The 55337-nt window shown below is 60.4% G+C and carries 60 protein-coding genes; 29 read left to right on the top strand and 31 right to left on the bottom strand.

The features are described 5' to 3' along the window. Positions 1-114: 114 nt before the first annotated feature. On the top strand, positions 115-783 hold the full coding sequence (locus GGD46_RS12985; protein WP_184704405.1) for an outer-membrane lipoprotein carrier protein LolA: 669 nt from the start codon (positions 115-117) through the stop codon (positions 781-783). A gap of 215 nt (positions 784-998) precedes the next feature. Beyond that, the gene (locus GGD46_RS12980; RefSeq protein ID WP_184704403.1) at positions 999-1802 is read left to right on the top strand and encodes an exodeoxyribonuclease III; all 804 of its coding nucleotides are present in this window, start codon (positions 999-1001) and stop codon (positions 1800-1802) included. Positions 1803-1836: 34 nt separating this feature from the next. On the opposite strand, the gene GGD46_RS12975 is transcribed toward GGD46_RS12980, so the two are convergent. Both GGD46_RS12975 and GGD46_RS12970 read right to left on the bottom strand, forming a co-directional pair. Next, positions 1837-2292, bottom strand: coding sequence for a cyclic nucleotide-binding domain-containing protein (locus tag GGD46_RS12975; RefSeq protein WP_184704401.1), 456 nt, complete (start codon positions 2290-2292; stop codon positions 1837-1839). 9 nt (positions 2293-2301) lie between these two features. Continuing rightward, positions 2302-2985 (bottom strand): response regulator transcription factor, encoded by a 684-nt coding sequence (locus tag GGD46_RS12970; RefSeq protein ID WP_184704399.1) that lies wholly within the window; start codon positions 2983-2985, stop codon positions 2302-2304. A 593-nt stretch (positions 2986-3578) separates the two neighbouring features. Between GGD46_RS12970 and GGD46_RS12965 the strand changes: the two genes are divergently transcribed. Next, entirely contained in the window at positions 3579-4409 is an 831-nt protein-coding gene (locus GGD46_RS12965) for an aldo/keto reductase (protein WP_184704397.1), read from the top strand. 71 nt (positions 4410-4480) lie between these two features. Here the strand turns inward: GGD46_RS12965 and GGD46_RS12960 are convergent, their stop codons facing one another. Beyond that, the gene (locus GGD46_RS12960) at positions 4481-5413 is read right to left on the bottom strand and encodes a LysR family transcriptional regulator (RefSeq protein ID WP_184704395.1); all 933 of its coding nucleotides are present in this window, start codon (positions 5411-5413) and stop codon (positions 4481-4483) included. Between the two features lie 116 nt (positions 5414-5529). Between GGD46_RS12960 and GGD46_RS12955 the strand changes: the two genes are divergently transcribed. Further along, positions 5530-6240 (top strand): glutathione S-transferase family protein, encoded by a 711-nt coding sequence (locus GGD46_RS12955; protein ID WP_184704393.1) that lies wholly within the window; start codon positions 5530-5532, stop codon positions 6238-6240. Between the two features lie 40 nt (positions 6241-6280). On the opposite strand, the gene GGD46_RS12950 is transcribed toward GGD46_RS12955, so the two are convergent. Further along, positions 6281-7741 (bottom strand): MFS transporter, encoded by a 1461-nt coding sequence (locus tag GGD46_RS12950; RefSeq protein ID WP_184704391.1) that lies wholly within the window; start codon positions 7739-7741, stop codon positions 6281-6283. Between the two features lie 134 nt (positions 7742-7875). Here GGD46_RS12950 and GGD46_RS12945 point away from each other — a divergent pair, with 134 nt between their 5' ends. Next, positions 7876-8802: a LysR family transcriptional regulator gene (locus GGD46_RS12945; protein ID WP_184704389.1), complete on the top strand. Its 927-nt coding sequence runs from the start codon at positions 7876-7878 to the stop codon at positions 8800-8802. On the opposite strand, the gene GGD46_RS12940 is transcribed toward GGD46_RS12945, so the two are convergent. Continuing rightward, the gene (locus tag GGD46_RS12940) at positions 8776-9267 is read right to left on the bottom strand and encodes a MarR family winged helix-turn-helix transcriptional regulator (protein ID WP_184704387.1); all 492 of its coding nucleotides are present in this window, start codon (positions 9265-9267) and stop codon (positions 8776-8778) included. The genes GGD46_RS12945 and GGD46_RS12940 overlap by 27 nt on opposite strands. Positions 9268-9349: 82 nt before the next feature. On the opposite strand from GGD46_RS12940, the gene GGD46_RS12935 reads away from it, so the two are divergent. After that, complete coding sequence (locus tag GGD46_RS12935; RefSeq protein WP_184704385.1) at positions 9350-10249, top strand: EamA family transporter; 900 nt, start codon at positions 9350-9352, stop codon at positions 10247-10249. 74 nt (positions 10250-10323) lie between these two features. Here the strand turns inward: GGD46_RS12935 and leuC are convergent, their stop codons facing one another. From leuC to ffh, 10 genes are all read right to left on the bottom strand, one after another. Beyond that, entirely contained in the window at positions 10324-11733 is a 1410-nt protein-coding gene (gene leuC, locus GGD46_RS12930; RefSeq protein ID WP_184704383.1) for a 3-isopropylmalate dehydratase large subunit, read from the bottom strand. Positions 11734-12089: 356 nt separating this feature from the next. Beyond that, the gene (locus tag GGD46_RS12925) at positions 12090-12968 is read right to left on the bottom strand and encodes an amino acid ABC transporter permease (RefSeq protein ID WP_184704381.1); all 879 of its coding nucleotides are present in this window, start codon (positions 12966-12968) and stop codon (positions 12090-12092) included. A gap of 34 nt (positions 12969-13002) precedes the next feature. After that, the gene (locus tag GGD46_RS12920) at positions 13003-13800 is read right to left on the bottom strand and encodes a basic amino acid ABC transporter substrate-binding protein (RefSeq protein ID WP_184704379.1); all 798 of its coding nucleotides are present in this window, start codon (positions 13798-13800) and stop codon (positions 13003-13005) included. Positions 13801-14139: 339 nt separating this feature from the next. Continuing rightward, positions 14140-14682 carry a 50S ribosomal protein L19 gene (rplS, locus tag GGD46_RS12915; protein ID WP_037154696.1) on the bottom strand — a complete coding sequence of 181 codons (543 nt, stop codon included), beginning with the start codon at positions 14680-14682 and terminating at the stop codon, positions 14140-14142. 274 nt (positions 14683-14956) lie between these two features. Beyond that, positions 14957-15376 carry a DUF1801 domain-containing protein gene (locus GGD46_RS12910; RefSeq protein WP_184704377.1) on the bottom strand — a complete coding sequence of 140 codons (420 nt, stop codon included), beginning with the start codon at positions 15374-15376 and terminating at the stop codon, positions 14957-14959. A gap of 49 nt (positions 15377-15425) precedes the next feature. Continuing rightward, on the bottom strand, positions 15426-16118 hold the full coding sequence (gene trmD / locus GGD46_RS12905) for a tRNA (guanosine(37)-N1)-methyltransferase TrmD (protein WP_184704375.1): 693 nt from the start codon (positions 16116-16118) through the stop codon (positions 15426-15428). A gap of 24 nt (positions 16119-16142) precedes the next feature. After that, positions 16143-16733 carry a ribosome maturation factor RimM gene (rimM, locus tag GGD46_RS12900; RefSeq protein WP_184704373.1) on the bottom strand — a complete coding sequence of 197 codons (591 nt, stop codon included), beginning with the start codon at positions 16731-16733 and terminating at the stop codon, positions 16143-16145. 183 nt (positions 16734-16916) lie between these two features. Then, positions 16917-17279 (bottom strand): 30S ribosomal protein S16, encoded by a 363-nt coding sequence (gene rpsP / locus GGD46_RS12895; RefSeq protein WP_092717295.1) that lies wholly within the window; start codon positions 17277-17279, stop codon positions 16917-16919. 108 nt (positions 17280-17387) lie between these two features. Beyond that, positions 17388-17690 (bottom strand): chorismate mutase, encoded by a 303-nt coding sequence (locus tag GGD46_RS12890; RefSeq protein ID WP_004107967.1) that lies wholly within the window; start codon positions 17688-17690, stop codon positions 17388-17390. A gap of 17 nt (positions 17691-17707) precedes the next feature. Next, a complete protein-coding gene (ffh, locus tag GGD46_RS12885; RefSeq protein ID WP_184704371.1) occupies positions 17708-19276 on the bottom strand; it encodes a signal recognition particle protein in 1569 nt (522 codons plus the stop codon). Positions 19277-19651: 375 nt separating this feature from the next. On the opposite strand from ffh, the gene GGD46_RS12880 reads away from it, so the two are divergent. Both GGD46_RS12880 and GGD46_RS12875 read left to right on the top strand, forming a co-directional pair. Beyond that, the gene (locus GGD46_RS12880; protein WP_184704369.1) at positions 19652-20629 is read left to right on the top strand and encodes a hypothetical protein; all 978 of its coding nucleotides are present in this window, start codon (positions 19652-19654) and stop codon (positions 20627-20629) included. Continuing rightward, positions 20626-21633 carry an MBL fold metallo-hydrolase gene (locus GGD46_RS12875; protein WP_184704367.1) on the top strand — a complete coding sequence of 336 codons (1008 nt, stop codon included), beginning with the start codon at positions 20626-20628 and terminating at the stop codon, positions 21631-21633. The genes GGD46_RS12880 and GGD46_RS12875 overlap by 4 nt, the downstream gene beginning before the upstream one ends. A gap of 78 nt (positions 21634-21711) precedes the next feature. Here GGD46_RS12875 and GGD46_RS12870 read toward each other — a convergent pair whose 3' ends face one another. Together GGD46_RS12870 and GGD46_RS12865 are read right to left on the bottom strand one after the other, a co-directional pair. Beyond that, a complete protein-coding gene (locus GGD46_RS12870) occupies positions 21712-22155 on the bottom strand; it encodes an SRPBCC family protein (RefSeq protein WP_184704365.1) in 444 nt (147 codons plus the stop codon). A 182-nt stretch (positions 22156-22337) separates the two neighbouring features. Continuing rightward, positions 22338-23267 (bottom strand): LysR family transcriptional regulator, encoded by a 930-nt coding sequence (locus tag GGD46_RS12865; RefSeq protein WP_184704363.1) that lies wholly within the window; start codon positions 23265-23267, stop codon positions 22338-22340. An 87-nt stretch (positions 23268-23354) separates the two neighbouring features. Between GGD46_RS12865 and GGD46_RS12860 the strand changes: the two genes are divergently transcribed. From GGD46_RS12860 to GGD46_RS12825, 8 genes are all read left to right on the top strand, one after another. Further along, entirely contained in the window at positions 23355-23807 is a 453-nt protein-coding gene (locus tag GGD46_RS12860) for a PACE efflux transporter (RefSeq protein ID WP_184704361.1), read from the top strand. Positions 23808-23893: 86 nt separating this feature from the next. Continuing rightward, complete coding sequence (locus GGD46_RS12855) at positions 23894-24475, top strand: hypothetical protein (protein WP_184704359.1); 582 nt, start codon at positions 23894-23896, stop codon at positions 24473-24475. Between the two features lie 105 nt (positions 24476-24580). After that, the gene (dapF, locus tag GGD46_RS12850) at positions 24581-25486 is read left to right on the top strand and encodes a diaminopimelate epimerase (protein WP_184704357.1); all 906 of its coding nucleotides are present in this window, start codon (positions 24581-24583) and stop codon (positions 25484-25486) included. Beyond that, complete coding sequence (mtaB, locus tag GGD46_RS12845) at positions 25483-26757, top strand: tRNA (N(6)-L-threonylcarbamoyladenosine(37)-C(2))-methylthiotransferase MtaB (protein WP_184704355.1); 1275 nt, start codon at positions 25483-25485, stop codon at positions 26755-26757. The genes dapF and mtaB overlap by 4 nt, the downstream gene beginning before the upstream one ends. A gap of 18 nt (positions 26758-26775) precedes the next feature. Continuing rightward, complete coding sequence (ftsY, locus tag GGD46_RS12840) at positions 26776-28287, top strand: signal recognition particle-docking protein FtsY (protein WP_184704353.1); 1512 nt, start codon at positions 26776-26778, stop codon at positions 28285-28287. After that, positions 28284-29003, top strand: a complete 720-nt coding sequence (locus GGD46_RS12835) for a septation protein A (protein WP_184704351.1) — start codon at positions 28284-28286, stop codon at positions 29001-29003. Before ftsY ends, GGD46_RS12835 begins: the two co-directional genes overlap by 4 nt. Continuing rightward, positions 29000-29587 (top strand): DUF2585 domain-containing protein, encoded by a 588-nt coding sequence (locus tag GGD46_RS12830; protein WP_184704349.1) that lies wholly within the window; start codon positions 29000-29002, stop codon positions 29585-29587. Before GGD46_RS12835 ends, GGD46_RS12830 begins: the two co-directional genes overlap by 4 nt. Positions 29588-29712: 125 nt before the next feature. After that, complete coding sequence (locus GGD46_RS12825; protein ID WP_184704346.1) at positions 29713-30108, top strand: hypothetical protein; 396 nt, start codon at positions 29713-29715, stop codon at positions 30106-30108. Between the two features lie 39 nt (positions 30109-30147). On the opposite strand, the gene GGD46_RS12820 is transcribed toward GGD46_RS12825, so the two are convergent. The 5 genes from GGD46_RS12820 to ccmA all read right to left on the bottom strand — a co-directional run bounded on the left by GGD46_RS12820 (position 30148) and on the right by ccmA (position 33519). After that, on the bottom strand, positions 30148-30759 hold the full coding sequence (locus GGD46_RS12820; RefSeq protein ID WP_184704344.1) for a DsbE family thiol:disulfide interchange protein: 612 nt from the start codon (positions 30757-30759) through the stop codon (positions 30148-30150). Further along, positions 30756-30929: a heme exporter protein CcmD gene (gene ccmD, locus GGD46_RS12815; RefSeq protein ID WP_184704342.1), complete on the bottom strand. Its 174-nt coding sequence runs from the start codon at positions 30927-30929 to the stop codon at positions 30756-30758. Before ccmD ends, GGD46_RS12820 begins: the two co-directional genes overlap by 4 nt. 1 nt (position 30930) lies before the next feature. Continuing rightward, entirely contained in the window at positions 30931-31692 is a 762-nt protein-coding gene (locus tag GGD46_RS12810; protein WP_184704340.1) for a heme ABC transporter permease, read from the bottom strand. Positions 31693-31871: 179 nt separating this feature from the next. Beyond that, entirely contained in the window at positions 31872-32531 is a 660-nt protein-coding gene (gene ccmB / locus GGD46_RS12805) for a heme exporter protein CcmB (RefSeq protein WP_184704338.1), read from the bottom strand. Positions 32532-32871: 340 nt separating this feature from the next. Then, the gene (ccmA, locus tag GGD46_RS12800; RefSeq protein WP_184704336.1) at positions 32872-33519 is read right to left on the bottom strand and encodes a heme ABC exporter ATP-binding protein CcmA; all 648 of its coding nucleotides are present in this window, start codon (positions 33517-33519) and stop codon (positions 32872-32874) included. A gap of 262 nt (positions 33520-33781) precedes the next feature. On the opposite strand from ccmA, the gene acnA reads away from it, so the two are divergent. From acnA to GGD46_RS12785, 3 genes are all read left to right on the top strand, one after another. Continuing rightward, on the top strand, positions 33782-36472 hold the full coding sequence (gene acnA, locus GGD46_RS12795) for an aconitate hydratase AcnA (RefSeq protein WP_184704333.1): 2691 nt from the start codon (positions 33782-33784) through the stop codon (positions 36470-36472). A gap of 252 nt (positions 36473-36724) precedes the next feature. Continuing rightward, the gene (locus tag GGD46_RS12790; protein WP_184704331.1) at positions 36725-37468 is read left to right on the top strand and encodes a DUF1223 domain-containing protein; all 744 of its coding nucleotides are present in this window, start codon (positions 36725-36727) and stop codon (positions 37466-37468) included. Positions 37469-37797: 329 nt separating this feature from the next. After that, positions 37798-38199 (top strand): DUF2794 domain-containing protein, encoded by a 402-nt coding sequence (locus GGD46_RS12785; protein WP_184704329.1) that lies wholly within the window; start codon positions 37798-37800, stop codon positions 38197-38199. 87 nt (positions 38200-38286) lie between these two features. Here the strand turns inward: GGD46_RS12785 and GGD46_RS12780 are convergent, their stop codons facing one another. From GGD46_RS12780 to GGD46_RS12765, 4 genes are all read right to left on the bottom strand, one after another. After that, a complete protein-coding gene (locus GGD46_RS12780; protein ID WP_184704327.1) occupies positions 38287-38844 on the bottom strand; it encodes a GNAT family N-acetyltransferase in 558 nt (185 codons plus the stop codon). A 119-nt stretch (positions 38845-38963) separates the two neighbouring features. Next, complete coding sequence (locus GGD46_RS12775) at positions 38964-39704, bottom strand: Bax inhibitor-1/YccA family protein (RefSeq protein WP_184704325.1); 741 nt, start codon at positions 39702-39704, stop codon at positions 38964-38966. A gap of 195 nt (positions 39705-39899) precedes the next feature. Continuing rightward, complete coding sequence (locus GGD46_RS12770; protein ID WP_184704323.1) at positions 39900-42449, bottom strand: ABC transporter permease; 2550 nt, start codon at positions 42447-42449, stop codon at positions 39900-39902. Beyond that, positions 42446-43156, bottom strand: coding sequence for an ABC transporter ATP-binding protein (locus tag GGD46_RS12765; RefSeq protein WP_184704321.1), 711 nt, complete (start codon positions 43154-43156; stop codon positions 42446-42448). The genes GGD46_RS12770 and GGD46_RS12765 overlap by 4 nt, the downstream gene beginning before the upstream one ends. Before the next feature lie 81 nt (positions 43157-43237). Here GGD46_RS12765 and GGD46_RS12760 point away from each other — a divergent pair, with 81 nt between their 5' ends. Then, on the top strand, positions 43238-43888 hold the full coding sequence (locus GGD46_RS12760; protein WP_184704318.1) for an arylesterase: 651 nt from the start codon (positions 43238-43240) through the stop codon (positions 43886-43888). Between the two features lie 68 nt (positions 43889-43956). After that, positions 43957-44553, top strand: a complete 597-nt coding sequence (gene thpR / locus GGD46_RS12755) for an RNA 2',3'-cyclic phosphodiesterase (protein ID WP_184704316.1) — start codon at positions 43957-43959, stop codon at positions 44551-44553. Here thpR and GGD46_RS12750 read toward each other — a convergent pair. Further along, positions 44484-44966, bottom strand: a complete 483-nt coding sequence (locus GGD46_RS12750) for a low molecular weight protein-tyrosine-phosphatase (RefSeq protein WP_184704314.1) — start codon at positions 44964-44966, stop codon at positions 44484-44486. The two genes, thpR and GGD46_RS12750, sit on opposite strands and share 70 nt — an antisense overlap. 138 nt (positions 44967-45104) lie before the next feature. Here GGD46_RS12750 and GGD46_RS12745 point away from each other — a divergent pair, with 138 nt between their 5' ends. The 3 genes from GGD46_RS12745 (at position 45105) to GGD46_RS12735 (ending at position 46763) form a co-directional block, all read left to right on the top strand. Further along, complete coding sequence (locus tag GGD46_RS12745) at positions 45105-45410, top strand: 4a-hydroxytetrahydrobiopterin dehydratase (RefSeq protein ID WP_184704312.1); 306 nt, start codon at positions 45105-45107, stop codon at positions 45408-45410. 66 nt (positions 45411-45476) lie between these two features. Next, on the top strand, positions 45477-45866 hold the full coding sequence (locus tag GGD46_RS12740) for a YkvA family protein (protein ID WP_184704310.1): 390 nt from the start codon (positions 45477-45479) through the stop codon (positions 45864-45866). A 333-nt stretch (positions 45867-46199) separates the two neighbouring features. Then, a complete protein-coding gene (locus GGD46_RS12735) occupies positions 46200-46763 on the top strand; it encodes an invasion associated locus B family protein (RefSeq protein WP_184704308.1) in 564 nt (187 codons plus the stop codon). 50 nt (positions 46764-46813) lie between these two features. Here GGD46_RS12735 and GGD46_RS12730 read toward each other — a convergent pair whose 3' ends face one another. Then, on the bottom strand, positions 46814-47080 hold the full coding sequence (locus GGD46_RS12730; RefSeq protein WP_184704306.1) for a hypothetical protein: 267 nt from the start codon (positions 47078-47080) through the stop codon (positions 46814-46816). Here GGD46_RS12730 and rlmN point away from each other — a divergent pair. Next, a complete protein-coding gene (gene rlmN / locus GGD46_RS12725) occupies positions 47061-48296 on the top strand; it encodes a 23S rRNA (adenine(2503)-C(2))-methyltransferase RlmN (RefSeq protein WP_184704304.1) in 1236 nt (411 codons plus the stop codon). The genes GGD46_RS12730 and rlmN overlap by 20 nt on opposite strands. A gap of 5 nt (positions 48297-48301) precedes the next feature. Next, positions 48302-48718 carry a hypothetical protein gene (locus GGD46_RS12720; RefSeq protein ID WP_184704302.1) on the top strand — a complete coding sequence of 139 codons (417 nt, stop codon included), beginning with the start codon at positions 48302-48304 and terminating at the stop codon, positions 48716-48718. Here the strand turns inward: GGD46_RS12720 and GGD46_RS12715 are convergent. Beyond that, positions 48702-49343: a LysE family translocator gene (locus GGD46_RS12715; protein WP_184704300.1), complete on the bottom strand. Its 642-nt coding sequence runs from the start codon at positions 49341-49343 to the stop codon at positions 48702-48704. The two genes, GGD46_RS12720 and GGD46_RS12715, sit on opposite strands and share 17 nt — an antisense overlap. A 62-nt stretch (positions 49344-49405) precedes the next feature. Beyond that, a complete protein-coding gene (locus GGD46_RS12710; RefSeq protein WP_184704298.1) occupies positions 49406-50260 on the bottom strand; it encodes an SDR family NAD(P)-dependent oxidoreductase in 855 nt (284 codons plus the stop codon). Between the two features lie 179 nt (positions 50261-50439). Here GGD46_RS12710 and GGD46_RS12705 point away from each other — a divergent pair, with 179 nt between their 5' ends. Continuing rightward, on the top strand, positions 50440-51663 hold the full coding sequence (locus GGD46_RS12705) for an argininosuccinate synthase (protein ID WP_184704296.1): 1224 nt from the start codon (positions 50440-50442) through the stop codon (positions 51661-51663). 79 nt (positions 51664-51742) lie between these two features. Here GGD46_RS12705 and GGD46_RS12700 read toward each other — a convergent pair whose 3' ends face one another. Continuing rightward, positions 51743-52225 (bottom strand): MarR family winged helix-turn-helix transcriptional regulator, encoded by a 483-nt coding sequence (locus tag GGD46_RS12700; RefSeq protein WP_184704293.1) that lies wholly within the window; start codon positions 52223-52225, stop codon positions 51743-51745. Positions 52226-52386: 161 nt separating this feature from the next. Here GGD46_RS12700 and GGD46_RS12695 point away from each other — a divergent pair, with 161 nt between their 5' ends. Next, a complete protein-coding gene (locus tag GGD46_RS12695) occupies positions 52387-53028 on the top strand; it encodes a LysE family translocator (protein WP_184704291.1) in 642 nt (213 codons plus the stop codon). Between the two features lie 97 nt (positions 53029-53125). Further along, a complete protein-coding gene (locus tag GGD46_RS12690) occupies positions 53126-55189 on the top strand; it encodes a M3 family metallopeptidase (RefSeq protein ID WP_184704289.1) in 2064 nt (687 codons plus the stop codon). Positions 55190-55337: the final 148 nt, after the last annotated feature.

Genomic DNA, 55337 nt, shown 5'->3' with positions numbered 1-55337 from the left:
GGCATCCCGCCTATGATCAGGCAAATTTGATCGCGACCCCCTACCGGCCTTGGGCCGCCGCGCCATGAAGACGCCGATTTTGCGCGCCATGGACGAAGCATGAAGGAGAATTCGATGACAAAGATTGATGCGCAGCCGTCCAACCGACTTTCCCTGAGCCGCCGGCATTTTCTCGGCGCCGTGGTCGCGGTTGGCATGGCGGGCGCTCTGCCGATTTCGGCCCTTGCCCAGGCCCCAGCGCCGACACAGGCAGCTGCAGCCGCCCTTAATCCCGGCATCGCCCAGGCCATCGCCGACCACTTCTCTTCGATCAAGACGATGAAGGGCGGCTTCCTGCAGATCGGGCCGCGCGGCGACCAGATGAGCGGTTCATTTTTCATCCAGCGGCCGGGCAAGATGCGCTTCAACTACGAGCCGCCGTCCCGCATGCGTGTCATCTGCGACGGCAATAACGTTCAGGTCCTCAACGACCAGACCCAGACGCGCAACATGTATCAGCTGTCGAAGACGCCGCTGAGCCTGCTGCTCGCCAACAAGATCGACCTCTCCGCCGACATGGTGCGCGATGTCGACTCCAAGCCGGATCTCACCAAGATCACGCTTGGCAATCGCACCGTCTTCGGCGATTCCACCATCACGATGATCTTCGATTCCAAAACCTACGACCTGCGCCAGTGGACCGTCATCGATCCGCAGGGCAAGACGACCGACGTCATCATCAACAACGTCAAGACCAACGTCGCCTTCGACGACAGCGTTTTCCGCATCGACTACACGCGCTGATAAAGGCGCCGACCGGCATCTCCGGCCTCAGAGCCTTTCCGCTTTTCCTCGAACCGCGGAAAGGCTCTCTCTTTTTGTTGTTATGCAATTCCGGACGGAAAGCCACCTGGCACTTTTCCGGGAGTTGCTCTGGGGCTGCAGAAGTGGCGGAATGACCTTTCCTTTCCGTTGCAGCCGGTCTAAAGCCTTACCCTCACGACGGGAAAGGCTTGGGCATGGGATTTTCGATTGCGACGTGGAACATCAACTCGGTGCGGCTGCGCATGCCCATCGTCGAACAGTTCGTGATGCAGGCCCGCCCCGACATTCTTTGCCTGCAGGAAACCAAGGTTCCGAACGAGCTTTTCCCCTATGCGCCGCTGAGGGCGCTCGGCTACGAGCACATCATCATCCATGGCCAGAAGGGCTATCATGGCGTGGCGATCGCTTCGCGTTTCCCTCTGACCGAAGATCACCGGCAGGATTACTGCAATGTCGGCGATTCCAGGCATATCTCGGCGATCTTCGAGCGCAGCGGGCGGCGCATCCGCCTGCACAATTTCTACGTTCCGGCGGGCGGCGACGAGCCGGATCGCAATATCAACCCGAAATTCGGCCATAAGCTCGACTTCATCGAGGAGATGAAGAAGTTGCATGCCGATGCCGAGCCGAATACATCGGCGATCCTTGTCGGCGATCTCAATATTGCGCCGCTTGAGCACGATGTGTGGTCGCACAAGCAGCTTTTGAAGATCGTCAGCCACACGCCAGTCGAGACCGACGGCCTGATCGACGTAATGAAGCGCGGCGCATGGCTCGACCTGATGCGCCAGCAGGTGCCTGCCAGCGAGAAGCTATATACGTGGTGGAGCTATCGCGCCAAGGATTGGGAAGCGGCCGATCGTGGCCGTCGTCTCGATCACATCTGGTCGTCATCCGACCTTGGGCCGCATCTGCAGCGGATCGAGATCCTGAAGGCGGCGCGCGGCTGGGATCGCCCGTCCGACCACGTGCCCGTCATGGCGCATTTCGATCTCTAGGACAATGTAGCCGAAGGCCTGTGATCTCAGGCTCTCACGAAAAACGGCCGAGAAGCGCGGCCGTTTGCCTGGCAAGGGCCGCGAAGTTTTCGCGGATGCGATTCTGGATCAGCAGACCGGCGTCGGGGTACTCTTCGATCAGCCGATGGAAGAGGGCGCGGGTGATGCGGATCACGTCGGACTCTTCGGCGGCGACAGCCGTGTATTTTCGCTCCACCAACGTCACCAGGGCAAGTTCGGAGAGCATCGTGCCGGCCTGCACCACGGCTTCCACCTGCTTTTGCCCGGCCGTATCGATGGTGCTGAGCTCGAAGCTGCCGCGCGTCACCACGTAGGCGCATTCGGCAGGGGACTTCTCCCGGAACAGGGTCTGGCCCTCTGACACGCGGCGGCGATCGGCGCCGAAGGCGATCAGCCGCAACGGCTCATCACCCATGCCGTGGAAGAGCGGCAGTTGCGACAGCAGGCGGATATCGTCGTTCAGCGCCATGTCTGCTGCCTACGGAATGATCTTGTAGCCGCCGTTTTCTGTCACCAGAATTTCGGCACTGGATGGGTCGCGCTCGATCTTCTGGCGAAGGCGATAGACATGGGTTTCAAGCGTGTGCGTGGTCACGCCGGAATTATAGCCCCAGACTTCTTCGAGCAGGATATCGCGGGTGACGACCTTCTGGTCGGCACGATAGAGATAACGGATGATCGCCGCTTCCTTTTCCGTAAGACGGATCTTCTGCCCGTCCTCGGTGGTCAAAAGCTTTTGGCTCGGCTTGAAGAGATAGCGTCCGACGGTGAAGGTCGCATCTTCGCTCTGCTCGTGCTGGCGCAACTGCGCACGGATACGAGCAAGCAGCACTGCGAAGCGGAAGGGTTTCGTCACATAGTCGTTCGCGCCGGCTTCCAGGCCGAGAATGGTGTCGGAATCCGTATCGTGACCCGTCAGCATGATGATCGGCGGCTTGAAGCCGTTTTTGCGCAGCAGCTTCACGGCTTCGCGGCCATCCATATCAGGCAACCCGACATCCATGATGAGGAGGTCGACTGGCACGGTGCGCGCCGTCTGCACGCCCTTTCCAGCCGTCACTTCCTGCAGGACGTTGAATTCCTCGTAGAGCGATAATTGCTCGACCAGCATCTCGCGCAGGTCGTTGTCATCGTCCACCAGGAGAATGGTGCGTGCGGTCATGCCGTTCGGATCCTCGTTTCAGAGCGTGCCCGCTTTTCTTCGAATCGCGCAAGCGCTCTAGCTTTGTTTCTATACGCATTCCGGACGGAAAACCGCTTCGCACTTTTCCTGGAAATGCTCCTAGTCCCTCCTAAGTCCTACGCCAAATTGCATTTTTAGCAAGTCGAGACGCAGCCTTGGGCTTGGTGGTTTGCTTGAAACTGCTATGATTTCAAACGAAATCACGCGCAAAGCAAAAACATGTGAGCGAAATTGAAAAGGCAAGCGCGCTGCCCGACGGATTGCCGGCATATTTGCCATGGGTGCTGCGCCGGGTAAAAATCACCGTCCTTAGCGCTTCGAGTACCTGATCTCCTGCCTTGATACGGCGGTGTCAAAAAGCAGCCCCCTCGCCACCGCGGCTGCCCCTTCCTCCGCTTGCGAAAAGCTTGACGGTTTGCGTTGTCTGAAACGCCGTGTGGGGTTAAAATCCCAATATTCTCTACTATATAGCTCTCCTACCGGCACGCCCGCGCGGGCTTGGCCCAAATCGTTTCTTTCAAAATTTAAATCACGCCTTCACTCCACCCCATCTCATCCTTTGGAGACTTATCGTGACCACGCAAACGAAGATCACTTTCAATGACGGCAATTCCATTCCGCAGGTCGGCCTCGGTGTCTGGCAGACGCCGGAAAACGTTGCGCCGATGGCCGTCAGCACCGCTTTGAAAGCCGGCTATCGCCATGTCGATACCGCGGCTATCTATGCCAACGAGGATGGTGTCGGCGAAGGCATGCGCCAGTCGGGCGTCGCCCGCAAGGATATCTTCCTGACGACCAAGCTCTGGAACGAGGCGCAGGGTTTCGATTCCACTCTCAAGGCGTTCGATGAGAGCCTGAAGCGGCTCGGTACCGAGTATGTCGACCTTTACCTCATTCACTGGCCGTCGCCGCATCGCGATCGCTACCTCGACACCTGGAAGGCCTTCGTGCGCCTGAAGGAAGAGGGCCGCGCCCATTCGATCGGCGTTTCCAACTTCGCCAAGGAGCATCTCGACCGCATCATCGGCGAAACCGGCGTGACGCCGGTGCTCAATCAGATCGAGCTGCATCCGACCTTCCAGCAGAAGGCGCTGCGCGAAGTTCACGACAAGCTCGGCATCAAGACGCAGTCTTGGAGCCCGCTCGGCCAGGGCAAGCTTCTGGAGAATGCCATGATCGGCAAGGTTGCCGCCAAGCACGGCCGCACGCCGGCGCAGGTCATCATCCGCTGGCACATCGACAATGGCCTGATCGTCATCCCGAAATCAGTAACGCCGAGCCGTATCGAAGAAAATCTCAAGGTTTTCGACTTCAAGCTCGACAGCGACGATCTGGCTGAGATCGCCAAGCTCGATTCGGCTAGCGGCCGCATCGGCCCGGATCCGATGACCGCGACGTTCTGATATCGGGCGCGCGCAAATAAACTGTAGTTTCAAGGGAAGGCCCGGTGCAATCGCATCGGGCCTTCTTCTTTTCAGCGCATCTCCTGGCGCGTTGGGTTGTCCGCATCGCCATGGCGAGCCGCTAAACGCCTGGCGAGAAACTCGACGACGGCGCGCACGCCCGGCAACTGGCCGCGGCGGTGGGTGGTCAGGATCGTGGTGGTGACGCTGCCGGCCGTCCAGTCGGGCAGAATTCGAACGAGCTGGCCGCTCTTGAGTGCCGCCTTGCATGCCGCTTCCGGCAGACAGGTGATACCGAGGCCCGAGATTGCCGCCCGCAGCAAGACAAGCGTCTCGTCGGCGACGAAGCGGCAGAGAGGGGAAACGGTGAGTGAACCGCCTTCGGCATTCTGAAGCTGCCATGTCTTTGCGGTCTGCGAAACGAGCAGGCCGTCATGATGCTGCAACGCCTGCGGATCGGCCGGTAAACCGTGCCTTTCGAGATAGTCGGGAGAGGCCACCAGCATCATGTCGTCAACCGAAACCTGCCTTTGAACCAGTTCGGAATCCGGCGGCGGCGAAAAGTGGCTGCGCACGGCGATATCGAAGCCTTCCTGTACCAGATCGACGAACCTATCGGTGGCATGGATCTGCAGCGTCAGCTTGGGATAGGCGACGGCGAGTGAGGGAAGGTGATCCGCGAGCACGAATTGGGCTGATGGCACGGAGGCGGTGATACGAACGATGCCGCTCGGCTCGACGTGACGCCGCCGCACGGCGTTTTCGGCTGCTTCCGCCTCGATCAGCGCGGCTGTCGCGTGCTCATAGAAGTCTCGTCCGGAATCGGTCAGCAGGAAGCTGCGCGAGGTGCGGTGAAGCAACCGTGTGTCGAGATCCGCTTCCAGAGCGGCAATGCGTTTGCTGATCGTCGATTTCGGCATGCCCAGCCTGCGCGCGGTGGCGGCAAAGCCACCGTTGTCGACCGCCTGGACGAAGATCTGCAGATCATTGAGATTCAATGCCATCGCGCAATGTCCATATAAAGAGACTTTTGGTTCGAATTTACCGGTCTACCGGATCAAGGTCCACAAATCCATATTGCTGGCATCGAGGTTTCACCTCGTTACATCAGGAGAACAATATGGAACCGGTACTCTTCTACGGCGTCCCCTCGGGATGCTCCTTCGGATCGATCGTCGCACTCGAGTGGCTGGGAAAGCCCTACAGACTGTCCCGTGTCGAGATGGTCAAGGAGGATTTCATGAGCGGCGACTATCGCTTCATCAATCCGGTCGGCGGGACGCCCGCCCTGATCACGGGCAGCGGCGCCGTGCTGACGGAAAGCATCGCCATTCTCAACCATCTTGGCGCTGAGAGCACCGATACGGGCCTGGCGTTTGCGCAGGCAACCGAGGAGTTCGATCGGCTCAACCGGATGCTCGCTTTCCTCAATACCAGCTTCTTCAACTCGTTCGCGCCGCTTTGGTATGTGTATGAGCATGGCGGAGACGAGGCGGCAAAGGCTGCGCTACGCGATTATGGGGGCTTCAAGGTGCGCAAGGCGCATGCGGATCTCGACAGGATGCTGGGGGACAAGCAATGGCTACTGGGAGATAGAAAGACGCTGGCTGACGCCTATTTCTTCGGCATCGCCCGCTGGACCGACTACCACGACGTGGTGAAGCGAGCCGACTATCCCAATATCGAGCGGCTATACCGGCAGCTGGAGGAGGATCCGGCCGTCAAATTTGCCCACGCGATCGAGGACGAGAAGCCGGCGCAGTCGGCCGGCGGCTATCTCGGCAATATCAGCGTCGACGATGCGTTGAAGCGCGTCCGGCCGAACGGCTGATTTTCGGAAAGCCTGAAGTCGATGCTTCAGGCTTTTCCTTTCATGCGGCGTCTTCGAGAAGATTGGAGCGCCGGGCAAAGACAAAGCTTGTCAGTGCCACACCGAGCGTTGCAGCGATCAACAGCGCGGCGGCGATGAATGTTACTTGCATTCCGGCGGCGACGGCCTCCGCGCGCGCCGCCGTGATGTCGGCGGCTCCGGAGGCGAATGTGAAGATCGCCCCCATGACGGATGAACCGGTTATCAGGCCGAGGTTGCGCGACAGGCTCAGCATCCCGGAAATGACGCCGCGCCGCTCCTGCGTGATGTTGCTCATGATCGTGGTATTGTTGGCCGCCTGAAACAGCGCATAGTGGAGGCTGACGATGGCCAGCGGGCCAACATAGCCGGCAATTCCGAACTTGCCTTGCAGCGCTGCAAGCAAGGACAGGCCGATCATCATGCCGACGAGACCTGTTACGGTCATGCGATGAGCGCCGAGACGATCAACGATACGGCCGGCCGGCACGCCCGTCAGTGCCGAGACCAGCGGTCCGGCAGACATGATGGCGCCGACATGAGCGGCATCAAAGCCGAGTGCGCGCGATAGATAGAAAGGCCCGACCACCAGTGTCACCATAATGACCGTCGAAACGAGGGTGCTCATGGCAAGGCCGGCACTCAGCGCCGTATCGCGGAACATCGAAAGGCGCAGCAGCGGCGATTTCACTTTCGTTTCGGCGACCACAAAGAGAGCGACGCCGCAAGCTGCGGCAAGTAGCAGGCCGACATTCACCGCTCCGAAGCTGCCATGTCCAATGGTCATTGCGAGCGCGTAGGCGGCCAAGGTAAGAGCCAGGAACAGGGTGCCGATCGTATCCAGCCGTCCCTGGCTTGCCCCATGGTTCCGACGATCCGCCGGCAGAAAGCGCATGGCGAGAAGAAAGTTCGCGATGCCAAGGGGTATGTTGACGAGGAAGATGGCTTTCCAGCCGAAGCCGGCGATCAGGATGCCGCCGAGGGAGGGGCCAAGCGTCGTGCCGATGGCGGACATGGTGCCGAGCAAGCCCATGGCACTACCCGTCCGCTCCTTCGGCACGGTTTCGCCGACCATTGCAACCGTCAGCGCCATCATCATGGCGGCGCCGAGGCCCTGTACGGCGCGAGCTCCAATCAGCAGCCACAGCGTCGGCGCGATGCCGGCGAAAAGTGAAGCGACAGTGAAGAGCGCTATTCCGCCCAACAATAGCCTGCGGCGGCCGACCATGTCTCCAAGCCGTCCGACGCTAACGATCAGCGTCGTGATGGCGAGCAGATAGGCAAGCACGATCCATTGCACTTGCTGGAAGGATGCGCCGAATGCCTGGGCCAGCGTCGGCAAAGCGATATTGGCGATGCTGGTGCCGAGCGAGGGCATCAGCATGGAAAGCGAAAGGCTGGCGAGCGCCCAGCGGATCGAAGGCGCGGCTTTCGTGCGCCCGGGTGTCGTTTTCTCCGATGTTTCGGCGATTGGTTTCAACATGTGCTCCGATTCTGACGAGGTCCAAAGGTCTCGCGGATCGTAGTCATTCACGTGATGTGGCGGAATGCGCAGCATTTGCACTTCATTCGTGCGCCTGACGCTATATATCGACGAAATCATGCTATGGTCGCCTCATGTCCACGCCTGATCTCAATCTCCTCGTCACTCTCAATGTCCTGCTCGCCGAGGGCAGCGTTGCCCGCGCGGCCAGGCGCTTGCAGCTGAGCCCGTCAGCCATGAGCCGGGCGCTGGCCCGCTTGCGCGAGACGACCGGCGATCCGCTGCTGGTCAGGGCGGGGCGCGGACTTGTGCCAACGCCGAGGGCGCTGGAATTGCGCGAGCGGGTCGGGCAGCTCGTTCAGGAAGCGGAGGCGGCCTTGCGGCCCTCCGAGGTGTTGGACCTCAATCAGCTTGCCCGGACCTTCACGATTCGCACCCGAGAGGGTTTCGTGGAGAATTTCGGCGCCGAACTGATCGCGCGCATTGCCGACCAAGCGCCCGGGGTGCGGCTCTACTTCACCCAGAAGCTCGACAAGGACAGCGCGCCGTTGCGCGATGGTACGATCGATCTCGAGACAGGCGTCGTGGGTGATGACACAGGCCCGGAATTGCGGGCGCAGGCATTGTTTCACGACCGGTTCATCGGCGTGGTGCGCCGCGGGCACGTGTTGGGAGAGGGGGCGATCACGCCGGAGCGCTATGCTGCCGGTCGGCATATTCTCGTCTCGCGCCGCGGTCTGCGGAAAGGCGAGATCGATGAGGCGCTGGCAAGGTTGGGGTTGGAGCGGCAGATCGCGACGATCGTCGGCAGCTTTTCGGCGGGGCTGGCCTTGGCGCGCGCCTCTGACTTGATCGTCAGCGTTCCCGAGCGCTACACGGGCAACCTACGGACCGACATGCATAGCTTCGTGCTGCCGGTGCCGACGTCGGATGTGACGATCTCACTGATCTGGCATCCTCGAATGGATGCGGATCCGGCGCATCGCTGGCTGCGCGGCTGCATTCGGGATGTCTGCGCAGAGCAGCGCGCAAGTTCAGGAATGGGGCTCGAAGTCGGCTAAGTAACCGCGAAGAAGGCCGTCAAGCGCTGTTCGCTCTTCTGGCGAAAGAGTTGAGACCAGGCGCATCTGCGTTTCGACATGCGCCGTGACCGCCGAGTCGATCAGTTCGAAGCCCTTTGGTGTCAGCGATATCAAGAAGCTGCGGCCGTCGTTCGGGTTCTGACTGCGAGCGACGAGGCCGGCTTTTTCCAGCTGATCGATGCGGTTGGTCATCGTGCCCGACGTCACCATCATCGTCTCCATCAGGTCGCTCGGGGAAAGGGTGTAGGGCTCGCCCGAGCGGCGCAGGGTCGCCAGCATATCGAAATTTGCCGAATTCAGGTCGAAGCGCGCGAAGGTCTTCTCCATCTCACGGGAGAGATGGAGCGTGAGGTTGCGTATGCGCCCGAAGAGGCCCATCGCCGTGGTGTCGAGATCCGGCCGCTCGCGGCGCCATTGGGCAAGAATTTTGTCGATGCGATCCATGCAGAGACCACGCCATGAATTTACCTTGACGTCAAGGTATTTTGGATTATCTTGAGGTCAAGATAAATCCGAGGCTGAGGCCATGAACCGCAATTTCGACCTGTTACTGACAGCCATTGCGCCGGCAATCTGGGGCAGCACCTACATAGTGACGACGCAACTGCTGCCCGCCGGCTATCCGCTGACGGTTGCCATGCTGCGCGCTTTGCCTGCCGGGCTGCTGCTGCTTGCCTTCGTACGGCAATTGCCACACGGGGTCTGGTGGCTGAAGTCGCTCGTGCTCGGGGCGCTGAACTTCTCCATTTTCTGGTGGCTGCTTTTCATCTCGGCCTATCGTTTGCCGGGTGGCGTGGCAGCGACGGTCGGCTCGATCCAGCCGCTGATCGTCATCCTGCTGGCGCGGTTGCTGCTGGGCTCGCCGATCCGCAGTCTTTCCATCGTCGCCGCCATTGCCGGCATCGGCGGTGTCGCGTTGCTGATCCTGACGCCGAACGCGACGCTCGATCCGATCGGTATCATCGCAGGCATTGCCGGCGCCTTCTCCATGGCAACCGGCGTGGTGCTGAGCCGCCGCTGGCGACCAGACGTCTCGCCGTTGACCTTTACGGCGTGGCAGCTCACGGCAGGCGGCCTCCTGCTGCTGCCGGTCGCGTTGCTGCTCGAGCCGCCTTTGCCACAGCTGACCGGTGCGAATATTCTCGGCTTCAGCTATCTCGGGCTGATCGGCGCGGCGCTGACTTACATTCTCTGGTTCCGAGGCCTGTCGCGGCTTGAGCCTTCGGTGGTGTCGTCGCTCGGTTTCCTCAGCCCGGCGACCGCCGTCATCCTGGGTTGGGTGGTGCTTGGTCAGCAGCTGAGCCCGATGCAGATATCAGGCATTGTCGTCGTGCTTGGCAGCGTCTGGCTTAGCCAGAAGGTCCAGCAGGTTCCCCGGACAGGACATGCCTTACCTGCAAGCCAGCCTGCGGTGTCGAAGCCATAGAGCGCGAGCCCTCTCTATCCACAAAGAAAAAGGGCGGCCATCAGGCCGCCCTTTTATTCATGCCTTGGAGCGGATCAGTTCCACTCGCGGATATCGACGAAGTGACCGGCGATCGCGGCGGCCGCGGCCATGGCCGGCGAAACCAGATGCGTGCGACCCTTGAAGCCCTGACGGCCTTCGAAGTTGCGGTTCGAGGTCGAAGCGCAGCGCTCGCCTGGCTTCAGGCGGTCGTCGTTCATGGCGAGGCACATGGAACAGCCAGGCTCGCGCCAGTCGAAACCGGCAGCCTTGAAGATCTTGTCGAGGCCTTCGGCCTCAGCCTGTTCCTTCACGAGGCCGGAGCCCGGAACGATCATGGCGTCGACGGTGGAGGCCACTGTCTTGCCTTCGACGACCTTGGCGACCGCGCGCAGGTCTTCGATGCGGCCGTTGGTGCAGGAGCCGATGAAGACGCGATCGACGTTGATCTCGGTCATCGGCGTGCCCGGCTTCAGGCCCATATAGTCGAGAGCGCGCCACTTGGAGGTGCGCTTGGTCTCGTCCTGGATTTCGTCCGGGTTCGGAACGACGCCCTGAACGGAGATGACGTCTTCCGGTGAGGAGCCCCAGGAAACGATCGGCGGCAGGCTTGCGGCATCGAGCTTGACGATGCGGTCGTAATGCGCGCCTTCGTCTGTTTGCAGCGTCTTCCAGTAGGCGATCGCCTGCTCCAGCGCTTCGCCCTTCGGCGCACGCGGCTTGCCCTTGATATATTCGAAGGTGATCTCATCCGGAGCGATCAGGCCGGCGCGGGCGCCGCCTTCGATCGACATGTTGCAGATGGTCATGCGGCCTTCCATCGACAGCGCGCGAATGGCTTCGCCCGCATATTCGATGACGTAGCCGGTGCCGCCCGCGGTGCCGATTTCGCCAATGATGGCAAGGATGATGTCCTTGGCGGTGACGCCGGGCGGCAGCTGGCCGTCAACCTGCACCAGCATGTTCTTGGCCTTCTTCTGGATCAGCGTCTGCGTGGCGAGCACGTGCTCGACCTCGGAGGTGCCGATACCATGGGCGAGCGAGCCGAAGGCGCCGTGCGTCGAGGTGTGGCTGTCGCCGCAGACGATGGTCATGCCGGGCAGGGTGAAGCCCTGCTCAGGTCCGATGATGTGGACGATGCCCTGGCGCTTGTCGTTCTCGGAGTAGTATTCCACGCCGAACTCAGCGGCGTTCTTGGCGAGCTGCTCGACCTGGATGCGGCTTTCCTCGTTCTTGATGCCGAGGTGGCGGTCGGGCGAGGTCGGAACGTTATGGTCGACGACAGCCAGCGTCTTCTGCGGCGCGTGAACCTTTCGACCAGTCATGCGCAGGCCTTCGAATGCCTGCGGCGACGTCACCTCGTGAACGAGATGGCGGTCGATATAGAGAAGACAGGTGCCGTCGTCCTGCGCGTCGACCAGATGGTCATCCCAGATTTTATCGTAAAGTGTGCGTGGAGCGCTCATGGCTACAGATCCATATTGGCATTGTCGAAAAAGGGATTGACGGATCAGGACCGCCGGCCTCGGGTGTGATCAGCGAAGTCGGCTGTTGAGCGCGCCCGAAATCATCGCAAAGAAACGTGCCGGCAGGCGCTTATGGTCCTGCAGCACGAAAGCCGTGACGTATTGTCCGTCCTTGCTCATGATCCTACTCATGAGCATGCTCATATCAATTTTCAAAACCTTCGGCAATGGCGACTATGAGCTGTGTCGGTACGGTCGGCGCTGTTGCACTTTTAATCTGCTGCATAATTTTTTCCTTAAATCGATCCCGATTTAAGGAATTATGCAGTAGGCCGTACCGATCACACTCGTCTCGATCACACCTGCGCGCCGGGCGGCTGGCCCGCCGCCATGCGGGGGAAGGCCGAGCGGTCGCTCCCCGCACGCCGGCGCATCCAGGCTTCGAGCTGCCGCAGCAACAGAGACAGGCCGACCGTCAGCAACAGGTAGATGAAGGCGAGGATCGACAGCGTTTCGAAGTAGCGGAAGTTGGCCGAATAATAGAGCTTGGCGAGCTGACTGATATCGGCAACGCCGAGCACTGATACCAGCGAGCTATCCTTGACCATGGCGATGAAATCGTTGGAGAGCGGTGGCAGGATGACGCGGATCGCCTGCGGAAAGACCACAAGGCGAAAGCGCTGGAAGCGGGTGAGGCCGAGCGCCTTTGCCGCTTCGATCTGCCCCTGATCGACCGCCTGGATACCGGCGCGGAAGATCTCGGCGATGAAGGACGAATAGCCGATCGTCAGCGCAATGATGGTGCGCCAAACGAACGGGACGTCGCGAGTGACGAGCGGGCCTGTCCAGCCGATTGAGGCGAGCGGAGAGGTGAGGACGTTATAGACTGCCACAAAAGCCGGCGTGCCGACGAAGGCGACATAGGAGAGCAGCACAAGCATCGGAATGCCGCGCACGATCTCGATATAGAAACGCGCAACTTGCCGCAGCACGAGGAAATCCGACAGGCCGAGCAGCGCTAGCCCGAGGCCCAGCAGCATGGCGAGCGTAAAGGCCACCAGCGTCACGAAGATCGTGACGCCGATGCCGTTGAGCAGAAGGGAGAAGATCTGGGCGTAGAGGCCGTTTGCCGCGATCGCGAGCGAGGCAACAACGCCGAGAATAGCAAGGGCAATCAGCCACCAGGGAAAGTCATCCTTGCCGCGGTGCCCGCCCGGGCCTGCCAAAGGTGCCATCAGAGCGGGCTTCCAGTATGTCGATCGTCAGAGTTCATTGGCCCATCTTGTAGTCGAGGAACCACTTCTTGTTCAGCGCGTCGAAGGTGCCGTCGGCCTTGAGGCTGGCAATCGCCGCATTGACCGGGGCGACGAGATCGGAGCCCTTCTGGAAGATGAAGCCGAAATCTTCGGAGCCGAGCGGGCCGCCGATCAGCTTCAGACCGCCGTTGGAGGCGTCGACATAGCCCTTGCCGGCCGTGCCGTCAGTCAGCACCGTGTCGACGTCGCCGGTCTTCAGGGCCTGAACGGTGGCGCCGAAGGTTTCGAAGGTCTTGATGCGCGGGTTTTGCTCGTTGCCGTCGAGGACCGAATAGACGGCGGTGTAGAAGGGCGTCGTTCCCGGCTGCGCGCCGATCAGGGTGTCCTTGACGGTTGCGAAGCTCTTGGCGTCGGTGAAGCGCTTCTCGTCGCCGCGCACGAGCATGAACTGTTCGGAGCGCATGTAAGGATCGGAGAAGTCGACCTTCTGCTTGCGCTCATCCTTGATGGTGATGCCGGTCATGCCGATGTTGTACTGGCCTTCCGAGACGGCCTGGATCATCGCATCCCAGCTGGTGTTCTGGTACTCGACCTTGAAATTCAGGCGCTTGGCGATCTCGTTCATCGCGTCGTATTCCCAGCCGATCGCCTTGCTCGTCTTCGGGTCGATGAACTGGAGCGGCGGATAGGCATTCTCGGTGACGACGACGACGGTCTTGCCATTGAGGTTCGGCAGATCGGCCGCGAAGGCAGCAAACGGTGCAAGCACGAGGGCGCTGAGGCCCAGAAGGAACGAACGGCGGAATGCCATGGAAATCTCCCCGATTAGAGCATGATGCCGAAAAGTGTCAGCGGTTTTCGGACGACATCATGCTCCGCCTATTTGATTCTGGCGCGGATTCCGATTTCAGGTCGATTTGACGTGAAATCATCCCGCGCCAGGGTGGCGGAAAAGTGTCATATTTGTGAAGGGGATGGCAAGGCCATTGCCACGGCCGCGATCATAAAAATGGAAAAGCAACTCTAAAGTGGACAGCGAATTGAGGAATATTCTTTTCGTCCGATGCATACCCGCCCTGTGGGAGCGGCAGACAGCAAAAAGGCGACCCGAGGGCCGCCTTCAAGCTTTGCGATCCGTATGGATCGAAAATTATTCTGCTGCCGGCTCGGCTGCTGCGGCTGCAGCAGCTTCTGCAGCTGCCTTTGCTTCTGCGGCTTCGGCTGCTGCCTTTTCGGCTGCGAGAGCCTGGGCGGCTGCAACCTTCTCGGCTTCGATGCGTGCCTTTTCTTCGGCCAGAGCCTGACGCTCGGCGTCGTTGAGCTTGCGGGCGCGGGTACCGGTGTTTTCAACGATACGGGCAGCCTTACCGCGCAGGTCGCGCAGGTAGTAGAGCTTGGCGCGACGGACCTTACCGCGGCGAACGACTTCGACGCTTTCGATCATCGGCGAGTAAACCGGGAATACGCGCTCGACGCCTTCGCCGTAGGAGATCTTGCGGACCGTGAAGTTCTCCTGCAGGCCGCCGCCGGAGCGAGCGATGCAAACGCCTTCATAGGCCTGAACGCGGGTACGGTTGCCTTCCGTGACCTTCACGTTGACGCGAAGGGTGTCGCCAGCGGAAAATTCGGGAAGGGTGCGCTTGGCTTCGATCTTGGCAGCCTGTTCGGCTTCCAACTGCTGAATGATGTTCATAGTATCAACCTCGTTGTTGCTTCAACAGCCAGAGCGCCCGAACGATCTATTCTTGGTCGGACCCGAAGGTCTCGCCTCGAATATATGCCAGTTACGGCAGGGGCGAATACGTCTGCTTTTCTTTGGTGGTTGATGGGAAATTTCCCATGCCGGGCGCGCACATACCCTATTGTCGCGACCTTGTCACCCCTTGCCGCGGAATTAAGTGGGCTTTATTGCCCTGCTTCCGGCTCAGAACGGCATTTTATCACGCATCCGGTTGCCTGAATACCGCTCAGGCCTTCTTAGGCTTTTTCCGCGTCGATACACTCAGCGCCGCGGCCGCGCGAATGAGCGCCTTCAACGCTTCTTCGTCGATATCCTCGTTCTCATGGATATCGATGGCCCGCCGCGTATTGCCTTCGAGGCTGGAGTTAAACAGGCGGGAAGGATCCTCGATCGAGGCGCCCTTGGCAAAAGTCAGCTTCACGACGCTCTTGTAGGTCTCGCCAGTGCAGATGATGCCCTCGTGCGACCATACCGGCACTCCGCGCCATTTCAGCTCCTCGATCACATCAGGTTCGGCCTGCTTGATGAGTGCGCGGACCTTGGCGAGCGTTGTGCCGCGCCAGTCGCCCAGTTCCCGGATCTTGTCGTCGATCAGCTCAGAAGTGGAGCCAACCTGTTCGACTCCCGTTGCGTCGTCCTTTGCCATCCTCCGGAGCCTCCTCGCTCTTTTGCGTCCGCCATGCTGGTTGAGGCGGCTATTTTTCAGTCTTTTTATCGAGCAGATCCGGCCGGCGCTCGCGTGTCAGCTGCTCGGCCTGCTCCCGCTGCCATTTGGCGATCGCCGCGTGGTTGCCCGAGGTGAGGATGGCCGGAATCTCGCGGTCTTCCCAAATTTGCGGACGGGTATAGTGCGGATGTTCCAGCATGCCGCCTTCGAAGCTTTCATGCAGGCCGGACAGATCATTGCCCATGACGCCGGGCAGGATGCGCACGATGGCATCGAGCAGGATGAGGGCGGCCGGCTCGCCGCCGGAGAGGATATAGTCGCCGATCGAGACTTCCTCGAGGTCGCGGCCGTCGATGACGCGTTGGTCTACGCCTTCGAAGCGGCCGCAGACGATGATAACGCCGTCCCCATCGGCAAGTTCGCGCACGCGCTTCTGCGTCAGCGGCTTGCCGCGCGGGCTCATGAGCAGACGCGGGCGGCTGTCGTTTTCGCTAGCATGGTCGATGGCGCGGGCAAGCACGTCGGGTTTCAGCACCATGCCGGCGCCGCCACCGGCCGGCGTATCGTCGACGGTGCGGTGCTTGTCGGTGGTAAAATCGCGGATCTGCACTGTGTCCAGCGACCATTGCCCGCGTTCCATCGCCTTGCCGGCAAGCGACGCGCCGAGATGGCCGGGAAACATCTCGGGGTAAAGCGTCAGAACGGTCGCCCGGAAACTCATGGCGCGGTCACTTTCCAACGAGGATCACTTCTTCGGCTTGCCCTGCGGCTTCTCGGGTTTTTCCGGCTTTTCCGGTTTGCCGATGAGGTCGTCGGGGTTGTCGATAAGCCCCGCGGCCAGAGGATCGATTAAAATCTTGCCGCCCTCCAGATCGATTTCGAGTACGGCAGCTTCGGAGAAGGGGATCAGCACGGGGCGCTTGCCCGGTCCCTTCAGTTCCAAAAGGTCGCCGGCGCCGAAATCATAGACACCGCTGACCGTACCGTAGCCAGTGCCTTCATCGTCTACGGCCTCCAGGCCTTCGAGATCGGTGTAGAAGAATTCGTCGTCGTCGAGCTCGTCATCCGGCAGATTGTCGCGCTCGATATAGAGTTCCAGCCCGTTCAGCGCTTCGGCGGCATTGCGGTCGTTGACGCCGCGGAAGCGTACCACGACGACATTCTTGGCTTCGCGGATTTCCAAAACTTCGAAACTGCGGCCATCCATGCTGTGCAGGTGGCCGTAATCGCCGAGCGCGGTCGGATCCGAGGTGTAGGCGCGGGCGCGCACTTCGCCTCTGAGGCCTTGAGCCGCGCCGATGGTGGCCATCAATACCGGGTTTTGCAGTTTCGTCATGGTCTCTTCGCCGGTTACCGGGATTATGCAGCAAATCTAAGGTGCTACAGTGATGCTTGCGTGTCAGATGTAACGCGCTGGGCCGTAGTTGCGTTCTCTCATAGGCTGAACGTCAGCCGATGGGAAATGAAAAACGGGCGGCATGTTGCCATGCCGCCCGTTTTTGACAGTCACAAGGACTGATTATTCAGAAGCAGCAGCAGCGGCGTCAGCAGCCTTCTGTGCCTTTTCAGCAGCACGCTCCTGAGCGCGCTTGCCCGGCTTTGCCTTCTCCGGGTTGTTCTTGGCGTCGCGCGTTGCGATGCCAGCTTCGGCGAGGAAGCGCAGAACGCGGTCGGTCGGCTGTGCGCCGTGGTCGAGCCAATGCTTGATGCGCTCGGCCTTCAGTTCAACGCGCTTGGCGTCGTCCTTGGCGAGCATCGGGTTCCAGGAGCCGAGGGTTTCCAGGAAGCGGCCGTCACGCGGCGAGCGAGCGTCGGCAACAACAACGTGGTAGTACGGGCGCTTCTTGGAACCACCGCGGGCGAGACGAATTTTCAGTGCCATGTTAATTCTCCTTAGGCTTTTCTTGACCGCTTCGTTTAGGCGGCATGTTCGTTTCTATGGTACGTGTCGCCGGCGCTCTCTCGATAAGCCGCTGCACGCATTTCGGGATCACGCCTTCAGATCGGCAGCGATCTGTTCGTGATGCCGGATGACTTCCTTGATGACGAAGTTCAGGAACTTCTCGGCGAAATCCGGGTCCAGATTTGCGTCCTTTGCCAGACGGCGCAGGCGTTCGATCTGGTATTCTTCGCGCGCCGGATCAGCCGGCGGCAGGTCGTACTTGGCCTTCAGCACACCGACTTCCTTGGTGCAGCGGAAGCGTTCGGCCAGCATGTGCACCAGTGCGGCATCGATATTGTCGATCGACTGGCGATAGTTGCCCAATTGGGCTTTGACGTCTGGATCAATCATGGTGTCAGCGATCCTTTTCACTTCTTCTTAGGCAAACCGGGAAGGCCCGGGAAACCACCGCCGAGGCCAGGGAGCTTGGCGCCGCCCAGACCGGGCAGGCCACCGCCACCACCGAGGCCCGGCAAGCCGCCGGGACGGCCGAGGCCAGCGGCTTCGGCCTGCTTCTGCAGGGCTTCGAGCTGCTTGGGGTCGATGTTCGACAGGTCGGGCATGCCGCCCATGCCGCCGCCGAGGCCCATCTTGCCGGCAAGGCCGCCCATCAGCTGCTTCATCATGCCGCCTTTGCCCTTGCCGCCCATCATCTTCATCATGTCCGCCATCTGGCGGTGCATCTTCAGAAGCTTGTTGATGTCGGAGGCGTCGGTGCCGGAGCCGCTGGCGATGCGCTTCTTGCGGGAATGCTTCAAGAGATCCGGATTGGCGCGCTCCGCCTTGGTCATCGAGGAGATAATGGCGAGCTGGCGCTTGAACAGGCGGTCGTCGAGGCCGGCAGCGGCCATCTTGTCCTTCATGCCGGACATGCCGGGCATCAGGCCCATGATGCCGCCCATGCCGCCCATCTTCTGCATCTGGCCGAGCTGGTCGGCGAGATCGTTAAGGTCGAACTTGCCCTTGGCCATCTTGGCAGCCATGGCGGCCGCCTTCTCGGCGTCGATATTCTCGGCAGCCTTTTCGACGAGCGAAACGATGTCGCCCATGCCGAGGATGCGGTCGGCGATACGGCGGGGATGGAATTCTTCCAGCTCGCCCATCTTTTCGCCGACACCGATCAGCTTGATCGGCTTGCCTGTGACGGCACGCATCGAAAGGGCGGCACCGCCGCGGCCGTCGCCGTCCATGCGGGTCAGCACGAGGCCGGTGATCCCGACGCGCTCGTCGAAATTACGGGCGAGATTGACGGCGTCCTGACCGGTCAAGCTATCGGCGACCAGCAGGATTTCGTGCGGGTTGGACTTCTTCTTGATATCCGCCATCTCGACCATGAGCGGCTCGTCGATATGCGTGCGGCCGGCGGTATCGAGGATGACGACGTCATGGCCGCCGAGCTTGGCGGCCTGAACGGCGCGGGCGGCGATATCGGTCGGCGACTGGCCAGCGATGACGGGCAGCGTGTCGATGCCGGTCTGGACGCCGAGCTGGCGCAGCTGCTCCTGCGCTGCCGGGCGGCGCGTGTCGAGCGAGGCCATCAGGACCTTCTTGCGGTCGCGGCTCGTCAGGCGATTGGCGATCTTGGCCGTGGTGGTGGTCTTGCCGGAGCCCTGCAGACCGACCATCATGACGACGACCGGGGCCGGCGCGTTGAGGTCGATGCCCACGCCTTCGCCGCCGAGCATTTCGATCAGTTCGTCATGGACGATCTTGACGACCATCTGGCCGGGTTTGATCGACTTCAGGATCTCGGCGCCGACGGCCTTTTCGCGAACGCGGTCGGTAAAGGAGCGAACGACATCCAGCGCCACGTCGGCCTCGAGGAGCGCGCGGCGAACCTCGCGAAGTGCTGCGGAAACATCGGCTTCCGAAAGCGCGCCGCGGCCTGTCAGTCCATTCAGAATGGAACCAAGACGGTCCTGGAGGTTTTCAAACATCAATTCTTCCTTATCGATCGCTCGGGATTTGGATCTGGCGCAACCTGCGCAGCTCCTCGCCCGAAAACGTCGTGCTTTTCCATGACGAAAACAAGACGCAAAGCCAAAAAGCACCCGAGGGCGCATCGCGCTGTCGGGTGTTGACCTCCGGGATCTCTTTATACCTTTATGGGTCCCGGTCGGTGGCTCGGAGGCTTGTGCTCGTCGCAGATTGCGGGCGATAAACAGGAAAAGCCCGGCAAAGTCAACCCAAGAGCGGGAAATGCCTGGGATGTCGGGCCGATATCGCTATATGAACATCGTTTTATCGGCAATGCCGGCCCCGAAATCTTGTACCGAACCCCGCCATCAGACGATTCCCCGAGATAGTTCCGTATGAATGACGCAGCCCTGACCGATCTTCTTGCCGCCTGTCGCGCTTATGCCGGCGGTCGCGTCGACCAACGCTTCAACGCGGTGGCGCAAGCCTTTTATGCGAGCGCTAAGGCGCAGCCGAAGATCGCAGCGCGGGCAGCGCGCGAGCTTAGCCGCCTGCCGCCGCCGGGCGCTGCGATCCTTGCCAACATGCTCGGCACCATCGTCGAAAAGGGCGGGGCGGTGGAGCGCAGCGGTGCAGCGGTGTGGGATCTCTATATGGCGTGGTTGCCGCAGATCCATCGCGGTTTTGCCGGCCGCAAGGAGCTGAGCCCGCGGCAAAGGCAGTTGCTCGATGCTTTTCAGCTGCTCGGCCAGTCGGCCGTTTCGCATCTTTCCGCCATGCCGCAGGAGCGCAAGCTCGCCGCCGGCAACAAGGCGCTGATGGCGCAGCTTGCCGAGTTGCAGGATTATACGCCGGGTGCTGCCTGGGTTCGCCAGGTGCTCTTGAGCCGAAGCGACGCTCTTCTCGTGCTGCATCTGCCGAGCAGGCAAGGCTTTCGTCTCCGCTACGACAATATCGTCAACTGTTTTCACCTCTTCACGCTGATCCAGGCGGCATTCGGCGAGACATTGCCCGGCGGCCGTGCGCCCAATCGGTTCATCATCGACATGGCGCGCTGCGTGACCGTGGCCGAGGAGGGCAATGACGAACCCTGGTGGCGCTATGAGACGGTGCAGCCCGACCGCTCGGGCCTCGTGGAGATTTCCGGCGAGGCGTCCGTCGATACGATTGCCCGCATCGATGGCCGGCAGGTCATTTTGCTTTCGGCTCCGATCGAAGGTGCAGCGCTCTGGGATACGAGCTTCTTCACGCCGCAGCTTTTTGCCATGCCGGCGAATGTCGTGCTTGAGGAGGCGCTGACGGCGCAAGAAGCGGAGGAATGGCTCGCGAAATTCGGCGTACCAACGGGATCGCAGGAAATCGATGCGCCATGACGGGCTCCGGCAAGAAGAACCCGTACTATCAAGGCCCGGTTTCGGACCATTTTGATGGCCGGCACTTTTTCAATCCCGGCGGCGTCGCGCCGGGCAATGCATTCGATCTGCTGAGATGGCAGTTCGGTGGCGGCCGGGTGCGCTGGCCAAATCCCGTCATCAGCGCCTTTCCCCCGGCCAAGCCTGACCGGAATGTCTTCAGCGAGCAGATGCGGGTAACGATGGTCGGCCATGCGTCGATGCTGGTGCAGATTGCCGGGCTGAACATTTTGACCGATCCGGTCTGGTCCGAAAGGGTCAGCCCCTTTCGCTCTTTCGGGCCGAAGCGCGTGGTGCCGCCCGGCATCCGCTTCGAAGACCTGCCGCATATCGACCTCGTGCTGGTGACGCATAATCACTACGATCATCTCGATCTGGAAACGCTGGCGCGGCTGCACCAGGCGCATCGGCCTGACATCGTGACGCCGCTCGGCAACGATACGATCATCCGGCGCGCCGTTCCCAACGCCGACATAAGCGTCGTCGACTGGGGCGACCGCATTGCTATCAATGCCGGCGTCACCATCGATGTCGAGCCCTGCCATCACTGGTCGGCGCGGGGCATGGGCGACCGGCGCATGGCACTCTGGGCGGCATTCGTGCTCACCACGCCATCGGGCAAGATCTATCATGTCGGCGACACCGGCTTTCACGATGGCATCAATTATGAAGCTGTCGCCCGCAAGCATGGCGGTTTCCGCCTCGCCATCCTGCCGTTCGGCGCCTATGAGCCGCGCTGGTTCATGAAGGGGCAGCACCAAAATCCGGAAGAGGCGGTGAAGGGCATGAAGCTCTGCAACGCAGCCTATGTCGCCGGGCATCACTTCGCGACCTTCCAGCTGACGGATGAAGGGATCGATGAGCCCGTTCATGCGCTCGATGCAGCACTGAAAGCCGAGGGTGTGGAGCCGGACCGGTTTCGCCCGTTGAGGGCTGGGGAAGTCTTCGAGGTGCCCGTTGTTTGACCGAGGATGCATGAGGGTAAAAAAGCCGCCCCAAAAGCACAGGGCGGCTTTTGCAAAAAGCTCTAGGACAGGCAGACTTTACTGCTTGATTTCGGGCTCGACCAGCTTTGCCAGATTTTGCAGCGATTCCTGCCAGCCGAGATAGCAGGCTTCCGGCGGAATGACGTCTGGCACGCCGGCCTGGGTGATGTTCACTTCGGTCCCGACCATGACCTTCTTCAGCGTCACGGTCACTTCCATTTCGCCCGGCAGGTTCGGGTCGTCGAACTTGTCGGTGTAGCGCACCAGCTCGCCCGGGATGAGCTCGCGGAAGTCGCCGCCAAAGGAATGGCTTTCGTTCGTCGTGAAATTGCGGAAGGACATTTTGAAGGTGCCGCCAACGCTCGGTTCCATGTGGTGCACGGTGCAGGCGAAGCCGTTCGGCGGGAGCCACTTGGCGAGCGCGTCCGCCTCGATGAATGCGCGATAGACCTTCTGCGGGCTGGTGGCCAGAACGCGATGCAGGCGTATGGTATTCGGCATGGCTATGTTCCTTCTGAATTGACGGAGTGGACGAGCCTAGGACGAGCGAACTTTCGGCGATCCGACATGGGGTCGATGCTTTTTCGAAAAATGTTCTGCCAGCATGAAGCCGATGGCAATGACATATGTCGGAAGCCGACAGTTGCCATGCCTGGATACGCAACAATCTCCAATCGACGCCATTACCCCTCCTGCGCCTGATGCCGATTGGCGCTTGCCTCCAGTATTCCGTGCCTGTTGCCATTTGCGACGAAATGTTCCCGCAACCATTTTGCTGCTGGGCCGGCCGGCCGTTGTTTGTGCCAGACAAGCTCGAGAGCGACCGGATGGGCGCCGCTATCGAAGAGTGGCCGGGGCGTCGCCAGTTCCGGCGCCAGCTGCGAATTCGCCAGAATATGGGCCGGGATGAGCGCCCAGCCGATGCCCTGCCGCAATATCTGAAGAATGACCCAATGGCTCTCGACCCACCAGACCTCGGCGGCAACCCTGACCTGGTGCCTTCTGGCGACGTCGCGGCGCTTGGTGACCATGATCTGGCGATGGCGCTTCAGGTCCTCCCAGCTGACCGTGCTTTCCGCAAGCGGATGGTCGCGCCCGCAGACCATGATCAGCGGGACCCAGCCGATGGTGACGAAATCGAGCTCGGGCGGGAGCTGTTCTTCCCGCCACATCACCCCGATATCTGCCTCGCCTTCGAGAACCATTCCGGTAATGGCCTGCGAGTGGGGAGACAGGAGTTCCAGCTCGACATGCGGAAATCGATCCGCGAAGTCAGCAAAGAGACTGCCGATCGCAGGCTCAGGATAGAATTCGTCGATTGCGACGACCAGACGCGTCTCGATGTGCTCGTCAAAGCTTCTGGCCACGCCGATCAGATGTTCGCGGCGATCCAGCAGCAGCTTGGCTTCCGGGAGCAGTCTCGTTCCTGCCTCGGTGAGGGTGGGGTTTCGTGTTGCGCGGCTGAAGAGCTTGATGCCGAGATCGTCTTCCAAGGAGGAGATCAAGAGGCTGACGGCGGACTGGGCCTTGCGAAGGCGCCGTGCGGCGGCCGAGAAGGACCCGTTTTCCGCAGCCGTGACGAAAGCTTCCAGTTGCTCCAGCGAAACGTCCATCTATCAGAATTCCAGATAGTTTCTAAGTTTATAGCCCCAATGTATCTGATAGAAGGACGGCCGACAACAAATATAGGAGCTTGAAAAATGCGCAGTTTCGGAGATCGTGCTCGGCACGCCGTCCTGTTTGAACTTATCGGCCTGGCCACATTCACGCCGCTCGCGGCAATCGTCTTCAATCAGCCTATTGCCGATATGGGCGTCATCGGCGTGGTCGGGGCGACCCTGGCGACACTATGGAACTTCATCTACAATCTCGGCTTCGACCGCGCGCTGATGCGTTTGCGCGGCAAGGTCCAGAAGACCATCGGTATCCGGATCATCCACACCGTGCTTTTCGAAGCGGGCCTCGTGGTCATCCTGATCCCGTTCATTGCCTGGTATCTTCAGATCACGCTCTTTGCGGCGTTTCTGATGGATATTGCAGTGGTCACCTTCTATCTGGTCTACGCCTTCGTCTTCAACATCGCCTATGACTGGGCGTTTCCGATCAAGACAGCTTCCAAAGACGAACCCAGCGTTGCGGTGGCCTCCCGTTGACCGCCTTTTCGCGGAGGCAGACATCTTGAAACAACAATCGGTGATATGCCATAGGGGGTAAGGAGCAATCTTGTGGTGGTTGTCTTATGGCCGAGTCGATACATGAGGGGATCAAGCAGCGATTCAGTAAACCACTTAGAGTTCTTTTGGCGGCTTTCTTCCTTTTCGAATTTCTGCCTCTCCTTATCGCTCTTTTTGTAACGATACTTGGCTATCGGTTTCTCCCCTCGACCGAGTGGGTCTCAACGACCAGTGGTTTCCGCGTTGCGATAGGGTTGGTCTCAGGAATATTGATATTCGGGCTCCTTATAATCAGGCGAGACGCAGTTCCCGGAAGCGAAATTAAGAAAGACATCGCAGTCTTATTCTGTCCTTTCTTCGTTTATTTCATGGGAAGCCGGGCGGCGGTTGTCGGTGGCCCGATCATCCTGGCCTTGGTCGCAGGGCATCCCCAAGAGCTTGCATACACGGTTGGCCGAGCTGACAATCATTATGAAAAGCACTGCTATTCACCATTGGAACTTCAGGACCTAATAGTCGGATTCGACAGGGTGTGTGGTGTTTCCGACGAGTTCAGGCAAGGCCTTGCGACCGGCACCCATATCATCGTTGTCGGCCACGGCACTCGTTTTGGCCTATTTGCGACCGATCTCCGCCGAGAGAATTGACTTTCAGCCTTTACCTGATCCGATGCCCAGACCATGGGCCCACTCACCCCACTGGTAATTCCCCCGCGTTTCCGCCATATACAGCTCGACAATAGGAATGATCCCATGAGCAATATGGTCGAATTCGCGAGGATGAACGGGCTTGGAAACAAGATCCTGGTCGTCGACATGCGCGGCCGCAAGGATGTGGTGACGGCGGCGGCGGCGATTGCGCTCAATGCCGATCCGGCCACCCAGTTCGACCAGATCATGGCGATCCACGACCCCAAGGTGCAGGGCACCGATGCCTGGATCGACATTCTGAACTGCGATGGCACGAAGGCGCAGGCCTGCGGCAATGGCACGCGTTGCGTCGTGCAGGCGCTGGCTGCCGAAACCGGCAAGAAGGTTTTCACCTTCCAGACCGTCGCCGGCATCCTGAATGCCAGAGAGCATGAGGACGGCACGATTTCGGTCGATATGGGCAAGCCGGTCTTTGCCTGGGACAAGATCCCGCTGGCCGAGGAATTTGCCGATACCAGCCGCATCGAGCTGCAGATTGGGCCGATCGACAATCCCGTGCTGCATTCGCCCTCGGTCGCCTCGATGGGCAATCCGCATGCCATCTTCTGGGTGGACAAGGACCCGATGTCCTTCGATCTCGATCGGTTCGGCCCGTTGCTCGAAAACCATCCGATGTTTCCCGAGCGTGCCAATATCACGCTGGCGCAGGTGCTTTCGCCGACGCTTGTGCGCACCCGCACCTGGGAGCGCGGCGCCGGCCTGACGCTTGCCTGCGGTTCGGCGGCTTGCGCGACTGCCGTCAGCGCCGCCCGGACCGGCCGGACCGGCCGTAAGGTGACGATCGATGTCGCCTCCGCGCCGGCACCCGGCAAGCTGACCATCGAATGGCTTGAAAGCAACGACCATGTCGTCATGACAGGGCCAGCCGAATGGGAATGGTCCGGCATGGTCGACCCGGTGACCGGCAGCTTCTCGCGCGATGAAGAGCAGGGGGCTCAGGCGCGGTGAGCGGGGTCGAGGTCATTACCTTCGGCTGTCGCCTCAATACCTATGAATCCGAAGTGATGAGGGCCGAGGCGGAGAAAGCCGGGCTCAACAACGCTATTCTGGTCAATACCTGTGCCGTGACGGGCGAGGCCGTGCGTCAGGCGCGCCAGGCGATCCGCCGGGCAAGGCGCGACAATCCGCATGCCCGCATCATCGTGACAGGCTGCGCGGCGCAGACCGAGAAGCAGACCTTCGCCGAAATGGCCGAGGTGGATGCCGTGCTCGGCAATGAGGAGAAGCTGAAGAGCGCCTCATATCGCGCCCTGCCGGATTTTGGCGTCTCGGCGGAAGAGAAGCTGCGCGTCAACGACATCATGAGCGTGCGGGCAACCGCGCCGCAGATGATCCGCCATATCGACGGCCATGTACGCGCCTTCATCCAGGTGCAGAATGGCTGCGACCATCGCTGCACCTTCTGCATTATTCCCTACGGCCGTGGTAATTCGCGTTCGGTACCGATGGGCGCTGTCGTCGATCAGGCACGCAATCTGGTCGAAAGTGGCTATCGCGAAATCGTGCTGACCGGCGTCGATGCGACGAGCTATGGCGCCGACCTGCCGGGAACGCCGACGCTCGGCCTGCTTGCCAAGACGCTGCTGAAGCAGATCCCGGAAATCCGCCGGCTGCGGCTGTCGTCGATCGACAGCATCGAGGCCGATCAGCATCTGATGGATCTCATTGCCGACGAACCGCGCTTCATGCCGCATCTGCACCTCTCGCTACAGCATGGCGATGATATGATTCTCAAGCGGATGAAGCGGCGGCATTCGCGTGCTGACGCCATCGGCTTCATAGAGGATGTGCGACGCCTGCGCCCTGAGACGAGTTTCGGCGCGGATATGATCGTCGGTTTTCCGACGGAGACGGAAGAGATGTTCGCCAATGCCGTCGGCCTGGCTGAAGAGGCCGGCATCGCGCATCTGCATGTCTTCCCTTATAGCCCGCGCCCCGGCACGCCGGCCGCCCGCATGCCGCAGCTCGATCGCAGCCTGATCAAGGAACGCGCCGCCCGCCTGCGCGAGGCTGGACAAAGATTGCATCAGGCCCATCTGGACAAGATGGTCGGCACGCGGCAATGGCTGCTTGTGGAGAATGGCGGGCTGGCGCATACGGAAAACTTCACGCTTGTCGCCGCGCCCGGCCTTCGGCCGCGCGACCTTGTGCAGGTCGCAATCACCGGCCACAATGGCAAGCACCTCGACATGCAACTTCTGGCCGCCGACGCGGCCTAATGCTTCAACGGACACTTCATGGCGCTCGGTTTCATCAAAAAAGTCTTCACCTTCGGCCGCGAAAAGCCGGCTGAGGAGCAGGCGCCTGCGGAGGTTTCGCCGAAGGTTGGGGCGCCTGTTGTCGAGCAGGATGCGCCTGTTGCGGATACTTCGCCGGCTTTTGAGTTTGCCGAGCCCTCGTCACCCCCCTCTGTCCCTTCGGGACATCTCCCCCACGAGGGGGGAGATCGGCTGGAGAGCAACGCGCCGGCTGAGCAAGAGCAGCAGGCTGACGAGGTCGCAGAAGTTTTATCGAACGAGCCGTTCGCGGTTGAACAGGCCGACGAAAGTGAAGTTGTTGAGCCGGAGCAAGCCAAAAGCGCTGAAACTGATATTACAGCGGAGGGAGCCTCCGCCGAACCTATCTCTCCCCTTGTGGGGGAGATGTCCGACAGGACAGAGGGGGGTGAGGAAGTTCCAGCGAGCTCGGAACTTTCGTCGAGATACTCCGAACCTTCTTCGGAAAACACCGACACCTCAGCAGAAGCCCCTATCCTCCCGAAGGGCTTTTCCACCGCCGCTTCCGTTCCAGCGCTGGCTCCGGAAGCCCCAAAGCAAAAACTCTCCTGGTTCCAGCGCCTGCGCGCAGGGCTTGCGCGCACCTCGTCGCAGCTGACCGGTCAGATCGCGGCGCTTTTCACCAAGCGCAAGCTTGACGACCAGACGCTGCAGGATCTGGAAGATCTGCTGATCCAGGCCGATCTTGGCGTCGAAACGGCGATGCGCGTCACCGATACTCTGGCATCCGAGCGTTACGGCAAGGATGTGACCAGCGAAGACGTCGGCCGGATCATGGCGCAGGAAATCGCCAAGGTGCTGAAGCCGGTCGCAAAGCCCCTGCAGCTCGATCTCAGCCACAAGCCGCATGTCATTCTCGTCGTCGGCGTAAACGGCACCGGCAAGACGACGACGATCGGCAAGCTGGCGGCGAAATTGTCGGGCGCCGGACTGAAGGTCATGGTCGCCGCCGGCGATACCTTCCGTGCCGCCGCCATCGAGCAATTGAAGATCTGGGCCGAGCGTACGAAATCTGAATTCATCGGCACCAAGCTTGGCGCGGATGCTGCCGGCCTTGCCTTCGATGCCTTCCAGCAGGCGAAGGCCAATAAGAGCGACGTTTTGATCATCGATACGGCCGGCCGTCTGCAGAACAAGGCGGAGCTGATGGCCGAGCTTGAGAAGATCGTGCGCGTGCTTGGCAAGCTCGATCCGGACGCGCCGCATACCGTGCTGCAGACGCTCGATGCCACCACAGGCCAGAACGCCTTGAACCAGGTGGAGATCTTCCGCAACATCGCCGGCGTCAACGGGCTGATCATGACGAAGCTCGACGGCACGGCGCGGGGCGGCATTCTCGTTGCCATCTCGGCCAAGCACAAACTTCCGGTCTATTTCATCGGCGTCGGTGAAGGTGTAGACGATCTTGAACCATTCGAGGCCGAGGATTTCGCCAATGCCATCGCCGGCACGGGCGCTGGAAACGGCCAATGAACGACAATAATAAGCTCGATGACAGGGAAAGTGCCGCAATGACGACCAGTGACCGCGATCTCGCCCCAAGCGCTGCCGACAAGCATCATCCTCTGTTGAAGCTGGTGCTGGAACTCGGGCCTTTGCTGGTGTTCTTCTTCGGCAATCTGCGCGGTGAGTGGCTGGTACAGCATTTCCCGCAGTTAGCGACCCTCGGCGGCCCGCTTTTCGTCGCCACCGGCCTGTTCATGGCCGCAACGGTACTTTCGCTCATCGTCTCGAAGGTCATGCTCGGCCATCTGCCGCTGATGCCCTTCGTATCGGGTATCGTTGTGCTCGTCTTCGGCGCGCTCGGCATCTACCTGCAGAACGAGACCTTCATCAAGATGAAGCCGACGATCGTCAATGCGCTGTTCGGCGTCGCGCTGCTCGGCGGCCTTGCCTTCGGCAAGTCGCTGCTCGGCTATGTCTTCAATGCCGCCTTTCAGCTCGATGCCGAGGGCTGGCGCAAGCTGACGTTGCGCTGGGGCATTTTCTTCTTCGTTCTCGCCGTGCTCAACGAAGTCGTCTGGCGCGGCTCGAACTGGTACTACCTGCCCGACGTCAAGGCTGCGGACAGTCTCTGGGTCAACTTCAAGGTCTGGGGAACGATGCCGATCACCATTCTCTTCACCTTGTCGCAGATGCCGCTGATCATGAAGCACACGATCGAGCAGCCGGCGGACAACGGGAAATGAGCCAGGCGTTCGATGACCGAAGCCGCCAGCAGCTGAGCTTCTGGTTCATCGCCTGCGCCATCATCCTGCTCGTACAGATCGTCGCGGAACACATGATGGGCCGTGTGGCGATCTGCACATGCGGCTATGTAAAGCTCTTCGAGCCGATGGTGAATTCGAGCGGCAACTCGCAGCATATCGCCGACTGGTACACCCCGTCGCACATCATTCACGGTTTCCTATTTTTCGGGCTGACGCATCTGATCATGCGCGGCAAGCCGCTGCCGATGCGACTCTTCGTTGCCATGCTGATCGAATCTGGCTGGGAGCTTCTGGAGAATTCCCCGATCATCATCGATCGCTACCGTGCGGCGACAATCTCGCTCGATTATGTCGGCGACAGCATCCTCAACTCGGCAATGGATGCCGTGTTCATGGTGGTTGGCTTCCTGTTCGCTTGGCGCGCGCCAGTGGTGGTGACGGTTGCCATTGCCATCTTCTTCGAGCTGCTTACCGGCTGGCTGATCCGCGACAATCTCACACTCAATGTGCTGATGCTGGTGTGGCCCGTCGAAGCAATCAAGACCTGGCAGGGCGGAATTTAACGAGTCTTCGAATCCAGTGGCATCGGTTCAAGTCGCTGCCAAAAATCGCCATAAAATTGCATCTACACTTGCCGGTATTGCGCTGGCGCGAAATTGCCCTGGCGTCTGGGATCTTGCGAGGGCATATGTCGAGCATCGCAGTTGCAACTTTATTGGCAGTTATTGCATCCAAGTCGCCAGCAGGCTTTTCCGATGCTGGCCGGCTACTTGCCGATTGCGGCGGCTCCCGGCAGTTTGTTTCCGGCTATGTCATTGGCTGGCTGGACAAGTGGAACCGCGATGAACTTGTTGCTCGTCGCGGGATTGCCGAGTCGATTCCGAATGCCAGAGCGATGACGAACTGGGCATATTTCGGCGATTCTGTTGGCGTAAACATGTGTATTCCACCCCAGATCGATGCTGCAAAGATAAGCGACATGTTCTGTGATTTTCTCAATCGCAATCCGACACTTAAGGACGTTCCGGCGGAAGAAGTCATGAGCACATTCGCCGGATTGAATTTTTTGTGCGATACCAAATAAGCGTTCGTCATCCGAACAGACCGCCGAAAGAAGCTTGCCCTAGGAAGCGGACTTCCCCTGCGCCTTCGCTATGGCTGGATAGAGCCCTTCCTTCAGGCTGGTGGGCGTGAAGGGGCCGACCTGCTTGTAGAGGATCGTGCCGTCGGGCGAGACGAGGTAGGATTCCGGAATGCCGTAGACGCCCCAGTCGATGGCGGCGGTGCCGTTGGGGTCGATGCCGATGGCATTGTAGGGATTGCCGAGTTCGCCAAGGAAACGGAGCGCGTTCTCGCTCGTGTCCTTGTAGTTGATCGCCACGATGTTGAGCTGGCCGCTCTTGGCGAGTTCCTTCAGCACGGGATGCTCGTCGCGGCAGGGGATGCACCAGGAAGCAAAGACGTTGACGAGGGTCAGCTTGCCCTTGATGGCATCATCGGTCAGCGCCGGCAGGTTGGAGCCCGCAAGCGGCGGCAAGGCAAGTTTCGGCGCCTTCGTACCGATGAGCGCCGAGGGAATGGCTGAAATATCGGTGCCATGCACTTCCTGATCATACATGACCTTGCCGACGGCAAGCGCGATGCAGGCAAAGACGATCAGCGGAATCAGCGCCAGCAGATAGCGCGCGGTGCCGCTCGATTTTTGCTCATTCTTGTCGTCGGTATCCGCAGTCATTTCGTCTCGCCCTCGGGCGCGCGTTGCGAGCGGCGGCGGATTCCGGAGGCTTCCAATGCGGCGAGTTCGCGACGGCGTAGGCGTCCGTCGATCCATACCCAGGCAATGATGGCAAGGATCATGAAGGCTGCAAAGCCATAGGAGCCGAAGACGTAGAAGGGATGGCTCATCTTACTCCTCCCGGCTCGCCATGCGCGCGGCGATGCGGCGCTGCGCGGCGATACGGCGGCGCCAGATCTCGTTGCGGATCGCCATCAGGTGCAGCGTGAAGAACAGCAGCGTGAAGGCCAGCGCCATGGTGAAAAGCGGCCAGAGGAATTCAGCGTCGATAGCCGGGCCATCCACGCGCATGATGCTTTCCGACTGATGCAGCGTATTCCACCAGTCCACGGAGAACTTGATGATCGGGATATTGATGAAGCCGACCAGCGTCAGGATGGAGGCGACGCGGGCGGCCTTGGACGGATCGTCCATGGCGCGGTTGAGCGCGATCAGGCCGAGATACATCAGGAACAGGATGAAGACCGAGGTCAGGCGCGCATCCCAAACCCAATAGGTACCCCACATCGGCTTGCCCCAGAGCGAGCCCGTCACCAGCGCGATCAGCGTGAAGGCGGCGCCGAGTGGAGCTGCCGTTTTGCCCGCGACATCGGCGAGCGGATGGCGCCAGACCAGCGTGCCGATCGCCGACATGCTCATGATCGTGTAGCACATCATCGACAGCCAGGCGGCGGGAACGTGAATATACATGATGCGGACGGTATCGCCCTGTTGGTAGTCGCCCGAGGTCGTAAAGGACAGATAGAGGCCGATTGCGAAAAGCACGGCCGAGATGACAGCCAGCCAGGGAATGAGACGCGCCGAAAACGCCAAGAACCGCGTGGGGTTGGCGAGGTCGGAAAAACGGCTGATCGCGGGGCTGATATCGCTCATGCGGCTTGTTTAACCCGATATGGCTTTTCCGGCAATCGACCGCATTGTCTCAGATCGACGAAACAGTATCTGCGTTAGAGCCTTTCTGCTTTTCTTCGAAACGCGAAAACGCTCTATCCTTTTGTTCTTACGTAATTCCGGACGGAAAACCGCTTCGCACTTTTCCTGAATTGCTCTGATCAATCAGTCGTGTTCCGCAAGGCAAGGGTGGCGGCGGCCGGGCCGAGGACGGCGAAGAATAAGGTGAGCGCGATCAGGATCAGGAACGGCGGCAGGAAGGGCTGTGGCCCCTCGACGGCGGCATAGGTGGCGCTGACGCCGAAGATCAGCACGGGAATGGTGAGCGGCAACACCAGAATGGAGACCAGCAGCCCGCCGCGCGGCAGCGCCACCGCGACCGCTGCACCGACCGCGCCGATGAAAGTGATCGCCGGTGAGCCAACGAGCAGGGTCAGCGCGGTCGCGCCGATCGCCGTCTCGTTCATATTCATAAAGAGGCCGAGAAGCGGCGAGGCGATGACGAGGGGCAGGCCGGTTGCCGCCCAATGGGCGGTGCATTTGATGAATACCGTCAGCACCAGTGGCGTTTCCTGCATGACGAGCAGATCGAGCGAGCCGTCGTCGCGCTCGGCCTGGAACAGCCGGTCAAGGCCGAGCAGGCTTGCGAGCAGCGCGCCGATCCAGACGATGGCGGGGCCGATACGCGAGAGGAGCTTCAGATCAGGCCCGACGCCGAAGGGGATGACGGCGACGACAGTGAGGAAAAAAAGGATGCCGATCAACGCCCCGCCGCCGGCGCGCACCGAAAGTCTGAGGTCGCGGAGGAAGAGGGCGGTCATGGGGTGTGGCTTTCAAAGTGAATCGGGGAATTGCCTTTCGCCTGGCTCCAGGCGGGAGAAGCGTTTGTTTCTCGCCACCCCCCTCTGCTCTTTTGGGGCATCTCCCCCACAAGGGGGGAGATCGGTAGCTCGCTGTTCACTCGGCACCAAGCAACGACGTTCGATACTCGCAGATCATATCGAGGTTGCTTTGGGTAAGCAGCTGCGGCCCACAATCTCCCCCCTTGTGGGGGAGATGTCACGACAGTGACGGAGGGCGGCAACTCATCGCGCAGCGAAGAGTTTCTCCGAAGGGACAGAGGGGGGTCTCGAAGGTGCGGCGTAGGCAAAAACATTGGACTCACCCCCACATCCCCTCGCTCACACCGGCAAACCCCGTCATCCGCATCTCCTGCACATTCTCCAAGCCAAGCGGTTGGTGCGTTGCAGCGAGAATAATGCCGCCACTCTTCTGATGCGCTGTAATCAGTTGCGCAAAGAGCTGGTCGGCCGAGCTGTCCAGTGCTGCCGTCGGTTCGTCGAGGATCCAGATCGGACGGTAGGCGACCAGAAGCTTGGCAAAAGCGATTCGCCGCTGCTGGCCTGCGGAGAGGTAGCCGAAAGGCAGCTGCGTGATGCTGGCGAGTCCGACGGCATCGACAGCTTCATCGACATCGAGGCCGGAGCCGCCCGCCATGTCGCCGAAAAAGGTCTTCCAGAAGGTCAGATTTTCGGCGACGGTCAGCTCGGATTTCATCGCATTACGGTGGCCGAGATAGTGGCTGGCTTCGCCTGCCGGACGGGCAGATTCGCCGTCCTTTCCGGTAAATATGACAGTGCCTTTCTCTTGCCTGAGAAGGCCTGCCACAACGCGCAGAAGCGTCGATTTTCCCGACCCGTTGCGGCCTGTCAGAACGAGGGCGTCTCCATCAGTCAAGTTGAAGGAAACATTCAAGAAAATCAGGTCTTCGCCCCGCCTTGCCGCCAGATTTTCAGCGCTTAGATGCATTCGCTCAGGCTTTCCCCGTTTTCGTTGCTGCAACGCGCAAAAAATTGTCCAAATTTGCGCTTTGTCACTCTGGCAAGTCTTTACGAAATTATCTATAAGACCTGCAACCACGCCAGCGGTCGGCGTGAATTTCATCCTTGCGCCGAACATAAGGTTTTCACCTTACGTGCGGACAGCGGAAATGGCCGTACCCGCATCCTGATGTGCATAAAGTGCATAGGCGTTCGCACGACTGTGTTGGCTATCAGAAACGGGGTATCTCGTGTCTAAATCTCTTGACAGTTTCAATTGTCGTTCCACGTTGACCGTGGGCGGGAAAGACTATGTCTATTTCAGCCTGCCTAAGGCTGAAGCCAATGGTCTGCCCGGTGTTTCCAAGCTGCCTTACTCCATGAAGGTGCTTCTGGAAAACCTGCTGCGTTTTGAAGACGGGCAGTCGGTCACGAAGGAACATATCCTTGCCGTCGCCGAATGGCTGACCAACAAGGGCACCGTCGAGAACGAAATCGCTTATCGCCCGGCACGCGTGCTGATGCAGGACTTCACCGGCGTTCCCGCTGTTGTCGACCTTGCTGCCATGCGCGACGCCATGGTCTCCCTCGGCGGCGATCCGGAAAAGATCAATCCGCTCGTTCCCGTCGACCTCGTCATCGACCACTCCGTCATCGTCGACGAATTCGGCACGCCGCAGGCTTTCGCCAAGAACGTTGAGCTCGAATATCAGCGCAACGGCGAACGCTACCGCTTCCTGAAGTGGGGCCAGCAGGCATTCAAGAACTTCCGCGTCGTTCCTCCCGGCACCGGCATCTGTCATCAGGTGAACCTCGAATATCTCGGCCAGACCGTCTGGACGAAGGAAGAGGACGGCGAAACGATCGCCTATCCCGACACCTGCGTCGGTACCGATTCTCACACGACCATGATCAACGGTCTCGGCGTTCTCGGCTGGGGCGTTGGCGGTATCGAAGCTGAAGCTGCAATGCTCGGCCAGCCTGTCTCCATGCTGCTTCCGGAAGTTATCGGCTTCAAGCTGACCGGCAAGCTCAAGGAAGGCGTCACCGCGACCGACCTCGTCCTGACCGTCGTACAGATGCTGCGCAAGAAGGGCGTTGTTTCCAAGTTCGTCGAATTCTTCGGCCCTGGCCTCGACAACATGCCGCTCGCAGACCGTGCCACCATCGGCAATATGGGTCCGGAATACGGCGCGACCTGCGGCTTCTTCCCGGTCGACAAGGAAACGCTGAATTACCTCAACATGTCCGGCCGCGCCAAGGACCGTATCGCGCTCGTGGAAGCCTATTCCAAGGCTCAGGGCATGTGGCGCGACAATGACGGTTCCGACCTCGTCTTCACCGATAAGCTGGAACTCGACCTTGGCGACGTCGTGCCGTCGATGGCCGGCCCGAAGCGTCCGGAAGGCCGCATCGCGCTGGAAAACATCGCTTCCGGCTTCGCCACTTCCCTGGAAACCGAATACAAGAAGCCCGGCCAGCTCTCCAACCGCTATGCGGTCGAAGGCACGGATTTCGATATCGGCCATGGCGACGTTGCCATCGCTGCCATCACCTCCTGCACCAACACCTCCAACCCGTCGGTGCTTATCGCTGCCGGCCTTCTGGCCCGCAACGCCGTTGCCAAGGGCCTGAAGACCAAGCCGTGGGTCAAGACCTCGCTGGCACCGGGATCGCAGGTTGTCGGCGAATACCTCGCCAAGTCTGGCCTGCAGGCCGATCTCGACAAGCTCGGCTTCAACCTGGTCGGCTTCGGCTGCACCACTTGCATCGGCAACTCCGGCCCGCTGCCGGCGCCGATCTCGAAGACGATCAACGACAAGGGTCTGATCGTATCGGGCGTGCTTTCGGGCAACCGCAACTTCGAAGGCCGTATTTCGCCTGACGTTCAAGCAAACTACCTGGCTTCGCCGCCGCTCGTCGTCGCTTACGCGCTCGCCGGCTCGGTACAGCTCGACCTGACGAAGGAGCCGATCGGTGAGGACCAGAACGGCAAGCCGGTCTACCTCAAGGACATCTGGCCGACCTCGCACGAGGTTCAGGAGTTCATCCAGAAGTACGTCACGCGCGAGCTCTATGAGAGCAAGTATGCCGACGTCTTCAAGGGCGATGCCAACTGGCAGGCCGTACAGGTTCCTCCGGGCCAGACCTATGCCTGGGACGACAACTCGACCTACGTTCAGAACCCGCCTTACTTCGTGGGCATGGGCAAGAAGGGCGCCGGCGTTTCCGACATCAAGGGCGCTCGCGTTCTCGGCCTTTTCGGTGACAAGATCACCACCGACCATATTTCTCCGGCCGGTTCGATCAAGGCGGCTTCGCCGGCGGGTTCCTACCTCATCGGTCATGGCGTCGGCGTTGCCGACTTCAACCAGTACGGCACGCGTCGCGGCAATCATGAGGTCATGATGCGCGGCACCTTCGCCAACATCCGCATCCGTAACCACATGCTCGGTGCGAACGGCAAGGAAGGTGGCTACACCATCCACTATCCGTCCAAGGAAGAGACCTCGATCTACGATGCGGCCATGCAGTACAAGGCCGAGGGCGTTCCGCTCGTCATCTTCGCCGGTGTCGAATACGGCAACGGCTCGTCGCGCGACTGGGCTGCCAAGGGCACGAACCTGCTCGGCGTACGCGCTGTGATCGCCCAGTCCTTCGAGCGCATCCACCGCTCGAACCTGGTTGGCATGGGCGTCATCCCCTTCGTCTTCGAGGAAGGCACCACCTGGGCAAGCCTCGGCCTGAAGGGTGACGAACTCGTCACCATCGAAGGTCTGGCAGACATCAAGCCGCGCGAGCGCAAGATCGCCAAGGTCACCTATGGCGACGGTACGGTTCGCGATATCCCGATCATCTGCCGTATCGATACGCTGGATGAGGTCGTCTACGTCAACAATGGCGGCATCCTGCAGACCGTTCTGCGCGATCTCGCCGCCTAATACGTATCCATTCCGATCTTACGAGGCCGCCGGAAAACTCTTCCGGCGGCCTCTTCTTTTTCACGGGGATGTGTTCGGCGCAGCTGCCATGCGGCCTTGGCCTCACCCCATCGTGACTTTGCGTCATCACGCTAAGCTATTATCTCTTGTTTCAGGTTTTTCGGGCTTGATATGGCCTTATCGCCCCAAGACTAGCGGGTATTTGGGGGCTGCGCAGGCGGCTGGCGAGTTTGATACAGAGGTAAGAGAGAAATGCGCCTTCGATTTTCGGTTCCACTTCTGGCAGGCATCGCGCTCGCAAGTTCGCTGCATGCGCAGGAGGCTGCGAAGATCAAGGGCGTGGTCGAGCTTTTCACCGCACAAGGCTGTGCTTCCTGTCCGCCGGCCGACGCTGCCTTCCGCAAGCTGATTCGCCAGGGCGACGTCGTGGCGCTCGCCTATCATGTCGACTACTGGAACTATCTGGGTTGGAACGACACGATGGCGAACAAGGAAAATACCGCTCGCCAGTATGCCTATGCCCGCACGCTCGGTCGCAGCGGCGTCTACACGCCGCAGGCCATCATCAATGGTCGGGACCATATGAATGGTGCCGATCTCAACGCGATCAACATCAAGCTCGATACTTTCCAGCGTGCCGGTGAGGGGCTGACCGTGCCGGTAAACGCCAGCACGAAGGATGATGAGCTTTCGATCAAGATCGGTGCTGGCCAGGGCAAAGCCAATGTCGTCGTCGTCTATTTCGACAAGGAGCAGATGGTGGCTCCCAAGGGTGGCGAAAACAACGGCCAGCAAATTGCCTATATGCATGCGGTTTCCGATGTCGAGACAGTCGGCATGTGGGATGGCAGGGCGATGAATATCGTGTTGCCCGCCAATGTGTTGACCAAAGCCGGACGAAGAGGGCTTGCCGTCCTTCTGCAGTCGTCGTCGCCCTCCGGCGATCCCTCGGCTATTATCGGTGCGACAGTGCTGACGGTGGGTTCGGACGGCTAAGCGCCCAGTCTATTTGATCGGGAACGTCTCTTGCTTCGGCTGGCGCGGAAAGGCCCCTATTTCGGCTGACGCCGAAATAGGGGGGTGCCCGGCGGGGACGCATTCGGGGCTGGGGTTTATCGATGCGCCCCGGCCGGGCCGCTTGGCGCGGCGGCGCCAAGCGGCTGCCTATACTTCCTGCAAATTGGGCGTCGTTTTGACTGAAATGCGGCGCTGCAGAGATGCTTTTGGGCACGGGAAAGAAATTGTGAGCCGTCAGACGGCTTGCAATTTGATGCGGCTGAGGCAAACTGTCATTCTCCTGTCATGAGATAGCCCTTGGGGGATTGATGACTGATCAGCCGGATTTGCGACACGGCGAAAGCCGCTCCGCCGAGACTAATTCCTCCGTCATCGTTGATTTCAGAGAATACAAGCAGAGCAAGGATCCGCTGCCGGTGACGTTCCATCGCCGTGAGCTGGATGCCATACTCTGGATCTACGGCCGCATGGTCGGCGAAGGCGAATGGCGCGACTACGCCATCGATCATCTCAAGGACAAGGCGGTCTTCTCCGTCTTCAAGCGCTCCGGCGAGATGCCGCTTTTCCGCATCGAGAAGAACCCGAAACTCGCCGCCAAGCAGGGCGCCTTCTCCGTCATCAATACCAATGGGATGACGTTGAAGCGCGGACATGACCTCAGCCAGGTGCTGAAGGTTTTCGACAAGCAGCTGAAGCTGGTGGAGAAGTAGTTCTTCCCCACGGTCTTGATGGTAAAAGCCCGCCCGTCCCGGAAACCGAGGGAAGAGAGCATTCAAGGGTAGACCAACAGATCGATCCTACCCCTGGAACAGGATACCCGGATAGACCGACGGGTCCGGATCGGTGGCATTTCCCTCGCCAAGCGCCTTCTGCATCAGCATCGTATCCAGCCACCGGCCATGCTTGTAGCCCGTGCCCTTGAGCAATCCGGCTTCGGTAAATCCCGCAGCCCGATGCACGGCGACGGAGGCGGGATGCGCTCCCCCGATAACGGCGACCATCTGGCGGAAGCCCAGTGTCTGGCAGCTGTCAATCAGGGCATTCAGTAGCAATCTGCCGATCCCGCGCCCGCGGGCCTCCGGAGCAAGGTAGATCGAATCCTCCACCATCCAGCGATAGGCCGGTCGTGTGCGGAATGCCGAGGCATAGGCATAGCCGAGAAATGTGCCGTCTGCATCCTCGGCGACGATGTAGGGGTAGGCTTTTTCCTGGATCGCGCGAAACCGGCCTGCCATCTCTTCTTCGCCTGGAGGCGTAATCTCGTAGCTTGCCGTGCCATTCAGCACAGAATCTCTGTAGATGGCGGTTATGTGGGGCAGGTCGTCTAAGGTTGCGTTGCGGAGGCGGACGGACATGCGTTTCTTACTGCCTGATCTGCTGATGACGATGGCTGCCATCAAATCGCAGGCCTCTTTTCCAGGCAAACAAAAAGGCGGCCGAAGCCGCCTTTTCGATGGTTATTCAAACCGTTCGATTAGTTTCTGTTGCCCATGAAGCGCAGCAGGAACATGAACAGGTTGATGAAGTCCAGGTACAGCGACAGAGCGCCCATGATCGCCTTGCGGCCGGCTACGGTCGAATCGTCGGCATCGTAGTACATTTCCTTGATCCGCTGCGTGTCATAGGCGGTGAGGCCTGCGAAGATCAGGACGCCGATCACGGAGATGGCGAACTGCAGGGCGGACGAAGCAAGGAAGATGTTGACCAGCGAGGCGATGATCAGGCCGAAGAGACCCATCATCAGGAACGAGCCCATCGCGGACAGATCACGCTTGGCCGTGTAGCCGTAGAGCGACAGCGCGCCGAAGGAGGCGGCGGTCACGAAGAAGGTCTGCACGACGCTCTGGCCGGTGTAGATGATGAAGATCGACGACAGCGACAGACCCACCAGCGCGGCGTAGACCCAGAAGGTCGTCGTCGCGGCGGCCACGCTCATGCGGTTGATCCTGAAGCTCAGGAAGAAGACCATTGCGAGCGGGGCGAGAATGACGACCCACTTCAGCGGGCTCAGATAGATCGCCTGACCGAAGGCCGTGATGTGTCCGTTCGCGAAAGCGAGCGAGAAGGCGAGATAAGCCGCAACACCCGTGATCGCCAGACCCAGCGCCATCAGGTTATAGACCTTGAGCATGTAGGCTCGAAGGCCCTCGTCTATCATCGCACCGGACTGCGCACCGCTCTGCGCCCGGTTTTGGTAATTGCGATAGTCAGCCATGTTTTCCTCTTTCAAGCTCCGATTTGGGTACGGTGTCGGGCCTTTCAGGCCCAGGCGCCGCTGCGAAGCTTCAGCATGCCTGCACAGAATATGAGGCTTTCCAGCCTTGTAGACAAGGGTCAAGCGGCCTGACCGATGTTAAATCGATGTAATATCGCGCGGTTTTCGCGGTGTCGGTTAATCCGCGAAGCTGATTTACAGCTCCCGCAGAACGGGTGCCGCTTTCTGACCCAGAATACGCCATGTGCCGATGAGGCCGATCCCGACCGTCAGCACCAGCGCAATGACGAGAGTGGAGAAGGCGACATCAGGCATGAAGGCGGACGGCAGCTTCATGATGCGGCTGACGATATACCAAGCCGAGACGGAGCCGGCGACCAGCGCGAAGACGGCGGTGGCTGCCCCCAGGATCAGATATTCGTAGCTGAAGGCGCGAATGAGCGTCGCACGTGTCGCTCCGAGCGTCTTGAGGATGACGGCATCGTGCGTGCGGGCGCGGTTGCCGGCCGCCAGCGCGCCTGCCAGCACTAGCACAGAGGCGATAAGCGCGACCGATGCGGCGGAGCGAATGGCTGTGGCGAGCTGCCCCACAAGCGTGCTGACGACATCGAGCGCATCCTTGACGCGAACGCTTGTTATCGTCGGATAGGCGTTGGTGACTTTCCTCAGGATCGCCGCTTCCTGCTCCGGAGTGGCGGAACTATCCGTGAGGGTCGCGAGCCAGGCATGCGGTGCGCCCTTGAAGGTATTCGGCGAGAAGATCATTACGAAATTGATCGACAGAGATTGCCATTGCACCTTGCGGAAACTGGCGATCTTGGCGGTGATGTTGCGGCCGAGCACATTCACGGTGACCTTGTCGCCGAGCTTCAGGCCAAGAGCCTTGCCTTCCTCGGCGGAAAAGGACACCAGCGGTTCGCCGCCATAGTCCTTGTCCCACCATTTGCCGTCCGTGATCGCAGCATTTTCCGGAAGAGTTTCGGCATAGGTGATGCCGCGGTCGCCGCGCAGCACCCATTGCCCTGCCGCCGGCACCTTCATCTTGGTCACGTCTTCACCATTGAAGGCGACGATACGGCCGCGCAGCATCGGCGCTTCGACAAATTTGCCCTTCGGATCGATGTCGAGCACGATCTTGCGAAATCCCTCGAGCTCCGGCCCCTGGATATCGACGAAGAAGAAATTCGGCGCCTTCTCGCTCATGCGCCCCATGAGTTCGCTGCGCATGTTGCCGTCGATCAATGTCAGGGTTACCAGCAGCGCCAGGCCGAGGCCCAGCGACAGCACGACCGAAGACGTGAGTGCGCCCGGCCGGTGAATATTGCCGATCGCCAGACGCAACGCCGGCGAGCGCACGCGCGGGCTGCGGCGGGCAAGCCAGGCGAGCAGCGCAGCAACGACACGCAGCACGACAAACGCCCCGGCAATCGAGACGACGAAGACGATGGCGATGAAGCGGTCATAGGCGGTGACGATGGCCAAAGCGGCAAGCGCCGCCATCAGTAAACTGGCGGCAAGCAGATAGGGCCAGCCGGGCAGGCGGCGAGCCTCGAAACCCTGTTCGCGGAAAAGCGCGGTTGCCGGCACCTCTCGGGCATGGCCTAGCGGCGGAATGGCGAAGGCAAGCGTCGTCAGCAACCCGAACACCGCCGCCAGCATCAGGGGGCCGGGATAGAACCGCGGCGCCGTCGATATGGGCAGGAATTCCGCCATGAACTGCGAAGCGATCATCGGGGCGATAGCGCCGAGAACCAAGCCGACAGCAACGCCGGCAAGCGCGATGGCGGCAATCTGGATGAGATAGATCAGCACGACCACGAAGGCCGGAGCGCCGAGGCACTTGAAGGTGGCGATGGTGGTGCGCTTCGAATCGAGGAAGGCGCGCACGGCATTGGCGACGCCGACGCCGCCGACGATGAGGGCGGCCAGCCCGACCAGTGTCAGGAATTGCGAGAAGCGCGTGACGTTGTCGGCAAGCTCCGGCGCGGCGCGCGCGCTGGTGCGGATCGACCAGCCGGCCTGCGGGAAGGCGGCATTGGCGCGATCGCCGATCTTGCGCAAACCGGTTGCGGGATCGTCCATGCGGATCCTGTAGGCCTGCTCAACGAGGCTGCCCGTTGTAATCAGGCCAGAAGCGGCCAGCGCGTCGCGGCTGGTCAGCAGCCGCGGAGCGAAGCCGAAACCTTCCGAGACGGCGTCCGGTTCATTCTTGATGACGCCTGATATGCGCAGCTTCGCATTGCCCAACAGCAGGTTGTCGCCGACCTTGAGGTTCAGGCGTTCGAGCAGTAACGGGGCGACGACGGCACCATAGCTGCCATCCTTGGCAGCAAGTAGGGTCGAGAGGGGTTGGTTGGGGTCGGCTTCGAAGGCGCCGTAGAGCGGATATGTCTCATCGACCGCCTTGACCTCGACCAGAGCCTGGTCGGAGCCATCAGGCAGGCGGGACATCGAGCGCAAATTGGTGGAACGGGAGAGCTTGCCGAGACCCTGGAGATAGGCCAGTTCCTCTGGCGTCGCCTCGCGATTGCGCAGCTCGAAACGGGCATCGCCCGCCAGAAGCGATTGTCCCTGCGTCGAGATCGCATCGGTGATCGAGCGTGACACGGAGTTGACGGCGGCAATGGCGCCGGTGCCGAGCGCGATACAGGCGAGGAAAATGTAAAAACCGCCAAGGCCACCGCGCAGTTCGCGCAAGGCAAGGCGGAAGGCGAGTGACAGTCGCATTCGCGCTGCACTCGTCATGCGATTGCCGCCTGATTGACGCGCGACTGTGCGCTGTCATTCTCGATCTCGCCGGAGCGAACGCGGATCTGGCGTGAGCAGCGGGCGGCAAGGGTGGGGTCGTGTGTCACCAGCAACATGGTCGTGCCGCGCTCGGCCTGCTGGGCAAAGAGAAGGTCGGCGATCTGCCGGCCGGTATCGGTGTCGAGGTTGCCTGTCGGCTCGTCGGCGATCAGCACAGCCGGCGAAGGCGCGAGCGCCCGGGCGATCGCCACGCGCTGCTGTTCGCCGCCCGAGAGTTGGCCGGGATAGTGGCTGAGCCTTTCGCCCAGCCCCACCGCCTCCAGCTCGCGTCGGGCGATGCCAAAGGCATCGCGGACATTGGCAAGCTCAAGCGGCACGGCAACGTTTTCAAGCGCCGTCATATTGGCAATCAGATGGAAGGACTGGAAGACGATGCCGATATTGCGGCCGCGGAAATCGGCAATCCGATCCTCGCTCAGGCTATGCAGGGGGGTGTCGCGGATCAAGAGTTCGCCGCTGTCGAGCTTCTCGAGTCCGGCCAACACCATCAGCAGCGTCGACTTGCCGGAGCCGGACGGGCCGACGATACCGACCGATTCGCCCTCCAGAATCGTCAGGTCGATATTCTTCAGCACGTGGACCGATGCCGCGGCGCTGCCGAGCGTCAAATCCGCCTTCTTCAGCTCGATGATGGTTTTTGCCAATGCGAACGCCCTATATATCAGAGAACATCAGAGACAATGGCGGGCGCGACTGGCCCGAGCAGCGAATTTAGGGAATGGATCATGGGTTTTAAAGTTGCTGCGTTTCACTTCGCTGTCATCACTTTCGGTCTTTTGTTTGGCGCGACGGGCGCTGCGCAAGCTAGGACGATCCAGCTGGTCGGCTTTGGCGACAGCTTGATGGCCGGCTATCAGCTGCCGCCCGGCGACGGGTTTCCCGCCAAGCTGGAGGCTGCGCTGAAGGCGAAGGGGCTGGGTCTCGCCGTCGCCGATGCCGGCGTTTCCGGAGACACGACATCCGGAGGGCTTTCGCGCATAGACTGGTCGGTGCCTGACGGCACGGATGGCGTGATCCTGGAGCTTGGCGCCAACGATGCGCTTCGCGGGATACCGCCGGAGCAGACGGAGAAGAATCTGGAGGCGATGATCGAACGGTTGAAGGAAAGGAAGATCCCGATCTTCCTCGCCGGCATGCTGGCGCCGCCCAACATGGGACCGGACTATGCCGAGAAATTCAACCCGATCTACAAGCGCCTGGCCGACAAATATCAACTTGCGCTCTATCCGTTCTTCCTCGATGGCGTGGCTGCCCAAGCGGACCTGCAACTCTCCGACGGCATGCATCCGAACCCGAAGGGCGTCGACGTCATGGTCGAGCGTATCTTACCGGCCGTTATCAAGTTTGTAGGGATGATTGACGCAGGTGCGAAATAGGTGCTTGCACCGACTGCAAATGCGTGATTCCCTGCTTATACCTGCAAGAGATTCGGGGAGTGCTCGTCATGCCGAGACTTTTTACCGCCCTCGAAATTCCGCGCAACGCGGCCATGAGCCTGTCATTGTTGCGCGGTGGTCTCCCGGGAGCCAGGTGGATCGACGTTGAAAATTATCACATCACTTTGCGCTTCATCGGCGATGTCGATGGCCGCACGGCGGATGAAATCGTCGACCGGCTGGACCGGATAGATCGCCCTGAGTTCCAGCTGCGGCTGGAGGGTATCGGTTCCTTCGGTTCCAAAAAACCGCATTCGGTTTGGGCCGGGGTCTCGCAGTCGCCGGACATGTTCGCGCTGCAAGGCGAGATCGAGCGCATCTGCCAGCGTATCGGCCTGCAGCCCGATCCTCGCAAGTTCACACCGCACGTCACGCTCGCCAGGCTGAAATCCTCGCGGGTCGATGATGTCGTGCACTATCTCTCCGGTCGCGGCAATTTCTATACCCAGCCGTTCACGGTCGGCCGGTTCGTGCTTCTTTCCTCGCGCGAATCAGTTGGCGGTGGTCCCTATCTCACGGAAGAGATTTTTCCGCTTCACGAGTCTCGCAGCACTTTCCCGAGTTTGGGCAACAGTGCACCGCAGCCAGCCAAGAGCATGGTATAGACGGCTTCGAAATCTTCCCGGCCTCCATAATAGGGGTCGGGAATGTCCTTGCTGCCGCCCAGCGCCAAGGCATTGAAGAGATGTAGCCTGCCGAGTGCATCGGCAGGTGCAGCTTTGCGCAGGGTCTTCAAATTGTCTTGATCCATGGCGAGGATCAGATCGAACCGGCCGAAATCCGCTGTCTCGATGCGGCGGGCGCGTTGGCTGGAAATATCCACGCCATGTCCGGCAGCAACGGCGATCGAGCGGCGGTCGGGGCGTTCGCCCTGATGCCAGCCGCCGGTGCCGGCCGAAGCGATTTCAAATTCCGACGAGCGGCCGGCCTGCGCCACCAGATGCCGGAAGATGCCTTCGGCAAGGGGCGAGCGGCAGATATTGCCGGCGCAGACGAAAAGTATCCTGTGACGATCCATGCTATGGTTCAACCCTTCCAGCATCGGCCCGAAAACCGGAATCGATTTTCGGAAAGCCTGTTGCGTAGATTCAAACAGATAGAGCGACCTTTGTGCTTCCGAAAGGAAGCACGGCGCTCTGGAGAGGAGTGATCTGCAATGAAATACGAAAAGCTGGACCGGGCGGCAATCGATGAAAATCTTGCGGAGCTTTCAGGCTGGGCTCTTGCGGCCGATGGGCTTTCCATTTCGAAGACCTTCAAGTTCTGCAGCTTCGTCGAGGCCTTCGGCTTCATGACCGAAGCAGCGCTCGCGGCGGAGAAGTTCAACCATCATCCGGAATGGTTCAACGTCTATTCCCGCGTCGAAGTGAAGTTGACGACGCATGATGTCGGCGGCCTGACCGATCACGACATCAAGATGGCGAAGGCAATGGAGAAGGCCGCAGCGCGCCGGATCGATTGAATCGCACCCTGCGATCACCATATGTTTACACGGTCCGGGCAACGGGCACGAACAGAGGTGAATGGAATGGATGACATCAAGTACGGGGAAATCCTGATGCCTGGTGACGAAGAGACCCAGAAAGAGCAGGAAAAGTCGGTGCGCAGAAAGTTCTGGCCGACCCTGCGGAAGGCGGCTCGCCACATTCCCTTTTCCCGCGACGTCGTTGCCGCCTTCTATTGCGCGCTCGACCCGCAGATGCCGACCCGTGTCCGCGGCATATTGCTGGCGGCGCTCGGCTATTTCGTCATGCCTGTCGACATCATTCCCGATTTCTTCGCCGTCATCGGCTATACGGACGATGTGGCCGTGCTGACGCTCGCCTTCAGCATGATCCGCGGTCATATCCGCCAGGAGCACTATGACGCCGCCGACCGGGCTTTGGAGAATGGACCGGAGGCCATGAAGACGGTTTAGTGGCCGCTTTATGGGGGCGATCTGATTCCTCTCGGGTTTCCAGACCTTTATGAGGCCCCCCTGATTTTAGCGAGGTCAAATTCTTGCCCGAATCTTTCTGTCTTAAATCTAAACTGTAGGGTGGTATTTCGCCATCCGGGTTTTCCAATTCCTTCTGATGCGTTTCAAGCTCCGTTCGACACCTGGATTGAAATGGAACGGAGCCGAGAGAGGTCAGTGCTGCGTTGACGGTTTGGTAACCTGAATAAAGTCAAAATAGGGCAGCTCACGAGCATCGGCGTGCGTCAATCGAATCGCCATGAGCTCTGGACCGCACAAAATCGGCAGGAAAACATGTTTGTAAAAAGCTTCGCAATCGCCCTCTCGCTCGTTCTGGCCGGCACCGGCATCGCGTCCGCGCAGACCAAGAAGCCGAAGCAGACGCAGGCACCAGCGGCAGCAGCAGCAGCAGCCCCCACGGCTCCCACGCCCATCCAGCAGTTCGACGCCTGGGGCGCCTACTCCTATCAGTCTGCCGGCGGCAAGGTCTGCTATGTTCTCTCGGTACCGACGGTAAAGTCGCCGCCTTCGGGCATCGACCATGGCGATAATTTCTTCATCGTCTCGCAGCGTCCGGGCCAGAACATTTCCTACGAGCCGCAGGCTATGATGGGATATCCGCTGAAAGAGAATTCCAAGGTCAACGTCGTCATCGACAACAAGACCTTTGTGATGTTCACGAAGGACAAGGGCGCCTGGGTTGAGAATGCTGCGCAGGAGCCGGCCCTGGTGGCGGCGCTGAAATCCGGCCATTCTCTGAAGGTTACCGCGACTTCGAAGAAGGGAACTGCGACTTCCTACACCTACTCTCTGAAGGGTGTCAGCGCTGCTCTGAAGAAGATCGAAGGCTGCAAATGAGATCGAGGATCGAGGGATCACGGCAATGTGATCCTCCCGGTGCTGCGAATTCAGTGATTGGGGCCGGTCATGTCGACCGGCCTTTCGCTTTTGAGGTCAACCTTTGCTTTTGAGGGAAAGGGATGACGCGAGCGGAAATTAATGCTAAAGGCCGCGCCAATAGCAGGTGTCCGGCAGACAGCTTGAAGATAGCTTGCCCGGCCGCCGCATGAATCTTCAGATTTCCGTGCCTTGCCCGCATCCGCAGCTTTCGTCAGCTTTTGCGGCATCGCCGATGTGAACCGTTGGAATGATCGTATGTCCGCCACCGATGTCATAACACCCTCCAAGCTCAAGCCGATGCCGGTATCTCAGCCGGTCGAGCTGGTGCCAAAACCGTCGCTGATCGGCCTGACGCGCGAGGAAATGGCGGCTGCCCTCAGGGAAAAGGGCGTTGCCGACAAGCAGATCAAGATGCGCGTCAGCCAGCTCTGGAACTGGATCTACGTGCGGGGCGTCTCCGATTTCGACGCGATGGCGAATGTCTCGAAGGACATGCGCGAGATGCTGAAGACGCATTTCACCATCGCGCGCCCCGAGATCGTCGAGGAGCAGGTTTCCAACGACGGCACCCGCAAGTGGCTGCTGCGCTACCCGCCGCGCGGCGCAGGTCGTCCCGTCGAAGTCGAGACCGTCTACATTCCGGAAGAAGGCCGCGGCACGCTCTGCATTTCCAGCCAGGTCGGCTGTTCACTCACCTGTTCCTTCTGTCACACCGGCACGCAGCGGCTTGTGCGCAACCTGACGGCGGAAGAAATCCTGTCGCAGCTGCTCTTGGCGCGCGACCGGCTCGGCGATTTTCCGGACCGCGAAGCGCCGCAGGGCACCGTCATGCCAGCCGAGGGACGCAAGGTCAGCAATATCGTCATGATGGGCATGGGCGAGCCGCTCTATAATTTCGACAGCGTCAAGACAGCGCTGCTGATCGCATCCGATGGTGACGGCCTGTCGCTGTCGAAGCGCCGCATCACCCTTTCGACTTCGGGTGTCGTGCCGGAAATCTATCGCACCGGCGATGAGATCGGCGTCATGCTGGCGATTTCGCTGCATGCCGTGCGTGACGACCTGCGCGACATGCTGGTGCCGATCAACAAGAAGTATCCTCTGAAAGAGTTGATGGATGCGTGCCGCGCCTATCCCGGCCTCTCGAATGCGCGGCGCATCACCTTCGAATATGTGATGCTGAAGGGCGTCAACGACAGCCTCGAGGATGCCAAGGGGCTGATCCAGCTGCTGAAGGGCGTTCCGGCCAAGATCAATCTGATCCCCTTCAACCCCTGGCCCGGCACGAACTATCAGTGTTCCGACTGGGAGCAGATCGAAAAGTTCGCCGATTTCATCAATTCGGCCGGTTATGCCTCTCCAATCCGCACGCCACGCGGGCGCGACATTCTCGCGGCTTGCGGTCAGCTGAAGTCGGAATCGGAACGCATGCGCAAGACTGAGCGGTTGGCCTTCGAAGCCATGATGATCGCCAATCACGGCGAGGACTGAGGTCGATGCTCCTTGGACTGCGCAGGCCGATCAGGCTCCTATGGGGCTATCTCGCCGCCTGCGCTCTGATGGGTTTCGTGTTGGCCTGCGTGGCTGCCTATACTCTGCCGGGAAGCGGGGTACCGGAGCTTATCGCTCTCACCATCGAGATGACCAAGGCTGCAATGATCGTCAGCATTTTGCCATCGCTTATCGTCATTCCCATCATGGAATGGCGTGGAGTCCGTCGCTGGCCCGGGTATGCGATCTATGGTGCGGTGCTGTCGGCTGTGGCGTCCATATTGATTTCCGGCGCCATGGAGAAGCTGCAGACCCTCAATCTGATTACGATCGCGGTCTGCTTTGCCTTCCTTGGCGCGGCCTGCGCCACCGTCTACTGGCTGATCGCCGGCCGCCATCCAATTCTCAGCGAGACTGAGTGAAGAAGATCTTTACCGCGAATATCGAGAAGACGCCGGCAAAGGTATAGTCGAGGCCGCGCATCACGCCGCGGTTACGCTGCAGCCAGGACGACAGGCCATCGGCGGCAAGAACGACGAGCGCGTTCACCGGCATGCCGATGACGATGAAGAAAAAGCCGAGAAAGAGTAATTTGTGGGTGACGGCGGGATCGCCGGCGGTCACGAACTGCGGCAGGAAGGTCATGAAGAAGATGATGACCTTGGGGTTCAGCAGGTTGACCCAGAAGCCGTTGGAGATGTTGGCGAGCGGCGTTCCGGCGACCGCATCGACCTTCTTGACCGAAAGGCTGGAGCCGAAGCGGATTGCCTGGATCGCCAGCCAAAGCAGATAGGCAGCGCCGCCTGTCTTCAGGATCGTGAAGGCAACCGGCGAGGCCGTAATCAGTGCCGAGATGCCGAAGGCCACCAAGCAGGTGTGGACGACAACGCCGAGCGTAGTGCCGAGCACCACGAAAAGCGCTGCCTTTTTGCCTTGCATCAGCGCGCGGCTGATCGACAGCGTCATGTCGGGGCCGGGCGTCATCGCCAGCAGCAGGCTCGCTGCGGAAAAGGCAAGAAGGGTCGGCAGGCTGGGTATGAAGTCCACGGGAATGCTCCGAAAGCCGGAAGGGATTGGCTTTTTCTATCCGGCTTTCGGTGGATTGCAAATCAATCCTTCTTTTCGAGGAATGCCTTGAATTGATCGGCATAGTCCGCATGCCAGCGCGACAGCGGCGGGCGGTTCTCGACGATATCGCCGGCCGCCCAGAGCATGCGGCGTTCATCGACAGGTCGGGCGACGTCGTTGTCCGGGCAGAGGATGTAGAAATCGCCCTGCTTCAGGCTTTCCACCATGAACTCGACCGTCTGCTCCGGCGTCCAGGCGCCGGCGGGCTTTTCCGTGCGCTCGCCCTTGGTCAGACCCGTGAAGACGAAGCCGGGAATAAGGAGATGGGCCGAAATCTTGGCGCCTACCGTGTTGCGCAATTCGTGTTGCAGCGCTTCGGTGAAGACCTTCACGCCGGCCTTGGAGACATTATAGGCGGGATTGCCGGGAGGTGTGGTGATGCCCTGCTTCGAGCCGGTGTTGATGATGACGCCCGGTTCGCCATGGGCCAGCATGCTGGGTCCGAAGACGCGCGTGCCGTTGATGACACCGAGCAGATTGACGCCGAGGATGGCATCCCAGCCGGCCTGGGCGCTGAAGATCGAGGTTTCCGGGCCGATGCCGGCATTGTTCATCAGCACATGCACGCGGCCGAAGCGCTGCAGGACCGCACGCTCCAGTGCTTCTAGCGCTTCCTTGCTCGCGACGTCGGTCTCGACGGCCAGTACATGCTCTTCGCCCGCGATCGCCTTGAGTGCGGTCGCCGCCTGGGCCAGCCGATCACCGCCGAGGTCGGCGATGACGACGCTCATGCCGAGCGAGGCGAAGTATTTCGCAGCGGCCAAGCCGATGCCAGAGGCGCCGCCGGTGACGACGGCAACATTGGATTTCCTGAAAATGTCTTGAATATCGGTCAAAGGCGTGCCCTCCCGGCAGTGCTTACTCGGTGCCGAATATGGCGCTTTGCGAGGAGGTGTCAAACTCGCCGAGGGGCCTAAGCAGCGCTTCCCCTTGCGCCTCACGATAATCTCGCTAAAAGTTCCGCGATACAGGTTTGCGGGCCTCTCCCCTGGCTCGCGTTGAAACGGAACTCATCATGGCATCACATAAAGACGTGAAGAAAGTCGTTCTCGCCTATTCCGGCGGCCTCGACACCTCGATTATCCTGAAGTGGCTGCAGACGGAGCTGGGCGCCGAAGTTGTGACCTTCACTGCCGATCTCGGGCAGGGCGAAGAGCTGGAGCCGGCGCGCAAGAAGGCCGAACTGCTCGGCATCAAGGAAATCTACATCGAGGACGTGCGCGAAGAGTTCGTGCGCGATTTCGTCTTCCCGATGTTCCGCGCCAATGCCGTTTATGAAGGCGTCTATCTGCTCGGCACGTCGATCGCCCGTCCGCTGATCTCTAAGCATCTGATCGAGATCGCCAAGAAGACCGGCGCCGACGCCATCGCGCATGGCGCCACCGGCAAGGGCAACGACCAGGTTCGCTTCGAACTTTCGGCCTATGCACTGAACCCGGACATCAAGATCATCGCCCCCTGGCGCGACTGGTCGTTCAAGAGCCGCACCGACCTGCTCGAATTTGCCGAAAAGCATCAGATTCCGGTTGCCAAGGACAAGAAGGGCGAAGCGCCGTTCTCCGTCGACGCCAACCTGCTGCACTCCTCCTCCGAAGGTAAGGTTCTAGAAGATCCGGCGCAGGAAGCCCCGGAATATGTGCATATGCGCACGATTTCGCCGGAAGCCGCTCCCGACAAGGCCACGGTCATCAAGGTCGGCTTCGAAAGGGGCGATGCCGTTTCGATCAATGGTCAGCGCCTGAGCCCGGCAACCCTGCTTGCGAAGCTGAACGAATATGGACGCGACAACGGCATCGGCCGTCTCGACCTCGTCGAGAACCGCTTCGTCGGCATGAAGTCGCGCGGCGTTTACGAGACCCCCGGCGGCACGATCCTGCTCGCAGCCCATCGCGCCATCGAATCCATCACGCTCGATCGCGGTGCCGCGCACCTCAAGGACGAGCTGATGCCGCGCTATGCCGAGCTGATCTACTACGGCTTCTGGTTCTCGCCGGAACGCGAAATGCTGCAGGCCCTGATCGACAAGAGCCAGGAGCATGTCGAAGGCGAAGTGACGCTGAAGCTCTACAAGGGCAATGTCATGACCATCGGCCGCGAAAGCCCGAAGTCGCTCTATTCCGACAAGCTGGTGACGTTCGAGGACGACCAGGGCGCCTACGACCAGAAGGATGCGGCCGGCTTCATCAAGCTCAACGCGCTGCGTCTGCGCACGCTCGGCAAGCGCAACCTGTCGAAGTAAGTGCCGTTGAAATGAAGAAACCCGCCTCTGGTCACCAGAGGCGGGTTTTTATTTGCCGAAACGACAAGGCTGCTGGTGCTTAGTCCACCGGCCTCAGTTCGCGCTCGATCTCTGTCGGCACTTCGACCTTCTGCAGATTGCTGCGGAATGCGCAGAGCGCATCATGCAACTGCAGTTGCAGTCCTTGATCGAAGCCTTGCGTCGCGTTGCGTTCGACCTCGCAGACTTCCCTGTCGATCTGCTGCAGCTTGGCCTGGGCCGATTCCGAAAGCACGATCCTTTTGGCGCGACGGTCGAGTGGATCGGGCTGACGCTCGATCAGGCCTCGAGCCTGCAACTTGTCCAGAAAGGCGCTGACTGTCATCGGCTCCAGCCCCATCCGGGAGGCGATGTCGAGTTGCCGGCTGCCGTTGATGGCGGCGACCTGCATCAAGGTTCTTGCTTCGCCCGCCGTCAGACCGAGCCCAGCGACAAGAATGCGTCGCTCGAAGGCCGTCCTGATCAAACGGGCGCAATCGCTCACAAGAAAAGCGAGCGAATCCGTATTAATCCTGCTGTTCATAAGCGTTTCCCTACCTACGCTTTTCATTTTGGGGCCCCAACCACGTTCTTATTGGTTTAAGCGTATGAACACAACGTCTTCTTCCGTCACAAAAGAACGGCAACTTGACCGGATCTGGGATGTTGCTACTCTCGCGCGATCAGCAGTAAGGATCCCCGCTCATGACACAATCGCTTGTTGTCGGCGCTTTTTTAGCGGCGCTGTTTTATGTGCTGATTCCTGGTCCCGCCTTTCTGGCGCTGCTCGGCATCGGGGCGGGGCAGGGACGCAAGGCCGGCGCATTCTTCGTCAGCGGCCACCTGCTGGGCGACCTCATCTGGTCGACGCTTGCATTGATCGCCATCGTCGGCGCCAAGACCATCGGCACCTTCGTCTTCGATCTGCTTGGACTGATGTGCGGCTTCTATCTTGCCTGGATCGGCTGGAATGCCGTGACAGCCAAGCCGAAGGGTGACGGCCAAGCGCTTATCAATGTCGATCGCCCCTTCCGCCGCGGCCTGATCTTCGGAGTTACCAATCCGAAGGGATATCCCGTGGCGCTCGCGACCTTCACGGCCCTTGTCGCAGGTTCCGCCGGCGCACTGACCTTCAGCGCGCTGCCGCTGCTGCTGACCGTTTCCTTCGCCGGCTTCATAACGGCCGACATTATTCTCATCAGCATTATCGGTGCGGGCGCCGTGCGGCGCTTCTATCGCGCGCATGAGCGCCTGATCGTGCGCTGTTCCGGTGTACTCTTCATGGGATTTGCCGCGCAGGCGCTTCTGCACGCAACGCCGGGCCTGCTCGGCTGGCGCAAGGCCTGATCCTCCTCAATGAATTTGTTTCGCCCCGCCATACCAATTCGGCGGGGGTAGCCTTATATCGTGCTTCGATCAGATGTCTGTCGAAAGGATGCCCTGAATGTCTTCTCTTGCCGCCGTCAATCCTGCGCTCATCGAATGGACCGGACATCAGGGGCTGCCGCGTTTCGACGCGGTGAAGGATACGGATTTTGCAGCTGCCTTCGATGCGGCGCTTGCCGCGCATGAGGCGGAGATCGATGCGATCGCTGCCGACACGCAAACGCCGACCTTCGCCAATACGGTGATTGCGCTTGAGCTGGCCGGAGATGGGCTGTCGCGCATCTCGGCGCTTTTCTGGAATAAGGCTGGCGCGCATACCAACGAGACCATTCAGGCGCTGGAGCGTGAGATCGCGCCGAAGATGGCGCGGCATTATTCAAAGATCGGCACGAATACCGCGCTCTTCGCGCGCATCGATACGCTGTGGGACAGCCGTGACACGCTTGGCCTGACGCTGGAAGAGACCCGCGTGCTGGAGCGACACTGGAAGGGCTTCGTCAAGGCGGGTGCCAAGCTTCCGAAAGCGGAGCAGGACCAGCTCTCCGCAATCAACGAGAAGCTCGCCGGTCTCGGTACGCAATTCGGGCAGAACGTGCTTGCCGATGAAAAGAGCTGGGCGCTCCTGCTGTCGGAAGAAGCGGACCTCGTTGGCCTTCCCGACTATCTGCGCGACGCCATGGCGGCGGCAGCGCGCGAACGCGGCGACGAGGGCAAATATGCCGTCACCCTGTCGCGCTCGATCATCGAGCCGTTCCTGACCTCATCGGAGCGCCGCGATCTGCGCGAGCAGGCCTTCAACGCCTGGGTGGCGCGCGGCGCCAATGGCGGCAAGACGGACAATCGCGAGATCATCCGCGAGACGCTGGCACTGCGGGCGGAGAAGGCCAAGCTGCTCGGCTATGCCAACTTCGCCGAGCTGAAGCTCGACAATACCATGGCGAAGACGCCGACGGCCGTAAATGATCTGCTGATGGCCGTATGGTCGAAGGCGGCGGCTCGTGCCGGCGAGGAAGAAAAGGATATCGCCGCGCTGATCACTGAGGAGGGCCGCAATCACGAGGTCATGCCCTGGGACTGGCGCCACTATGCCGAGAAGATCCGGACACGGAAGTTCGATTTCTCCGAAACGGAGCTGAAGCCTTACCTGCAGCTCGAGAAGATCATCGCCGCGTGCTTCGATGTCGCCGGTCGCCTTTTCGGGATCAAGGCTGTGGAGCAGAAGGGCGTTCCCGCCTATCATCCCGACGTGCGCGTCTTCGAGATCCGTGATCGTTCCGACAAGCTTGTCGCCCTGTTCCTCGGCGATTATTTCGCCCGCAGCTCGAAGCGCTCCGGCGCCTGGATGAGCTCGTTCCAGTCGCAGCACAAGCTGCCGCTCAAGAACGGCCATGTCGGCGAACTGCCGATTATCTACAATGTCTGCAACTTCGCCAAGCCGGCGGAGGGCAAGCCGGCGCTGCTGTCGATCGACGATGCGCGCACGCTGTTCCACGAATTCGGCCACGCCCTGCACGGCATGCTTTCCAACGTCACCTATCCCTCGGTATCGGGCACCGGCGTTTCCCGCGACTTCGTCGAGCTACCCTCTCAGCTCTATGAGCACTGGCTGACGGTGCCCGCCATTCTCAAGGAATATGCCGTTCACTACGAGACCGGCGCCCCGATTCCACAGGCGCTGCTCGACAAGGTTCTGGCGGCCCGCACCTTCAACGCCGGCTTCAACACGGTCGAGTTTACGTCTTCGGCGCTGGTCGACATGGCCTTCCACACTCGCGGCCCGGTCGAGGACCCGATGGTGGTGCAGGGCGAAGTGCTTGCCGAAATCGGCATGCCAAAATCGATCGTGATGCGCCATGCGACGCCGCACTTCCAGCACGTGTTTGCCGGTGACGGTTACTCGGCTGGCTACTATTCCTACATGTGGTCGGAAGTGCTCGACGCTGACGCCTTCGCCGCCTTCGAGGAAACCGGCGATGCCTTCAATGCGGACATGGCCGCAAAATTGAAGGCCAACATCTATTCCGTTGGCGGCTCGATCGACCCGGAAGAGACCTACAAGGCCTTCCGCGGCAAGCTGCCGAGCCCGGATGCCATGCTGAAGAAGAAGGGCCTTGCGGCCTGATTTTAGTGTTTCGATGCAGAAAAAGTCAGTCGCCAGATGTCAACTTTGGCGACTAGAGCGGATCATTTCTTATCGGAATCGTTGCGGGATTCCCAAATCAGCAGATTTGTGATTGATCATTGATGCTGGAATGGAGGCCAGCATCAAT

This window comes from Martinezella lusitana (assembly GCF_014207095.1).
GTDB lineage: Bacteria > Pseudomonadota > Alphaproteobacteria > Rhizobiales > Rhizobiaceae > Rhizobium > Rhizobium lusitanum_B.
The sequence above is the reverse complement of the archived record's forward strand: the minus strand, read 5'-3'. Positions and strand labels throughout refer to the sequence as shown.

Coding starts and splice junctions, on each gene's coding strand:
- GGD46_RS12770 (WP_184704323.1), bottom strand. CDS start 42,449: ATGACGAGTGCAGCGCGAATGCGACTGTCACTCGCCTTCCGCCTTGCC.
- GGD46_RS12810 (WP_184704340.1), bottom strand. CDS start 31,692: ATGAGCGATATCAGCCCCGCGATCAGCCGTTTTTCCGACCTCGCCAAC.
- GGD46_RS12890 (WP_004107967.1), bottom strand. CDS start 17,690: ATGATTGATCCAGACGTCAAAGCCCAATTGGGCAACTATCGCCAGTCG.
- GGD46_RS12695 (WP_184704291.1), top strand. CDS start 52,387: ATGACACAATCGCTTGTTGTCGGCGCTTTTTTAGCGGCGCTGTTTTAT.
- GGD46_RS12940 (WP_184704387.1), bottom strand. CDS start 9,267: ATGGATCGCATCGACAAAATTCTTGCCCAATGGCGCCGCGAGCGGCCG.
- rpsP (WP_092717295.1), bottom strand. CDS start 17,279: ATGGCACTGAAAATTCGTCTCGCCCGCGGTGGTTCCAAGAAGCGCCCG.
- GGD46_RS12955 (WP_184704393.1), top strand. CDS start 5,530: ATGGAACCGGTACTCTTCTACGGCGTCCCCTCGGGATGCTCCTTCGGA.
- GGD46_RS12700 (WP_184704293.1), bottom strand. CDS start 52,225: ATGAACAGCAGGATTAATACGGATTCGCTCGCTTTTCTTGTGAGCGAT.
- ffh (WP_184704371.1), bottom strand. CDS start 19,276: ATGTTTGAAAACCTCCAGGACCGTCTTGGTTCCATTCTGAATGGACTG.
- GGD46_RS12705 (WP_184704296.1), top strand. CDS start 50,440: ATGGCATCACATAAAGACGTGAAGAAAGTCGTTCTCGCCTATTCCGGC.
- GGD46_RS12825 (WP_184704346.1), top strand. CDS start 29,713: ATGTCGAGCATCGCAGTTGCAACTTTATTGGCAGTTATTGCATCCAAG.
- GGD46_RS12945 (WP_184704389.1), top strand. CDS start 7,876: ATGTCCACGCCTGATCTCAATCTCCTCGTCACTCTCAATGTCCTGCTC.
- trmD (WP_184704375.1), bottom strand. CDS start 16,118: ATGAGTTTCCGGGCGACCGTTCTGACGCTTTACCCCGAGATGTTTCCC.
- rimM (WP_184704373.1), bottom strand. CDS start 16,733: ATGACGAAACTGCAAAACCCGGTATTGATGGCCACCATCGGCGCGGCT.
- ftsY (WP_184704353.1), top strand. CDS start 26,776: ATGGCGCTCGGTTTCATCAAAAAAGTCTTCACCTTCGGCCGCGAAAAG.
- ccmB (WP_184704338.1), bottom strand. CDS start 32,531: ATGACCGCCCTCTTCCTCCGCGACCTCAGACTTTCGGTGCGCGCCGGC.
- GGD46_RS12720 (WP_184704302.1), top strand. CDS start 48,302: ATGCTCCTTGGACTGCGCAGGCCGATCAGGCTCCTATGGGGCTATCTC.
- GGD46_RS12780 (WP_184704327.1), bottom strand. CDS start 38,844: ATGTCCGTCCGCCTCCGCAACGCAACCTTAGACGACCTGCCCCACATA.
- GGD46_RS12880 (WP_184704369.1), top strand. CDS start 19,652: ATGAATGACGCAGCCCTGACCGATCTTCTTGCCGCCTGTCGCGCTTAT.
- GGD46_RS12750 (WP_184704314.1), bottom strand. CDS start 44,966: ATGGATCGTCACAGGATACTTTTCGTCTGCGCCGGCAATATCTGCCGC.
- GGD46_RS12935 (WP_184704385.1), top strand. CDS start 9,350: ATGAACCGCAATTTCGACCTGTTACTGACAGCCATTGCGCCGGCAATC.
- GGD46_RS12980 (WP_184704403.1), top strand. CDS start 999: ATGGGATTTTCGATTGCGACGTGGAACATCAACTCGGTGCGGCTGCGC.
- GGD46_RS12975 (WP_184704401.1), bottom strand. CDS start 2,292: ATGGCGCTGAACGACGATATCCGCCTGCTGTCGCAACTGCCGCTCTTC.
- GGD46_RS12865 (WP_184704363.1), bottom strand. CDS start 23,267: ATGGACGTTTCGCTGGAGCAACTGGAAGCTTTCGTCACGGCTGCGGAA.
- GGD46_RS12785 (WP_184704329.1), top strand. CDS start 37,798: ATGACTGATCAGCCGGATTTGCGACACGGCGAAAGCCGCTCCGCCGAG.
- GGD46_RS12760 (WP_184704318.1), top strand. CDS start 43,238: ATGGGTTTTAAAGTTGCTGCGTTTCACTTCGCTGTCATCACTTTCGGT.
- GGD46_RS12855 (WP_184704359.1), top strand. CDS start 23,894: ATGGCCGAGTCGATACATGAGGGGATCAAGCAGCGATTCAGTAAACCA.
- GGD46_RS12740 (WP_184704310.1), top strand. CDS start 45,477: ATGGATGACATCAAGTACGGGGAAATCCTGATGCCTGGTGACGAAGAG.
- GGD46_RS12910 (WP_184704377.1), bottom strand. CDS start 15,376: ATGGCAAAGGACGACGCAACGGGAGTCGAACAGGTTGGCTCCACTTCT.
- GGD46_RS12950 (WP_184704391.1), bottom strand. CDS start 7,741: ATGTTGAAACCAATCGCCGAAACATCGGAGAAAACGACACCCGGGCGC.
- GGD46_RS12820 (WP_184704344.1), bottom strand. CDS start 30,759: ATGACTGCGGATACCGACGACAAGAATGAGCAAAAATCGAGCGGCACC.
- rlmN (WP_184704304.1), top strand. CDS start 47,061: ATGTCCGCCACCGATGTCATAACACCCTCCAAGCTCAAGCCGATGCCG.
- GGD46_RS12870 (WP_184704365.1), bottom strand. CDS start 22,155: ATGCCGAATACCATACGCCTGCATCGCGTTCTGGCCACCAGCCCGCAG.
- ccmD (WP_184704342.1), bottom strand. CDS start 30,929: ATGAGCCATCCCTTCTACGTCTTCGGCTCCTATGGCTTTGCAGCCTTC.
- GGD46_RS12775 (WP_184704325.1), bottom strand. CDS start 39,704: ATGGCTGACTATCGCAATTACCAAAACCGGGCGCAGAGCGGTGCGCAG.
- thpR (WP_184704316.1), top strand. CDS start 43,957: ATGCCGAGACTTTTTACCGCCCTCGAAATTCCGCGCAACGCGGCCATG.
- GGD46_RS12730 (WP_184704306.1), bottom strand. CDS start 47,080: ATGACATCGGTGGCGGACATACGATCATTCCAACGGTTCACATCGGCG.
- GGD46_RS12745 (WP_184704312.1), top strand. CDS start 45,105: ATGAAATACGAAAAGCTGGACCGGGCGGCAATCGATGAAAATCTTGCG.
- GGD46_RS12920 (WP_184704379.1), bottom strand. CDS start 13,800: ATGGCATTCCGCCGTTCGTTCCTTCTGGGCCTCAGCGCCCTCGTGCTT.
- ccmA (WP_184704336.1), bottom strand. CDS start 33,519: ATGCATCTAAGCGCTGAAAATCTGGCGGCAAGGCGGGGCGAAGACCTG.
- GGD46_RS12985 (WP_184704405.1), top strand. CDS start 115: ATGACAAAGATTGATGCGCAGCCGTCCAACCGACTTTCCCTGAGCCGC.
- GGD46_RS12860 (WP_184704361.1), top strand. CDS start 23,355: ATGCGCAGTTTCGGAGATCGTGCTCGGCACGCCGTCCTGTTTGAACTT.
- GGD46_RS12735 (WP_184704308.1), top strand. CDS start 46,200: ATGTTTGTAAAAAGCTTCGCAATCGCCCTCTCGCTCGTTCTGGCCGGC.
- GGD46_RS12690 (WP_184704289.1), top strand. CDS start 53,126: ATGTCTTCTCTTGCCGCCGTCAATCCTGCGCTCATCGAATGGACCGGA.
- GGD46_RS12875 (WP_184704367.1), top strand. CDS start 20,626: ATGACGGGCTCCGGCAAGAAGAACCCGTACTATCAAGGCCCGGTTTCG.
- GGD46_RS12830 (WP_184704349.1), top strand. CDS start 29,000: ATGAGCCAGGCGTTCGATGACCGAAGCCGCCAGCAGCTGAGCTTCTGG.
- dapF (WP_184704357.1), top strand. CDS start 24,581: ATGAGCAATATGGTCGAATTCGCGAGGATGAACGGGCTTGGAAACAAG.
- GGD46_RS12790 (WP_184704331.1), top strand. CDS start 36,725: ATGCGCCTTCGATTTTCGGTTCCACTTCTGGCAGGCATCGCGCTCGCA.
- leuC (WP_184704383.1), bottom strand. CDS start 11,733: ATGAGCGCTCCACGCACACTTTACGATAAAATCTGGGATGACCATCTG.
- GGD46_RS12925 (WP_184704381.1), bottom strand. CDS start 12,968: ATGGCACCTTTGGCAGGCCCGGGCGGGCACCGCGGCAAGGATGACTTT.
- GGD46_RS12835 (WP_184704351.1), top strand. CDS start 28,284: ATGAACGACAATAATAAGCTCGATGACAGGGAAAGTGCCGCAATGACG.
- GGD46_RS12960 (WP_184704395.1), bottom strand. CDS start 5,413: ATGGCATTGAATCTCAATGATCTGCAGATCTTCGTCCAGGCGGTCGAC.
- rplS (WP_037154696.1), bottom strand. CDS start 14,682: ATGAACATCATTCAGCAGTTGGAAGCCGAACAGGCTGCCAAGATCGAA.
- GGD46_RS12970 (WP_184704399.1), bottom strand. CDS start 2,985: ATGACCGCACGCACCATTCTCCTGGTGGACGATGACAACGACCTGCGC.